Annotated in this window: 51 protein-coding genes and 1 pseudogene (1 of these 52 running past the window's edge); 21 read left to right on the top strand and 31 right to left on the bottom strand. The window is 71.5% G+C overall.

The window, feature by feature from the left end:
• Positions 1–884, bottom strand: the 5' portion of a protein-coding gene (gene dhaK, locus ACFPIJ_RS02185; protein WP_380112846.1) for a dihydroxyacetone kinase subunit DhaK. It extends 106 nt beyond the left edge of the window; only the first 884 of its 990 coding nucleotides appear in the window; the start codon lies at positions 882–884; the stop codon falls past the left edge of the window.
• Positions 885–936: 52 nt separating this feature from the next.
• Between dhaK and dhaM the strand changes: the two genes are divergently transcribed.
• The 7 genes and pseudogenes from dhaM to rny all read left to right on the top strand — a co-directional run bounded on the left by dhaM (position 937) and on the right by rny (position 8,416).
• Positions 937–1,320 (top strand): dihydroxyacetone kinase phosphoryl donor subunit DhaM, encoded by a 384-nt coding sequence (gene dhaM / locus ACFPIJ_RS02180; protein WP_203846145.1) that lies wholly within the window; start codon positions 937–939, stop codon positions 1,318–1,320.
• Complete coding sequence (locus ACFPIJ_RS02175) at positions 1,304–1,564, top strand: HPr family phosphocarrier protein (protein ID WP_380112845.1); 261 nt, start codon at positions 1,304–1,306, stop codon at positions 1,562–1,564. Before dhaM ends, ACFPIJ_RS02175 begins: the two co-directional genes overlap by 17 nt.
• Before the next feature lie 40 nt (positions 1,565–1,604).
• A complete protein-coding gene (locus ACFPIJ_RS02170; protein ID WP_380112844.1) occupies positions 1,605–2,837 on the top strand; it encodes an MFS transporter in 1,233 nt (410 codons plus the stop codon).
• A 10-nt stretch (positions 2,838–2,847) separates the two neighbouring features.
• Positions 2,848–3,048, top strand: a complete 201-nt coding sequence (locus tag ACFPIJ_RS02165; protein WP_380112843.1) for a DUF3046 domain-containing protein — start codon at positions 2,848–2,850, stop codon at positions 3,046–3,048.
• 148 nt (positions 3,049–3,196) lie between these two features.
• Complete coding sequence (recA, locus tag ACFPIJ_RS02160) at positions 3,197–4,246, top strand: recombinase RecA (protein WP_380112842.1); 1,050 nt, start codon at positions 3,197–3,199, stop codon at positions 4,244–4,246.
• Between the two features lie 692 nt (positions 4,247–4,938).
• Positions 4,939–5,649, top strand: a pseudogene (locus ACFPIJ_RS02155) (regulatory protein RecX); the annotation flags it as partial.
• Between the two features lie 1,069 nt (positions 5,650–6,718).
• On the top strand, positions 6,719–8,416 hold the full coding sequence (rny, locus tag ACFPIJ_RS02150) for a ribonuclease Y (RefSeq protein ID WP_380113062.1): 1,698 nt from the start codon (positions 6,719–6,721) through the stop codon (positions 8,414–8,416).
• Between the two features lie 229 nt (positions 8,417–8,645).
• On the opposite strand, the gene ACFPIJ_RS02145 is transcribed toward rny, so the two are convergent.
• The 5 genes from ACFPIJ_RS02145 to ACFPIJ_RS02125 all read right to left on the bottom strand — a co-directional run bounded on the left by ACFPIJ_RS02145 (position 8,646) and on the right by ACFPIJ_RS02125 (position 15,124).
• Positions 8,646–11,750: an ABC transporter substrate-binding protein gene (locus tag ACFPIJ_RS02145; protein ID WP_380112841.1), complete on the bottom strand. Its 3,105-nt coding sequence runs from the start codon at positions 11,748–11,750 to the stop codon at positions 8,646–8,648.
• 52 nt (positions 11,751–11,802) lie between these two features.
• A complete protein-coding gene (locus ACFPIJ_RS02140) occupies positions 11,803–12,666 on the bottom strand; it encodes an amino acid ABC transporter permease (RefSeq protein ID WP_380112840.1) in 864 nt (287 codons plus the stop codon).
• Entirely contained in the window at positions 12,663–13,319 is a 657-nt protein-coding gene (locus ACFPIJ_RS02135; protein WP_380112839.1) for an amino acid ABC transporter permease, read from the bottom strand. The genes ACFPIJ_RS02140 and ACFPIJ_RS02135 overlap by 4 nt, the downstream gene beginning before the upstream one ends.
• An 80-nt stretch (positions 13,320–13,399) precedes the next feature.
• A complete protein-coding gene (locus tag ACFPIJ_RS02130) occupies positions 13,400–14,359 on the bottom strand; it encodes a glutamate ABC transporter substrate-binding protein (RefSeq protein WP_380112838.1) in 960 nt (319 codons plus the stop codon).
• A gap of 18 nt (positions 14,360–14,377) precedes the next feature.
• Positions 14,378–15,124 carry an amino acid ABC transporter ATP-binding protein gene (locus ACFPIJ_RS02125; protein ID WP_380112837.1) on the bottom strand — a complete coding sequence of 249 codons (747 nt, stop codon included), beginning with the start codon at positions 15,122–15,124 and terminating at the stop codon, positions 14,378–14,380.
• Between the two features lie 139 nt (positions 15,125–15,263).
• Between ACFPIJ_RS02125 and surE the strand changes: the two genes are divergently transcribed.
• Positions 15,264–16,049 carry a 5'/3'-nucleotidase SurE gene (surE, locus tag ACFPIJ_RS02120; RefSeq protein WP_380112836.1) on the top strand — a complete coding sequence of 262 codons (786 nt, stop codon included), beginning with the start codon at positions 15,264–15,266 and terminating at the stop codon, positions 16,047–16,049.
• 13 nt (positions 16,050–16,062) lie between these two features.
• A complete protein-coding gene (miaB, locus tag ACFPIJ_RS02115) occupies positions 16,063–17,556 on the top strand; it encodes a tRNA (N6-isopentenyl adenosine(37)-C2)-methylthiotransferase MiaB (protein ID WP_380112835.1) in 1,494 nt (497 codons plus the stop codon).
• An 82-nt stretch (positions 17,557–17,638) separates the two neighbouring features.
• Here miaB and ACFPIJ_RS02110 read toward each other — a convergent pair whose 3' ends face one another.
• Together ACFPIJ_RS02110 and hflX are read right to left on the bottom strand one after the other, a co-directional pair.
• Positions 17,639–19,084: an SdiA-regulated/phytase-like domain-containing protein gene (locus tag ACFPIJ_RS02110; protein WP_380112834.1), complete on the bottom strand. Its 1,446-nt coding sequence runs from the start codon at positions 19,082–19,084 to the stop codon at positions 17,639–17,641.
• A 111-nt stretch (positions 19,085–19,195) separates the two neighbouring features.
• Positions 19,196–20,602 carry a GTPase HflX gene (hflX, locus tag ACFPIJ_RS02105; RefSeq protein ID WP_380112833.1) on the bottom strand — a complete coding sequence of 469 codons (1,407 nt, stop codon included), beginning with the start codon at positions 20,600–20,602 and terminating at the stop codon, positions 19,196–19,198.
• 118 nt (positions 20,603–20,720) lie between these two features.
• Here hflX and ACFPIJ_RS02100 point away from each other — a divergent pair, with 118 nt between their 5' ends.
• On the top strand, positions 20,721–22,175 hold the full coding sequence (locus ACFPIJ_RS02100) for an NAD-dependent malic enzyme (protein ID WP_380112832.1): 1,455 nt from the start codon (positions 20,721–20,723) through the stop codon (positions 22,173–22,175).
• A gap of 252 nt (positions 22,176–22,427) precedes the next feature.
• On the opposite strand, the gene dapF is transcribed toward ACFPIJ_RS02100, so the two are convergent.
• The 3 genes from dapF to ACFPIJ_RS02085 are packed head-to-tail and all read right to left on the bottom strand — an operon-like array spanning position 22,428 to position 24,827.
• Complete coding sequence (dapF, locus tag ACFPIJ_RS02095; protein ID WP_380112831.1) at positions 22,428–23,279, bottom strand: diaminopimelate epimerase; 852 nt, start codon at positions 23,277–23,279, stop codon at positions 22,428–22,430.
• A 4-nt stretch (positions 23,280–23,283) separates the two neighbouring features.
• Positions 23,284–24,291, bottom strand: coding sequence for a tRNA (adenosine(37)-N6)-dimethylallyltransferase MiaA (miaA, locus tag ACFPIJ_RS02090; protein ID WP_380112829.1), 1,008 nt, complete (start codon positions 24,289–24,291; stop codon positions 23,284–23,286).
• Positions 24,186–24,827 (bottom strand): class III extradiol dioxygenase subunit B-like domain-containing protein, encoded by a 642-nt coding sequence (locus ACFPIJ_RS02085; RefSeq protein WP_380113061.1) that lies wholly within the window; start codon positions 24,825–24,827, stop codon positions 24,186–24,188. Before ACFPIJ_RS02085 ends, miaA begins: the two co-directional genes overlap by 106 nt.
• A gap of 233 nt (positions 24,828–25,060) precedes the next feature.
• On the opposite strand from ACFPIJ_RS02085, the gene ACFPIJ_RS02080 reads away from it, so the two are divergent.
• Positions 25,061–26,269: a DUF349 domain-containing protein gene (locus ACFPIJ_RS02080; protein WP_380112828.1), complete on the top strand. Its 1,209-nt coding sequence runs from the start codon at positions 25,061–25,063 to the stop codon at positions 26,267–26,269.
• A gap of 1,575 nt (positions 26,270–27,844) precedes the next feature.
• Here the strand turns inward: ACFPIJ_RS02080 and lexA are convergent.
• The gene (lexA, locus tag ACFPIJ_RS02075) at positions 27,845–28,525 is read right to left on the bottom strand and encodes a transcriptional repressor LexA (RefSeq protein WP_380113060.1); all 681 of its coding nucleotides are present in this window, start codon (positions 28,523–28,525) and stop codon (positions 27,845–27,847) included.
• Positions 28,526–28,982: 457 nt separating this feature from the next.
• Here lexA and ACFPIJ_RS02070 point away from each other — a divergent pair, with 457 nt between their 5' ends.
• The 3 genes from ACFPIJ_RS02070 to ACFPIJ_RS02060 all read left to right on the top strand — a co-directional run bounded on the left by ACFPIJ_RS02070 (position 28,983) and on the right by ACFPIJ_RS02060 (position 32,957).
• Entirely contained in the window at positions 28,983–29,237 is a 255-nt protein-coding gene (locus ACFPIJ_RS02070) for a LysM peptidoglycan-binding domain-containing protein (protein WP_380112827.1), read from the top strand.
• A gap of 275 nt (positions 29,238–29,512) precedes the next feature.
• Positions 29,513–30,049 carry a transcriptional regulator NrdR gene (gene nrdR, locus ACFPIJ_RS02065; RefSeq protein WP_380112826.1) on the top strand — a complete coding sequence of 179 codons (537 nt, stop codon included), beginning with the start codon at positions 29,513–29,515 and terminating at the stop codon, positions 30,047–30,049.
• A gap of 61 nt (positions 30,050–30,110) precedes the next feature.
• Positions 30,111–32,957 (top strand): vitamin B12-dependent ribonucleotide reductase, encoded by a 2,847-nt coding sequence (locus ACFPIJ_RS02060; RefSeq protein ID WP_380112825.1) that lies wholly within the window; start codon positions 30,111–30,113, stop codon positions 32,955–32,957.
• Here the strand turns inward: ACFPIJ_RS02060 and ACFPIJ_RS02055 are convergent.
• A complete protein-coding gene (locus ACFPIJ_RS02055) occupies positions 32,915–34,105 on the bottom strand; it encodes an acyltransferase family protein (protein ID WP_380112824.1) in 1,191 nt (396 codons plus the stop codon). The genes ACFPIJ_RS02060 and ACFPIJ_RS02055 overlap by 43 nt on opposite strands.
• 103 nt (positions 34,106–34,208) lie before the next feature.
• Between ACFPIJ_RS02055 and ACFPIJ_RS02050 the strand changes: the two genes are divergently transcribed.
• The gene (locus ACFPIJ_RS02050; RefSeq protein ID WP_380112823.1) at positions 34,209–35,078 is read left to right on the top strand and encodes a hypothetical protein; all 870 of its coding nucleotides are present in this window, start codon (positions 34,209–34,211) and stop codon (positions 35,076–35,078) included.
• Positions 35,024–35,989 carry a hypothetical protein gene (locus ACFPIJ_RS02045; protein WP_380112822.1) on the top strand — a complete coding sequence of 322 codons (966 nt, stop codon included), beginning with the start codon at positions 35,024–35,026 and terminating at the stop codon, positions 35,987–35,989. Before ACFPIJ_RS02050 ends, ACFPIJ_RS02045 begins: the two co-directional genes overlap by 55 nt.
• Positions 35,990–36,053: 64 nt before the next feature.
• On the opposite strand, the gene ACFPIJ_RS02040 is transcribed toward ACFPIJ_RS02045, so the two are convergent.
• The 4 genes from ACFPIJ_RS02040 to ACFPIJ_RS02025 form a co-directional block, all read right to left on the bottom strand.
• Complete coding sequence (locus ACFPIJ_RS02040; protein WP_380112821.1) at positions 36,054–36,662, bottom strand: hypothetical protein; 609 nt, start codon at positions 36,660–36,662, stop codon at positions 36,054–36,056.
• A gap of 11 nt (positions 36,663–36,673) precedes the next feature.
• Entirely contained in the window at positions 36,674–36,907 is a 234-nt protein-coding gene (locus ACFPIJ_RS02035) for a hypothetical protein (protein WP_380112820.1), read from the bottom strand.
• Between the two features lie 63 nt (positions 36,908–36,970).
• Positions 36,971–37,369, bottom strand: coding sequence for a RidA family protein (locus tag ACFPIJ_RS02030; protein ID WP_380112819.1), 399 nt, complete (start codon positions 37,367–37,369; stop codon positions 36,971–36,973).
• Entirely contained in the window at positions 37,357–38,148 is a 792-nt protein-coding gene (locus tag ACFPIJ_RS02025; protein ID WP_380112818.1) for an NAD(P)-dependent oxidoreductase, read from the bottom strand. The genes ACFPIJ_RS02030 and ACFPIJ_RS02025 overlap by 13 nt, the downstream gene beginning before the upstream one ends.
• A gap of 81 nt (positions 38,149–38,229) precedes the next feature.
• Between ACFPIJ_RS02025 and ACFPIJ_RS02020 the strand changes: the two genes are divergently transcribed.
• On the top strand, positions 38,230–39,147 hold the full coding sequence (locus ACFPIJ_RS02020) for a LysR family transcriptional regulator (RefSeq protein ID WP_380112817.1): 918 nt from the start codon (positions 38,230–38,232) through the stop codon (positions 39,145–39,147).
• Between the two features lie 179 nt (positions 39,148–39,326).
• On the opposite strand, the gene ACFPIJ_RS02015 is transcribed toward ACFPIJ_RS02020, so the two are convergent.
• Both ACFPIJ_RS02015 and lhgO read right to left on the bottom strand, forming a co-directional pair.
• The gene (locus ACFPIJ_RS02015) at positions 39,327–39,857 is read right to left on the bottom strand and encodes a hypothetical protein (protein WP_380112816.1); all 531 of its coding nucleotides are present in this window, start codon (positions 39,855–39,857) and stop codon (positions 39,327–39,329) included.
• A gap of 10 nt (positions 39,858–39,867) precedes the next feature.
• A complete protein-coding gene (gene lhgO / locus ACFPIJ_RS02010) occupies positions 39,868–41,055 on the bottom strand; it encodes an L-2-hydroxyglutarate oxidase (protein WP_380112815.1) in 1,188 nt (395 codons plus the stop codon).
• A gap of 67 nt (positions 41,056–41,122) precedes the next feature.
• Here lhgO and ACFPIJ_RS02005 point away from each other — a divergent pair, with 67 nt between their 5' ends.
• A complete protein-coding gene (locus tag ACFPIJ_RS02005; protein ID WP_380112814.1) occupies positions 41,123–42,169 on the top strand; it encodes a lysylphosphatidylglycerol synthase transmembrane domain-containing protein in 1,047 nt (348 codons plus the stop codon).
• Here ACFPIJ_RS02005 and ACFPIJ_RS02000 read toward each other — a convergent pair.
• Genes ACFPIJ_RS02000 through ACFPIJ_RS01985 form a run of 4 tightly spaced genes read right to left on the bottom strand, consistent with a single transcriptional unit; the run spans position 42,095 to position 44,503 of the window.
• Positions 42,095–42,820, bottom strand: coding sequence for an SDR family oxidoreductase (locus ACFPIJ_RS02000; RefSeq protein WP_380112813.1), 726 nt, complete (start codon positions 42,818–42,820; stop codon positions 42,095–42,097). The genes ACFPIJ_RS02005 and ACFPIJ_RS02000 overlap by 75 nt on opposite strands.
• Before the next feature lie 51 nt (positions 42,821–42,871).
• A complete protein-coding gene (locus ACFPIJ_RS01995; protein WP_380112812.1) occupies positions 42,872–43,441 on the bottom strand; it encodes a Uma2 family endonuclease in 570 nt (189 codons plus the stop codon).
• A gap of 34 nt (positions 43,442–43,475) precedes the next feature.
• Complete coding sequence (locus ACFPIJ_RS01990; RefSeq protein WP_380112811.1) at positions 43,476–43,823, bottom strand: winged helix-turn-helix transcriptional regulator; 348 nt, start codon at positions 43,821–43,823, stop codon at positions 43,476–43,478.
• On the bottom strand, positions 43,823–44,503 hold the full coding sequence (locus ACFPIJ_RS01985) for a metal-dependent transcriptional regulator (protein ID WP_380113059.1): 681 nt from the start codon (positions 44,501–44,503) through the stop codon (positions 43,823–43,825). Before ACFPIJ_RS01985 ends, ACFPIJ_RS01990 begins: the two co-directional genes overlap by 1 nt.
• 203 nt (positions 44,504–44,706) lie before the next feature.
• Here ACFPIJ_RS01985 and ACFPIJ_RS01980 point away from each other — a divergent pair, with 203 nt between their 5' ends.
• Positions 44,707–45,867: an acetoin utilization protein AcuC gene (locus ACFPIJ_RS01980; RefSeq protein WP_380113058.1), complete on the top strand. Its 1,161-nt coding sequence runs from the start codon at positions 44,707–44,709 to the stop codon at positions 45,865–45,867.
• A gap of 78 nt (positions 45,868–45,945) precedes the next feature.
• Here ACFPIJ_RS01980 and ACFPIJ_RS01975 read toward each other — a convergent pair whose 3' ends face one another.
• On the bottom strand, positions 45,946–46,221 hold the full coding sequence (locus tag ACFPIJ_RS01975; RefSeq protein WP_380112810.1) for a DivIVA domain-containing protein: 276 nt from the start codon (positions 46,219–46,221) through the stop codon (positions 45,946–45,948).
• A gap of 40 nt (positions 46,222–46,261) precedes the next feature.
• Between ACFPIJ_RS01975 and ACFPIJ_RS01970 the strand changes: the two genes are divergently transcribed.
• Positions 46,262–48,826, top strand: a complete 2,565-nt coding sequence (locus ACFPIJ_RS01970; protein ID WP_380112809.1) for a bifunctional acetate--CoA ligase family protein/GNAT family N-acetyltransferase — start codon at positions 46,262–46,264, stop codon at positions 48,824–48,826.
• Positions 48,827–49,349: 523 nt separating this feature from the next.
• Here the strand turns inward: ACFPIJ_RS01970 and sigB are convergent.
• The 6 genes from sigB to ACFPIJ_RS01940 form a co-directional block, all read right to left on the bottom strand.
• On the bottom strand, positions 49,350–50,354 hold the full coding sequence (gene sigB, locus ACFPIJ_RS01965; RefSeq protein ID WP_275423351.1) for an RNA polymerase sigma factor SigB: 1,005 nt from the start codon (positions 50,352–50,354) through the stop codon (positions 49,350–49,352).
• 118 nt (positions 50,355–50,472) lie between these two features.
• Positions 50,473–50,895, bottom strand: a complete 423-nt coding sequence (gene dtd, locus ACFPIJ_RS01960; protein WP_380112808.1) for a D-aminoacyl-tRNA deacylase — start codon at positions 50,893–50,895, stop codon at positions 50,473–50,475.
• A complete protein-coding gene (locus tag ACFPIJ_RS01955; RefSeq protein ID WP_380112807.1) occupies positions 50,892–52,355 on the bottom strand; it encodes a DUF7782 domain-containing protein in 1,464 nt (487 codons plus the stop codon). Before ACFPIJ_RS01955 ends, dtd begins: the two co-directional genes overlap by 4 nt.
• Positions 52,356–52,372: 17 nt before the next feature.
• Positions 52,373–52,714, bottom strand: a complete 342-nt coding sequence (locus ACFPIJ_RS01950; RefSeq protein WP_380112806.1) for a hypothetical protein — start codon at positions 52,712–52,714, stop codon at positions 52,373–52,375.
• A gap of 51 nt (positions 52,715–52,765) precedes the next feature.
• The gene (locus ACFPIJ_RS01945; RefSeq protein WP_380112805.1) at positions 52,766–53,221 is read right to left on the bottom strand and encodes a hypothetical protein; all 456 of its coding nucleotides are present in this window, start codon (positions 53,219–53,221) and stop codon (positions 52,766–52,768) included.
• A 40-nt stretch (positions 53,222–53,261) separates the two neighbouring features.
• Positions 53,262–53,723, bottom strand: coding sequence for a heme-degrading domain-containing protein (locus tag ACFPIJ_RS01940; RefSeq protein ID WP_380112804.1), 462 nt, complete (start codon positions 53,721–53,723; stop codon positions 53,262–53,264).
• Positions 53,724–53,819: 96 nt separating this feature from the next.
• Here ACFPIJ_RS01940 and ACFPIJ_RS01935 point away from each other — a divergent pair, with 96 nt between their 5' ends.
• Positions 53,820–54,251, top strand: a complete 432-nt coding sequence (locus ACFPIJ_RS01935) for an SRPBCC domain-containing protein (RefSeq protein ID WP_380112803.1) — start codon at positions 53,820–53,822, stop codon at positions 54,249–54,251.
• On the opposite strand, the gene ACFPIJ_RS01930 is transcribed toward ACFPIJ_RS01935, so the two are convergent.
• Positions 54,235–55,821 carry a glycosyltransferase 87 family protein gene (locus ACFPIJ_RS01930; RefSeq protein ID WP_380112802.1) on the bottom strand — a complete coding sequence of 529 codons (1,587 nt, stop codon included), beginning with the start codon at positions 55,819–55,821 and terminating at the stop codon, positions 54,235–54,237. The two genes, ACFPIJ_RS01935 and ACFPIJ_RS01930, sit on opposite strands and share 17 nt — an antisense overlap.
• Between the last annotated feature and the right edge of the window lie 104 nt (positions 55,822–55,925).

The following is a 55,925-nucleotide window of genomic DNA, read 5'->3' as shown; positions in this document are numbered from 1 at the left end:
CTGGTGACGTAGTTGCCGACGAGGCTCCGGACCACCCGCACCCCGGCGTCGGCAAGCAGGCGGCTGATGTCGTTGAACATCACGTACAACTCCAGCAGCGGGGTGCCGCCCAGACCGTTGACCAGCACGATCACCTGACTTCCAGGCTCGAGAGGCTTGGCCGCCAGGATGGGCTCCACGATGCGGGCGGCGAGGTCGCGGGCCGGTCGCAGCTTCTCGCGGGCGCGGCCGGGCTCGCCGTGGATGCCGACGCCGACCTCGATCTCGTCCTCGGGCAGGTCGAAGCCGGGCTTGCCGGCGGCCGGGGTCGTGCCGGAGGTCAGGGCGATCGCGAAGGACGCCGAGCGCTCGTTGACGTCCCGGGCGACGGCGGCGACCGCGGCGAGCGGGGCACCCTCCTCGGCGAGCGCGCCGGCGATCTTCTCGACCAGCAGGGTCGCGCCGGTGCCGCGGCGGCCGGCGGTCCAGGTGGAGCCGTCGACCGCGACGTCGTCGTCGACGAGAACGCTCTCCACCGTGGTCTCGGCGTCCTCGGCGGCGAGCTCGAAGTTCATGACGTCGCCGGTGTAGTTCTTCACGATGTGCACAACGCCCGCGCCGCCGTCGACGGCCCTGGTGGCGGCCAGGATCTGGTCCGGGACGGGGGAGGTGAAGATCTCGCCGGGGCAGGCCGCGTCGAGCATGCCGAGCCCGACGAACCCGCCGTGCAGCGGCTCGTGCCCGGAGCCGCCGCCGGAGACGAGGCCCACCTTGCCGCGGCGCGGCGCGTCCGCCCGCACGATGATCTGCTCGTCGAGGTCGACCCGCAGCTCGGGATGCGCGGCGGCCATCCCTGCCAGGGCTTCCCGGACCACGTCGTCCGGATCGTTGATGAACTTCTTCATGCCTGCCATTTTGGGGGTACCGACGGTGCATAGCATTGCCCGCGTGGCACACATGGTGGGAATCGTCCTCGTTTCACACAGCGAACGGCTGGCGCACGGCCTGCGGGACATGCTCGTGCAGGTGGCGGGGGAGGAGGTGCCGATCGAGGCGGCCGGCGGCACCGACGACGGGGGACTCGGCACCAGCTACGACCGGATCCTGGTCGCGATCGACCGGGCCGACCGGGGCGGCGGGGTCCTGGTCCTGACCGACCTGGGCAGCGCCGTCCTCACCGCGCAGACCGTGCTCGAGGACCGGGTCGCCAACACGGCCGTCCTGGTCGACGCGCCGTTCGTCGAGGGGGCGGTCGCCGCGGCGGTTCTGGCCGGCGCCGGTGCCGACCTGGCCGAGTGCACGCGGGCGGCGACGGAGGCTCGCGATGTCCGCAAGCTCTGAGGCGACGGTCGTCCTGCCGGCGGACCTGCACGCCCGCCCGGCCGGTGCGCTGGTGCGGGCGGCGGCAGGCTTCACCAGCACCGTGGACATCCTTTTCGACGGCAGGCGGGTCAGCGCCCGCAGCGTGCTCGGGGTGATGGGGCTCAATGCCCGCGCAGGCGCGTCGGTGCGGGTGTCGGCCATGGGCGACGACGCCGACGCCGCGGTCCGTGCCGTAGTGGCGCTGCTCTCGACCTACGAGTAAGGAGTGGTGCGCATCTTGGTGCGTACGCGAGGATGGCCGGGTGATCGACACCCCTCCAGCTGCCGCGCTCCAGCGGCGCACCCTCGGCCTGCTCGTCTCCACGCAGGTCATCGGCGGTTTGGGGGTGGCGAGCGGGGTGTCGATCGGCGCGCTGCTGGCCGCGGAGATGGCCGGGCCGACGGCCGCCGGCCTGTCCGGCAGTGCCGCGGTCATCGGGGCGGCCCTGATCGCGATCCCGGCCACGCGACTGATGCGGACCGGTGGGCGGCGGCCGGGGCTGGTATTCGCGTACGCCGCCGGGGTGACCGGCTCGTTGCTGGTCGTCACCGCGGTCTGGCTGCAATGGGTGCCGCTGCTGTTCCTGGGCACGTTCCTGTTCGGCGGGGCGAGCGCGGCCAACCTGCAGTCCCGGTACGCGGCGGTCGACCTCGCCGACCGTGACCGCCGGGCGCGGCACCTGTCGCTCGTGGTGTGGGCGACGACACTGGGCGCGGTGGTGGGCCCGAACCTGGCGCCGTTCACCGATCGGGTGACGATGCCGTGGGGTGCGCCGGAGTACGCGGGGCCGTACCTGTTCAGCGCGCTGGCGTTCGGGCTGGGGGCGGTGGCGTTGTTCGTGCTGCTCCGGCCGGATCCGCTGCTGACGGCACGGTCTTTGGCGGATGTTTCCGATCTACCGGAAAAATCATCGTCGTGGCGGTCGGCGTTCGCCGCCATCCGGGCCAGCGTCGGCGCGCGGCTGGGGGTCTCCGCCGTCGCGGTCGGGCACGTGGTGATGGTCGGTGTGATGTCGATGACGCCCGTGCACATCGGCGGCTACGTGCACGAGCACGGCGACCTGCTGCGCATCGTCGGACTGGTGATCAGCGTCCACATCACCGGCATGTACGCGCTGTCCCCGGTCATCGGCTGGGCCACCGACCGGTTCGGCCGCCGGCCCGTCATCCTCTCGGGTGTCGTGCTGCTGGCCCTCGCATGCGCGCTGAGCGCCACCGCCGGCGACCGCACGGTCCAGCTCTCGGTCGCATTGGGCCTGCTCGGCGTGGGTTGGGGCGGCACGATGGTGGCCGGCTCCACACTGCTGTCGGAGTCCGTGCCCGTCGGGGAGCGCGCCGGCGTGCAGGGCCTGTCCGACGTCATCATGGGCGTCTCGGCGGCCACCGCGGGCGCGCTGGCGGGGGTGGTGGTCGACCTGTTCGGCTATGCCACGTTGTCGGTGCTGGCGGGCATCGCCGTGGTGCCGCTGGCTGCTCTGGCGTTGCGGAGGTCTTAGTCTTGGCCGCGTGCGACTGACGGATTTCTGGCAGCGGCTTGAGGAGTCGTTCGGTGTGGCGTACGCCGGGAGCCTCGCCAACGACCAGGTGCTGACCGAGTTGGGTGGACGGACCATCAAGGAAGCCCTCGCAGGTGGCGAGGACACCGCAGTGGTGTGGCGGGCTGTGGTCGCCGCATACCCGGAGCGTGTTCCTCGCAGGCTGCGGTGATGTTTTTTGGCGTGTCGCCTCGTTGATCGTACAGATGTACGGGTAGTCTCCTCAGGCGTCGGTGCCGGTTTTTGTCATACCCGGCGCTTACCTTGTCAGCGTGAATAAACGAACGCCGACGAAGACCGCGAACTCAGGGGTGACGGACATGGCAGTGCAACCTGACCGGGAGAAGGCGCTCGGGCTCGCCCTCTCGCAGATCGACAAACAGTTCGGCAAGGGCTCGGTCATGCGCCTCGGTGAGCGGGTCATCGCTCCGATGGCCGTGATCCCGACCGGCTCGATCGCCCTCGACGTGGCGCTCGGCATCGGCGGTCTGCCCCGCGGCCGGGTCATCGAGGTCTTCGGGCCTGAGTCCAGCGGTAAGACGACCGTGGCGCTCCATGCCATCGCCAACGCGCAGGCGCAGGGCGGCATCGCGGCGTTCATCGACGCGGAGCACGCCCTCGACCCCGACTACGCCAAGGCCCTCGGCGTCGACACCGACGCGCTGCTCGTCTCCCAGCCCGACACCGGTGAGCAGGCCCTCGAGATCGTCGACATGCTGGTCCGCTCCGGCGCCCTCGACATTATCGTCATCGACTCGGTCGCCGCCCTCGTGCCGCGCGCCGAGATCGAGGGCGAGATGGGCGACAGCCACGTCGGCCTCCAGGCCCGCCTCATGAGCCAGGCGCTGCGGAAGATCACCGGTGCCCTCAACAACTCCGGCACCACCGCGATCTTCATCAACCAGCTCCGCGAGAAGATCGGCGTCATGTTCGGCAGCCCGGAGACCACGACCGGTGGTCGCGCGCTGAAGTTCTACTCCTCGGTCCGCCTCGACGTGCGCCGTATCGAGAGCCTCAAGGACGGCACGGACGTGGTGGGCAACCGCACCCGCGTCAAGGTCGTGAAGAACAAGGTGGCCTCGCCGTTCAAGCAGGCCGAGTTCGACATCATGTACGGCAAGGGCATCTCCCGCGAGGGCTCTCTCATCGACGTCGGTGTCGAGCAGACGATCATCCGCAAGGCGGGCGCCTGGTATACGTATGACGGCGACCAGCTCGGCCAGGGCAAGGAGAACTCCCGCAAGTTCCTCCGGGAGAACCCAGACGTGGCCGCCGAGATCGAGAAGAAGATCAAGGAGAAGCTCGGCGTGGGCGTCGGCCAGGCCACGGACGCCGCCGGCGGCCCCGAGGCGGTCCCGGTCGACTTCTGACCGGCTCGGCCAGGTCCAAGCTCTTCCTTGCACGCGCGACTCGCGGCGTTCGGCGCCGGTCCGCGAGAGGACCCCTCGTTCGGGGTTCGGCTCGCGGCCCGGCCCGCCGGGTGCTCAGCTGCGATCGCCGGTGTTGATGCAGGTTTGCCGCTCGTCGTCGGTTCCGTGCCGGCGCGGGCGGTGCGGGTTTCGGAGGTGCGTTCGTGCCGGGCAGGCGGCGATCCAGCGATCCCAGCGAGCAGGAAGCCGGGGACGGCGGGCACGAGCCTGACGTTGTGCCGCCCACCGCCGTCGAGCCCGCTGCGGCTTCCTGGCTGCTCGCCGACCTGGGCGACGACAACCCCTGGCTGTCCGCCGAAGCCCAACCGGGCGGCGCCGCAGGTGTTGCGCCAGCGCGTCCTGGACGGGCATCTCCGGGCGAGGTGCCGCCGGGCTGGCCGTCCGATCCCGAGCACAGTGACGTTTCGACCACCCGGATTCCCGCCCCGGGACGCGCGGCCGGCAGCGTTCCGCCTGCCTGGCTGGCGACCCCTGAAGGCCCCCGGGCCGGCGGATCTCGGGCGTTCACCGGCGGTGATCGCGTTGGGGACCGCTTCGCGGTGGCCGACCCGACACCGGATCACGGGGACGACGGCGGCCGAGCCCGCCGCGGCGGCCGATCGGAGCGCGGGTCCAGTCGCCGCGCGGGTCGCAGTGATCGTGGCGCCTCCGGTCGTCCGGAAGACCGCAGTCCGCCCGGTGAACCTCGGGAGGACGGTGCCCAGGAGCCGCTGGAGGGCGCCGGGCCGCGGAGCGATGCTGAGCAGGGCGGTTCCCGGCGGCGGGGCGGGTCTGGACGGCGGGGTGGTCCGCCTCCCGCGCCGCTCGACCCGAGGGAGGCGGCCCGGGAGATCTGCCTGCGGCAGCTCGCCGTGCGGCCGAGGACCAGGCTCGAGCTCGCCACCGCGATGCGCAAGCGCGGCGTCGAGGACGAGATCGCCGACGAGATCCTCGACCGCTACGACGAGGTCGGCATCATCGACGACGCCGCCTTCGCCCGCGCCTGGGTGTCCAGCCGGCACCACGGGCGCGGCCTGTCCCGGCGCGCGCTGGCGGGGGAGCTGCGCCGCAAGGGCGTCTCGTCCGACGAGGTCGGCGAGGCACTCGACGAGCTCGACCCCGACGTCGAGGAGCAGACCGCGAGAGCGCTGGTCGCCAGGCGCCTCCGGGTCGAGTCCAACGCAGCCCCCGAGGCGGTGTTCCGGCGGCTCGTCGGGATGCTGGCCAGGAAGGGGTACCCACCGGGCATGGCCATCCGCCTCGTGAAGGAAGGACTGGCCGAACGCGCGGACGCCGCCGAGTTCGCCGACGGGATCGACCCGGACGCCCTCGCCGACGCCGCCCTCGACCCTGACCAGCGCTGACCCGACCCGCCCCTCGACGTCTGTCCGGGCGCTCCGACTGCGGTCGGACCACCGGCCCCGGTGGAGCAAAAGGGGCGTCTACGCGCCCGGGTTCACACTTCTCCTGCGAGCGGCGTGGCGTGGCGTGGATCCGGGTGTCGGTCCTCAGGGGCTCGGTCGTGCCGCAGAGCCGCAGCAGGCGGCGCGTCGCGCGGGGCAGGAAGTTCGCAAATAGAGCGAATCGGTCAACTGGCCGACACCTGGGGCGCGCTGCCAGTCCAGACCGCCATTGCCGCCACCTGGATGTCCGCCAGGTGGCAGAAATCGTCCCGTCAGGGCCGTCGCCGGGCCGTGGAATGCGACAAGCGTCGATGCGGCGGTTGGCGGCCACACGGTGTGTGGTGGAATGATTGCAGCTGCACGGCGGCTGGAGTTCAGCGCCGTGCATCCGGGCAGCTACTACCGGTCGACATTCTGAGCCGGACAGCGACCGACATGCCGGAAACTTCTGGTCAAATGTCACTGGTAGGGTGTTTCGCCTGGCGGAGGTCTTGACGGACTTACGTCCCGTATGGTGCCCGATCATGAGTCCTTGACCGAAGCGCCCTTCACGACCTAGCCTCGGCGTTACCAGATGGAGACCGCCCAACCACCGCGGGTTTACCGCACAACATAGATCGCGTCACAGATCAGCAACGTTTACGCACGACATATAAGCGCCGCGCCTTGCGGGAGGCGGCGGTGTCGACCCGTTGTCGGGGCACCCTGTGTCCCGATATTGATACATCTTGATGGCAGTGTGTGGTCGGGCGTCTCCTCCACAACATCCCGCGTTGCGCGACTCTGCGCAGCGCCGAGCGGAGCGAGGTGACGTCGTGACGGAGTGCGCCCCTGTCATCCTCTGCGAACGACCCGCAAGCGAGCAGTTACCCGCAAGCGACCAGTCATCCGCAAGCCGGCAGCCATCCGCAAGCCGGCAGCTGAGCGCCGCCGAGGTGACCGCGTGACCGGCCTGCAGGTCGTGCTCGTCGTCGTGGTCGTCGTCATCGGCTTCGGCGTCCTCGCCGCGCTGCTGCTCTCGCTGAAGGTCATGCGCCGGTTGCACACCGCAGCCATGGCGCCCGCTCAGCCCGTAGCCGAAGATCCCGCGTTCCTGGCCGAGAAGGACCGGCAGGAGCACTCCCTGGCGTCGCTGCGCACCGCGGCCGAGGACGCCACCGCGGCCGTCGACGAGGCGCGGGCCGTGGCGGCCGCTGCGCGCACCGAGGCGGCGGCGGCCAAAGCAGAAGCCAGTTCCGCCAGGTCGGAGGCCCGGCGGATTCTCGACGGCGCGCGGGCCGAGGCCGACTCGTTGCTGGAGCGGGCGCACCGGCAGGCAGAGGTCGACGCCGAGCAGGCCAGGGCCACCGCCCGCCGGGCCGGCGAGCGTGAGGTCAGCCAGTTGACGACCGTCGCGAAGGAGCAGTCGCAGGACGCCGAGCGGCGCCAGCGGCGGCTCGACGAGCGGGAGCGACTGCTCGCCGAGGAGGCCGAGCGCCTCGCCGAGCGGGACCGGCGCATCACCGGCACCGAGGCGGACCTGCTCGAACGGGAGGCGGCCCTCACCCGCCGCGAGGTCGAGATCGCCGCGGGCGAGGAGCGGCACCGTGAAGAGCTGGAGCGGGTCGCGGGGCTCACCACCGACGCCGCCCGGGTCGAGGTCATCGAGACGATCGAGATGCAGGCCAAGCGCGAGGCCGCGCTGCTCGTGCGCGACATCGAGAACGACGCCCGCAACACCGCCGACCAGCGGGCCCGGCACATCGTCGTGGACGCCATCCAGCGGGTCGCCAGCGAGCAGACCGCGGAGAGCGTGGTCAGCGTGCTGCACCTGCCCAGCGACGAGATGAAGGGGCGGATCATCGGCCGGGAGGGCCGCAACATCCGCGCGTTCGAGTCGACGACCGGGGTCAACCTGATCATCGACGACACGCCCGAGGCGGTCCTGCTGTCGTGCTTCGACCCGGTCCGGCGGGAGATCGGCCGGCTCACCCTGGAGAAACTGGTCCTCGACGGCCGGATCCACCCGCACCGCATCGAAGAGGTGTTCGAGCAGGCCAAGCACGAGGTCGAGCGCCTCTGCCTGCGCGCCGCCGAGGACGCCCTGGTCGAGGTCGGCATCACCGATCTGCACCCGGAGCTGATGACGCTGCTGGGGCGGCTGCGATACCGGACGTCGTACGGCCAGAACGTCCTCAAGCACCTCGTTGAGACCGCGCACATCGCCGGCATCATGGCCAGCGAGCTGCGGCTCGACCCGAAGCTGATCAAGCGCAGCGCGTTCCTGCACGACATCGGCAAGGCGCTGACGCACGAGGTCGAGGGCAGCCACGCGCTGATCGGCGCGGACGTGGCCCGCAAGTACGGCGAGTCCGAGGACGTCGTGCACGCCATCGAGGCGCACCACAACGAGGTCCTCCCGCAGACCATCGAGGCCGTGCTCACCCAGGCCTCGGACGCGTGCTCCGGCGGCCGTCCCGGCGCCCGCCGCGAGAGCCTCGAGGCCTACGTCAAGCGCCTCGAACGCATCGAGGAGATCGCCGCCGGCAAGTCGGGCGTCGAGAAGGTGTTCGCGATGCAGGCCGGCCGCGAGATCCGGGTCATGGTCCGCCCCGACGACGTCGACGACATCGGCGCGGCCGTCCTCGCCCGCGACGTGGCGAAGCAGATCGAGGAGGAGCTGACCTACCCCGGCCAGATCCGCGTCACCGTCGTCCGCGAGTCGCGCGTCACCGAGATCGCCCGCTAGGACGCGGAAGAGCGAAAAGCTTCAGAGCACGGCTCCGGTCCGTCGTGGGCGCGGCCGTTGCTGCCGTCAGCGCCTGGTCTGGGCCGACACGGCGAAGCTCAATCGGCCCAGACTGGGCGAACCCCCAGGCCTTGACGGCCTTCCCTGCCACCTCCGCGGACAGTTGCGCAGCCGCGACCTGACGGCCGCGACCAAAGCCCGCGACCTGACGGCCGCGACCAAAGGCCGCCTACGGCGCGATCACGGCCTCCGCCGACGTGTACGGGCTGGTGATCTTGTACGACCAGATCAACGGGTCCGGCACTGACAGCTCGCCGGTCGCCGTGAACTTGTACGACCGTGCGATGCCCTTGCCGTCGTACGCGTTGACGAAGGCGAGCATGTCCGGCCGGCTGGCCTTGCCGGCGGTGAAGCCCGCCAGGATGATGTTCGCCCCGTCGTACGCCTCGGGACCGTAGTAGCCGGCTCTCGACTTGAACGCCGCCTGGTAGCGCGACGCGTAGTCCCCGCCCGCGTGGTCGGAGGGGATGCAGGGGCAGGTGACCACGATGCCGTCGGCGGCCGTGGTGAGGGTGTCGACGAACAGCTGGGTGAAGAGCCGGTCGCTGACGACGATGACGATGCCCGGTTTCGCGGCCCGCAGCGCCTTGATGAACAGCGTGCCGTCGTCGGACTCGCCGGCGTAGTACACGGCGTCCGGGTTCGCGTTCGTCACCTGCCCGACGGGCGCGGCGAAGTCCTTGTCGGCCCGGCGGATCGCGACGCTGGTGGTGACGGCGCTGCCGAGGGTGCTCGAGACCGCCTGCCGGGCCACGCCGCCGAAGTCTGTGTCGTCGTACACCACGGCGACCTTCGAGGCGTGCAGCTTGTTCTTGATGTACCGGCCGGCCGCGTTCGCCTGGTCCTTGTCGTTGGCGATCAGGCGGTGGAACGTGGACCAGCCCTTGGCGGCGAGGTCGACGTCCGGCGCGAACGGCGTGAAGAACGGGATGCCCGCCTTCTCCAGGATCGGGCCGGCGGCGAGGACCTCGACGCGGTACGCCGGACCGACGGCGCCGATCACCTCGCTGTCGGCGACCAGATCCTGGGCCGCGAGCTTGCTGCCCTCCTCGGTGCCCTTCGTGTCGAACTCGGCGAACCCGACGTTGCAGCCGGGATGCTTCGCGTTGTAGTCGTCGACGGCCAGCTTGGTGGCATTGCGCATGCCGTTGCTGTCCTTGGAGCCGGTGCCGGCGAGGATGCCGAGGAACCCGACCTTGTGCCCGCAGGCCGCCGACACCGCCGGCCCCGCCTGGTTGGACCCGCTGCTGCCGTCGGTGCCGGGCTCGCCGTCGCCGCCGCGGTTGACGGCCCAGACGATGCCGGCGATGAGGAGCACCACCGCGAGGACGCCGCCACCGGCCGCGGCGATCAGCGACCCGGTCCGGCGCTGGTTCGGCGCCGGCGGCCGGGCCTGGCCGCCCGACTGCCAGCCCAGGTTGACCGGCGGCCCGGACGCGGGCGGACCCGACGCGGGCGTCGTCCAGCCCTGCGCGGGGCTGACGGGAGGTCCTGACGCTGGCGGCCCGCTCACCTGCGGCCGCTGCACGGGCGGCGGCTGGAACTGCTGCGGGAAGCCCTGTTGGACCGGTGGCTGGACCTGCGGCTGGGCGGGCTGCGGAAAGCTCTGCGGCACGGGCTGCGCGGGAACCGGCGGCACGACCGGCGGCCGCTGCTGCACCTGGGGCTGCACCGGCGGCTGCAGCACGGGCGGCCGCTGCCCCTGCGCCGGCACCCCGGGCCGCTGCACCGGCGCCTGATGCTGCTGCGGGATCTGCTGCGTGGGCGGGACCTGCTGCGTGGGCGGGGCCTGGTGCGGGGGCGGGGCCTGGTGCGGGGGCGGGGCCTGGTGCGGGACATGGTGGGGAGCCGGGTGCGGAGCCTGCTGACCGGCGCCCGGCACCACCGGCATCGACCCGGTCTGCAGCAACGGCGGCAGTCCAGGGTTCATCGACGGCATGCTGAACCCGGGCGACACCGGCTGTGCCGACACCGGCTGCGCCGACACGTCCCCGCTCGGCTCGTGCGTCCCCGACGAAGGCCCACCGGACGACGGTCCACCCGACGACGGTCCACCCGACGACGGTCCACCCGACGACGGTCCACCCGATGACGGCCCACCGGATGTCGGTACCGGACCGAATGGACCTGAGGCACCGGACGTCGGCATCCCGGCGGCGCCCGCGGACGGCACTCCGCCGACATGCGCGCGGCCCGTCGGCGGCGCGAGGTGCAGCGCCCCCTCGGCGACCACCAGCTCGGGCTGCTCGATCGCGGTCGGTGCCAGCCCGAACGCCCGGTGCAGCAGCGTCGCGGCGAGCGGGATGCGCGAGGACCCGCCGACCAGGAACACCGCCGCGAGCGGCTGCCCCGACACACCGGCGGAGGCCACCGCGATCTGGGTGGCGGTGACGGTCCGGTCCAGGATCGGCTTGGCCAGCTGCTCCAGCTGCTCACGCCCGATCGGCACGCTCTCGTCGAACAGCGGCACGTGCACGTAGGTGGTGGCGGCCCGGCTGAGCATCTCCTTGGCGAGCCGCGCGTCCTCCCACAGCTGCCACGCGGCGCGCCGGTCGGCCTCGCTCTCCGGGTTGGTCAGCCGGCGCCACTGGTCGCCTTCCCGGCCGGCGAAGGCGCGGCCCAGGTAGGCCACGACGGCCGCGTCGACGTCGAGCCCGCCCGCGTCGGGCAGGCCCTCGCTGGCCAGGACGTCGAAGCCGCCACCGGCGTTGCGGCGGACCACGCTCGCGTCGAAGGTGCCGGCGCCGAAGTCGTAGACGACGGCGATGCCACCGACGGGGACGTGGGTGCCGACGGTACCGACGAAATACGACGCCGCGGCGACCGGCTCGGACGTCAGGAACGGCTGCGGGAACCCGGCGGAGACGGCGGCCTGCGACAGGGTCTGGCGGCGCTGCGGCGGCCACGTCGCAGGGTGCGTGATGTTGACCTCGTGCGGGTGGGTGCCCGCGACCCGGTACGACTCGGCGGCGACCCGGCGCAGGACGGTCGCGACCAGGTCGATGACCGGGATGTCCTGCTCGCCGAGCCAGACGGTGCCTTCCTCGACGCGGCGCTTCGGGTACGGCTCGAACCGGTGCGGCTGCAGTCGCGCCGAGTGCACGGCGTCACGGCCGGTGAGGATGCTGTAGTCGGCGTTGACGTAGACGGCGGAGGGCAGCAACGGCGAACCGTCGAAGAGCAGCGGCTTCGTGCGGCCGTCCGGCCAGCGGAGCACGGCGACGGTGTTCGAGGTGCCGAAGTCGATGCCCAAACGAAAGCCGGTGTCCGCCACCCGCGCAGCGTACGTACTCTGCGCAACGTTGCCAATCAACCTTCGGCCAAGCTCACACGGACTGCCCGACGTCGGCCAGCTTGACGGCCTTCGCTGTCGTCTTCACCTGCTTCGGGCCGCCCATGAGGCGGCGCTGCAGCCAGAACGCGAACCACGACAGCAGGCCGCAGGTGCCGATGTAGATGACCGCGACGACGAGGTAGCTGGGCACGTACGGGAAGCCGAACGGCAGCCGGCCGCCGATCTGCTTGCCGTAGTACAGCAGCTCCGGCAGCTGGATGATGAACCCGAGCGCGGTGTCCTTGAGCAGCACGACGAGCTGGCTGACGATCGCCGGGAGCATCGCCCGGACCGCCTGCGGCAGCAGGATCGAGATCATGACCTGCGACTTGCGCATGCCCAGTGCGTACGCGGCCTCGGACTGGCCACGGGCCACGGCGATGATGCCGGCGCGGAAGATCTCCGACAGCACCGCGCCGTTGTAGAGGGTCAGGCCGATGACGAGGGGCCAGAACGGGCCGACCTTGTAGCCGAGCTGGATCGGGCCGTAGTACGCGAAGAAGATCAGGATGAGCAGCGGGATCGCGCGGAACAGCTCGACGAAGCTCGTGGCCGGCGCGCGGAACACCAGGTGGTCGCTGAGCCGGCCGGTGGCCAGCAGCGCGCCGAGGAGGAGCGCGAGCACGGCGGCGGTGCCGGCGGCGCGCAGCGTGGTCAGGTAGCCGTCGAGGAGGTCCTGCTGGATCTGCTTGTACTGGAACTGCTCCCAGCGCAGCGGCTCGAACTGGCCGGTGTCGTAGAAGCGCCAGCCGATGTAGGCGAGCAGCGCCACGATGCCGACCGCGCTCAGGATGCCGATGATGCGGTACCGCAGCCGCGCCTTCGGGCCGGGCAGATCGTAGAGGACGTTGGTCATCGCGCGACCTTCCAGCGTCGTTCGAGCATCCGTTGCAGGGTCACGAGCGGGACGACCAGGATCAGGAACCCGATGGTGATCCAGAGCAGCCCGTAGATCTGGTTCTCGCCACGCTCCGACAGGTAGAACGTGATCGCGCCCGCCTCGGCGACCGAGAAGCCGGCCGCGACGGTGGTGTTCTTCAGCATCGCGTTGAGCACGCTCACCAGGGGCGGCACCACGGTCCGGAAGGCCTGCGGCAGCACCACGTTGGTCAGCACCTGCATGAAGGTCATCCCCAGGGCGCGGGCGGCCTCGGCCTGCCCGACGGGCACCGTGTTGATGCCGGAGCGCAGCGCCTCGCAGACGAAGGCGGAGGTGTACGCGGTCAGCGCGATACAGGCGCCGGTGGTGAAGTCGAACGTGACGCCGAGCTTCGGCAGCGCGAAGACCTGCAGCGCGAAGACCAGCGTCAGCGGGGTGTTGCGCAGCAGCAACACGTAGGAGCTGCCGAACCCGCGCAGCGCCGGCACGGGGGAGACCCGCATCGCGGCCAGCAGGGTGCCGAGCACCACCGACCCGACGGCGGCGATCAGGAAGAGCTTGATCGTCTCCCAGAAGTGGGGACCGATGATGTCCCAGTTGTCCGTCAGGACATGGACGAAGTCGTCCACCTCGTCACCTCCGCTTCGGTCCGGGCCGTGGTGGTCATGGTTCGGGGCGCCGCCGACGGCGGCGCCCCGACATCACAGGATCAGTACTTCTCGAGCGCCGGCGGGCTGCCCGCCGAGCCGGACTTGCCGAGCGTGCCGTCGTAGACCTTCTGCCAGGTGCCGTCCTTGAACGCCGCCTCGAGGGACGCGTTGACGAAGTCCCGCAGGGCCTTGTCGTCGTGGCCCAGGCCGATGCCGTACTTCTCCGGGTAGGCCTTGCCGGTGGTCGGGTCGAGGAACGGCTTGCCGACGACCTTCAGCTGCGACGGTGCCTGCGCCGCGAAGCCCTTGAGGATCGCGTCGTCGGTGGTGACCGCGTCGACCTTCTTGTCCAGCAGCTGCGACACGCACTCGGAGTAGGTCTTGAACTCCACGATCTTGTCGGTCAGCTTCTGGTCCCGGACCCGCTGGATCGGCGTGGAGCCGGTCGCGGAGCAGACCGTCTTGCCCTTGAGGCTGTCCGAGCCGGTGATCGACGTGTCGTCCTTGCGGACGAGCAGGTCCTGCGCGGCGATGAAGTACGGGCCGGCGAAGGACACGTCGGCCTTGCGCTTGTCGGTGATCGAGTAGGTGCCGACGTAGTAGTCGACCTCACCACCCTTGATCGCCGTCTCGCGGTTGGCGGAGGCGATCTCCTTGTACTCGATCTTCGCCGGGTCGATGCCGAGCTTCGAGGCGATCAGCTGGGCGATCTCGATGTCGAAGCCGCAGCGCTTGCCGGCGGCGTCCTTGTAGCCCAGGTTGGGCTGGTCGAACTTGACCCCGATGACGACCTTGCCGGCCGCCTTGATGCGGTCGAACGTTGGGCTACCGGTGATCGCCACGCCGGTGGCGGGCGTGAACGTGGTGCCGGACGAGCTGCAGGTGTCGCTCGCCGGTGCGGCCGCGCCGGAGCTGCCGCCCGTGGACGGCGGCGCGGGCGTGCCCTCCTTGCCACAGGCGGCCAGGCCCAGCGCAAGCGTGATGGCGGCGGCTGCCGCGGCGATACGCGTGATTCGCATGATGGTCGCTATCCCCTTTCAGTGGGTGAGAATCTTCGACAGGAAGTCCTTGGCCCGGTCGGTGCGCGGATTGGCGAAGAAGGTCGTCGGCTCCGCCTCCTCGACCAGCTGGCCGTCGGCCATGAACACGACCCGGTTCGCGGCGTGCCTCGCGAAGCCCATCTCGTGCGTGACGACGACCATCGTCATGCCCTCGCTCGCCAGGCCCGTCATCACCTCGAGCACCTCGCCGACCATCTCCGGGTCCAGGGCGCTCGTCGGCTCGTCGAACAGCATCGCCTTCGGCTGCATGGCCAGGGCCCGGGCGATCGCGGCCCGCTGCTGCTGCCCGCCGGACAGCTGCGCCGGATATTTCTGTGCCTGCGCGGCGATCCCGACGCGGTCGAGCAGGCCCATGGCGCGTTCCCGCACCACCGGCGCCTTCTCCTTGCGGACCTTGACCGGGCCGAGCATCACGTTTTCGAGGATCGTCTTGTGCGCGAACAGGTTGAACGACTGGAACACCATGCCGACCTCGCTGCGCAGCCGCGCGAGGGGGCGCCCCTCCTCGGGCAGCCGGACCCCGTCGAACACGATCTCGCCGTTGTTGATCGGCTCCAACCGGTTGATCGCCCGGCACAACGTCGACTTGCCGGAGCCCGACGGGCCGATCACGACCACGACCTCGCCGCGGGCAATCGAAAGATTGACGTCCTTGAGCACGTGGAGCTCGCCGAACCATTTGTTGACGCCGCTGAGCACGATCAAAGGCTCGTCCGTCATCATCCGCCCCATCGCGTCTCGTCGCTGTGCACCTGCGCACCCCGGCTCCGTAGTGGGCTCGACGTTAGCGGTGGCAATGCCCACGATCAGCCGCATAGCGGTCACGGACCGATAACGGCCGACGGTTGTCACAATGATGACCATGCGCATCCTGGTGACCAACGACGACGGTATCGACAGCCCCGGCCTGCACGCTCTCGCCGCGATGGCAGTCCGCCAGGGCCACGACGTGGTGGTGGCGGCCCCGGCCCGCGAGGCGAGCGGCTCCGGCAGTTCGCTCACCGGCGTCGAGGCGGACGGACGCATCGCGACGCAGACCCGTGCGGAGATGTTTGCGGGGGTACCGACCTTCGCCGTCTCCGCCTCGCCCGCCTTCATCGCGCTGATGGCGACCCGCGGCGCCTACGGGCCGGAGCCCGACGTGATCCTGTCCGGCATCAACCGCGGCCCGAACACCGGCGCGGCGGTCCTGCACTCCGGCACCGTCGGCGCCGCGTTCACGGCCGCCGCCAACGGCTGCCGCGCCATGGCGGTCTCCCTCGACATCCCGTTCTCTTCGCGTTCTGAGGAGGGCGCCTTCGAGCACTGGGACACCGCCGCCGAGGTCGCCGGCGACCTGCTGCCGCTGCTCAACGCCGACTTCGTGCTCAACGTCAACGTGCCGAACCTGCACGCCGGCGACCTGCGCGGCATCCGCCGGGCGTCCCTCGCCAAGTTCGGCACCGTGCAGATGGTCCTGCTGGAGCAGGGCCACGGGTACGTGCGCATGTCCCTCGAGCAGAGTGACCACGGCGCGGAGCCCGGCAGTGACGACGCGTGGCTGCTGGACGGCTACGTGGCCGTCACACCGGTCCGCCCACCCCACGAGGCCCGCGACGTCGTGCTGCCCGGCCTGGTGGATACCGCCGGCGAACACGTCGGGGGCTAAACTTTGCGCTGCTATGACTGAGACCCCTCGCAGCTTCAAGGTCATCACCTACGGCTGCCAGATGAACGCGCACGATTCCGAGCGCATCTCCGGCCTGCTCGAGGACGCCGGCTACGTCCCGGTGCCCGTCGACGCCGAGCCGGACGTCGTCGTGTTCAACACCTGCGCCGTGCGCGAGAACGCCGACAACCGCCTCTACGGCAACCTCGGCCACCTGCGCCCGACGAAGCTCGCCCAGCCCGGCATGCAGATCGCGGTCGGCGGCTGCCTCGCCCAGAAGGACCGCGGCGACATCGTCAAGAAGGCCCCCTGGGTCGACGTCGTGTTCGGCACCCACAACATCGGCTCCCTGCCGGTGCTGCTGGAGCGGGCCCGCCACAACGCCGCGGCCGAGGTGGAGATCCTCGAGTCGCTGGAGGTCTTCCCCTCCACGCTGCCTACCCGGCGCGAGTCGACGTACGCCGGCTGGGTCTCGATTTCCGTGGGCTGCAACAACACCTGCACCTTCTGCATCGTCCCGGCCCTGCGCGGCAAGGAGAAGGACCGCCGCCCCGGCGACATCCTCGCCGAGGTCCGCGCCCTCGCCGCCGAGGGCGTCCTGGAGGTCACTCTCCTCGGGCAGAACGTCAACTCCTACGGCGTCGAGTTCGGCGACCGGCTCGCCTTCGGCAAGCTCCTGCGCGCCTGCGGCGACGTCGAGGGCCTGGAGCGGGTCCGCTTCACCAGCCCGCACCCGAAGGACTTCACCGACGACGTCATCGCCGCGATGGCCGAGACGCCCAACGTCTGCCACTCCCTGCACATGCCTCTGCAGTCCGGCTCCGACTCCGTCCTGAAGGCGATGCGCCGCTCGTACCGTGCGGAGCGCTACCTCGGCATCATCGAGAACGTCCGGGCCGCCATGCCCGACGCCGCGATCACCACCGACATCATCGTCGGCTTCCCCGGCGAGACGGACGCCGATTTCGAGCAGACCCTGGACGTGGTCCGCGCGGCCCGCTACTCCAGCGCCTTCACGTTCCAGTACTCCAAGCGCCCCGGTACCCCCGCCGCCACCATGGACCTGCAGGTCCCGAAGGCGGTCGTGCAGGAGCGCTACGACCGGCTGATCGCCACCCTGGAGCAGATCAGCTGGGACGAGAACAAGAAGCTCGTCGGCACCCCGGTCGAGGTCCTGGTCGCCGTCGGTGAGGGCCGCAAGGACGGCGCCACCGGCCGCATGTCGGGCCGCGCCCGCGACGGCCGCCTGGTGCACTTCGCCGCCGACTCCTCGCTCACCGGGGCCAACGGCGACATCGCCCTGCGCCCCGGCGACATCGTGCACACCACGGTCACCTACGCCGCCCCCCACCACCTCAACGCCGACGGCCCGCTGCTGTCCCACCGCCGCACCCGCGCCGGCGACGCCTGGGAGGCCGGCCGCGTCACCCGCACCCCGGGCGTCTCCCTGGGCATGCCCACCATCGGCACCCCACCTCCCACCGAAACCCCCGCCCGCTCCTGCTGACCCCTCCTCATGATCCCGAAGACCCTGTGCACCCTGGGGTACACAAGGTCCACCGGATCATGAGGAACGGGCCGGCACGGCGTCACCGGTGGGGCGCGTAGCCCCGCTCGTACCCGTCGTGATCCCCGGGATGCCCACCGCCATACACCCCACGCTGGTCATATCCACCCTGGCCACCACCGCCGTACACCCCACCCTGCGGCGGACCGGACTGCGGCGGATAGCCCCCCTGCTGGAAACCGCGGGGCTGGTCATACGACGAGGGCCCGAAATCGTCGGACTGCTGCCCACCCCCGCCGCCGTAGACGGTGCCGCCGGGTGCGGAGCCGCGGGTGGCTGAGGTGGCGGGGCGGGCGCCGTACACGTTGCCGGTGCCGCCCTCCTCGCCCGGACCGGGCAGGTTGTCGTCCGAGGGGCGGGGGGCCGAGCCGCGGACCGGCCCGCTCGCGGCAGCCGCCCGCCGCCCGGCGCGGGAACGCCGGATGCCGACGATGCCGGCGACCACGAGGATCAGGCCGAGCACGCCGACGGCGGCCACCATGTAGGTGATGTCCTGCAGCGTCAGGTCTTCCAGGAACGACCGGTCGTCGGGCTTCGGGGTCGGCACGACCGCGCCGCCGCCCTTGCCCGGGGTGACGTTCTGCGGCGTGTACTTGAGGATCGGCGCCCTCACGTCGGACGGCACGTCGGAGGCGGTGATGTACTGCTTGCCGTCAGTCGAGTAGGTGATCGCCTCGCCACGGGCCTCGTTGGGCAGCGGGGTGATGCGGGGCTTGCCGCTGGTGATCGCCTTGACGACCTCGCCGCCCTGGACGTCGAACTCGTAGGCGTCGGAGTAGGTGCGGATGACCACGCGGGTGCCGTCGGGGGAGGAGGCGGCGCCGGTGATCGCCTTCCAGCCGAGGAAGGCGAGCGGGTTGGCCGTCTTCGTCTCCTGCGGGGCGAACGTGCCGACCTGCTTGAGCTTGACGCCCTTGGTGGTGTTGGGCTGCAACGGGCCCTCGGGGACCCAGATCTCGCCGACCGGGTCCTTGGTGATGATGATCGGGGTGCCGTCGCCGCTGAGCAGCAGGGCCTCGGCGTCGCGCTTCTTGCCGTCGGGGTACGCGAGCCGGTTGATGACCGGTGCCTTCGCGCCCTGGGGCAGGTTCCACACCGCGACCGTGGGCCGGGCGGAGGCGCTGCCGCCGGCCGCCTCGGTGTTGTCGCCGATGTCGGCGATCCACAGCGTGCCGTTCTTGTCGACCGCGAGGTCCTCGGGGTCCAGCGGCGTCGACGGATAGCTGACCGGCGTACCGACGATCTTGCAGGCCGCGTCGAGCGTGAAGATGCGGGACTTGCTGTTGCCCGACGCGCTGTCGTTGATCGCCACGTAGCCGGTGGCGGTCGCGACGAGGCCGGAGATCTCGTTGATCTTCTGCGAGTCGGGGATGCAGATGGCCTGACCTGCCCCCGCCGCTGGCGACTGGGCTGCTGGGGACGTAGGGGCCGCCGCGGCGGGTGCCGCGAGCCCCACCAGCAGACTCATCACCGCACCAGAAACAAAGGCCACCCGCTGTCGCATCGGACAAGTTTGGCAGAGCCGGACCGGCAGTGGGTGCGCCCGGTCCGGCTCTTACTCGCTGTGATCAGGTGAACCCTACGACTTCACGGCAAATGGGGCGAGCTCCGCGGCCAGGGCGTCGTTGATCCGGGCCCGGATGCGGGTTCCCTCGGCCAGGTGAGCGGTTTCGAGCACCTCACCGACGGTGTGGACCCTGGCGACGAGGTCGCCCCGCTCGTAGGGCACCACCGCGGTCAGCTCGATCGCCGGCCAGGGCAGCCGCTGCTCGACCGCGGCCCGCACGGCGTCGATGCCGGCGCCGGTGCGGGCGGAGGCGAACACCGCGTCGGGCCACAGGGACTTCAGCCGGAGCTGGGTCTCCTCGTCAGCGGCGTCGATCTTGTTGACGACGAGCAGCTCGGGCACCGCGTCGGCGCCGACCTCGGCGAGCACCTCCCGGACCGCGCGGACCTGCTCCTCGGGGTCGGCGTGGGCGCCGTCCACGACGTGCAGGACCAGGTCGGCCTCGGCGACCTCTTCGAGGGTGGAGCGGAACGCCTCGATCAGCTGGTGCGGCAGGTGCCGGACGAACCCGACGGTGTCGGACAGCGTGTAGATCCGGCCGTCCTCGGCCCGGGCCCGCCTGGTCGTGGTGTCCAGGGTGGCGAACAGCGCGTCCTCCACCAGCACGCCCGCGCCGGTGAGCCGGTTGAGCAGGCTCGACTTGCCGGCGTTGGTGTAACCGGCGATCGCGACGCTGGGCACCCGGTTGCGCCGCCGGGTGGAGCGCTTGGTGTCGCGGATCGTCGCCATCGCGGCGATCTCGCGCTTCAGCCGGCTGATCTTGGTCCGGATCCGACGCCGGTCGGTCTCGATCTTGGTCTCACCGGGACCACGGAGGCCGACGCCGCCGTTGCCGCTGGCGGAGCCACCGGCCTGCCGGCTCAGCGCCTCACCCCAACCGCGCAGGCGCGGCAGGAAGTACTGCAGCTGGGCGAGCTCGACCTGGGCCTTGCCCTCCTTGCTCTTCGCGTGCTGGGCGAAGATGTCCAGGATCAGCGCGGTCCGGTCGATGACCTTGACGTTGACCTTCGCCTCCAGGGTCCGCAGCTGCGACGGGGACAGCTCCCCGTCGCAGATGACCGTGTCGGCGCCGGTGCTCTGCACCACGGCCCGCAGCTCGTCGACCTTGCCCGAGCCGATGTAGGTGCTGGAGTCGGGCCGGCTACGGCGCTGGATCAGCCCGTCGAGGACCTGCGAGCCGGCGGTCTCGGCGAGCGCGGCGAGCTCCGCGAGGGAGTTCTCCGCGTCGGTGGCGGTGCCTTCGGTCCACACCCCGACGAGCACGACCCGCTCGAGGCGCAGCTGGCGGTATTCGACCTCGGTGACATCGGCGAGCTCGGTCGACAGACCGGCGACACGGCGCAGCGCATGCCGCTCCTCGAGCTCCAGGCCGTCGCCGTCGTCGGCGAGATCCCAGGTTTCTGCGGCAGTCGCGCGCAACATGTACTCCTTGCTTCGATCAGTACGACGTACCAATCGTGACACCTCGCACTACGTTCCCGCACCGGATATGTCCCCGTGCGCGGTCCGGTTGGGCGGGGGGATAAGAATGGGTGACGTGACGACTGCCACGCACCGTTTGCCCAGCGCCGGGTTCTCCATCACGATCCGTGTCTCCGTCCGTGCCGACGCCTCGGCGATCGGCCGCCTCACGACTGCGGTCGGGGAGGCCGGTGGCGTCGTCACCGCGGTTGACGTCGTCGACTCCGACAGCACCGCGGTCGTGGTCGACCTGACCTGCGACACCGCCGACTCCGCGCACGCCGAGCAGGTCGTCGCCTGCATCGAGAAGCTCGACGGGGTCGACGTGCGCAAGGTCTCCGACCGCACGTTCCTGCTGCACCTCGGCGGCAAGATCGAGGTGACGCCGAAGGTCGCCCTGCGCAACCGCGACGAGCTGTCCCGGGCGTACACGCCGGGGGTGGCCCGGGTGTGCCTGCAGATCGCGGAGAACCCCGACGACGCCCGCCGCCTCACGATCAAGCGCAACACCGTCGCCGTGGTCACCGACGGATCCGCGGTGCTCGGCCTGGGCAACATCGGCCCGGCCGCCGCGATGCCCGTCATGGAGGGCAAGGCCGCGCTGTTCAAGCGGTTCGGCGGCGTCGACGCCTGGCCGGTCGCGCTGGACACCCAGGACACCGAGGAGATCATCTCGATCGTGCGGGCGATCGCCCCCGCGTATGGGGGTATCAACCTGGAGGACATCGCCGCTCCGCGCTGCTTCGAGATCGAGGAGCGGCTGCGGGCGATGCTGGACATCCCCGTGTTCCACGACGACCAGCACGGCACCGCGATCTGCGTCCTCGCCGCGCTCACCAACGCGCTGCGCGTCGTCGGCAAGTCGATCGGCGACATCCGGGTCGTGGTCAGCGGCGCCGGCGCGGCCGGCACGGCGATCATCAAGCTGCTGCTGCGCCAGGGCGTCGGCGACGTGATCGCCACGGACCGGCCCGGCGCCCTGCACCGCGGCCTGCCCGGCCTCACCGGCGCCTGGCCGTGGCTGGTCGAGAACACCAACAAGACCGGCTACAGCGGCGACCTCAAGGGCGCGCTGCGCGGCGCCGACGTGTTCATCGGGGTCAGCGCCCCGAACCTGCTCACCGGCGACGACATCGCCACGATGGCACCCAACTCGATCGTGTTCGCGCTGGCCAACCCGGACCCGGAGGTCGACCCGCGGGAGGCCCGCGAGCACGCGGCGATCGTCGCGACCGGCCGCTCCGACCAGCCGAACCAGATCAACAACGTCCTCGCGTTCCCCGGTGTGTTCCGCGGGATGCTCGACGCCCAGGCGCGCGAGTTCACCGAGGCGATGGCACTCGCCGCGGCCCGCGCGATCGCGGACTCCGTCGGCGAGGACAAGCTCAACCCGAGCGTCATCGTGCCCAGCGTCTTCGACGCCAGGGTCGCCCCGGCCGTGGCCGCCGCGGTCCGGGCCGCCGCGAAGGGCCCCCACCTGGACAGCACCGTCGACGGCGAGCCGCCCGCCGAGGTGGCACCGATCTCCTAGGCGCTGTATCGAAGTGGATGGCCGGGCTGCGGCGGACTCAACGCCTCGCCCAGGCTGGCCCGGCGCGCTGCGCCGGACCGGCCCAGCCCAGGCGCTGGACCCACGCCGGTCACGCTTGGATACAACACCGGTATCCAGGCGCGCCCGGCGCGGCCCGACCACTCGCCCAGGCTGGCCCGGCGCGCTGCGCCGGACCGGCCCAGCCCAGGCGCTGAGCCTCGCCTCGCTCCGACCCCCACTTCGATACAGCCCCTAGAAGGACGGCGCCAGCTGCCGGATCGCCTGGGCGTCGACGTCACCGTGCGCGACGATCACGGCCGGTCCGGCCAGCAGGAACTCCGACGCGGTCTGGGTGATCGTCAACCGGCCGCCCGCGACGTCCACGATGACCACGCCGGTTTCCAGCCCGGCGTGGTCGAGCGCCACCGCCGCCACCGCGCACGCGCCGGATCCGCAGGACTGGGTCTCGCCGGAGCCGCGTTCGTAGACGCGCATCCGCCGGTACAGGTCGGCGCCGGCCGGCGGGGCCCCAGCGGCGGCGAACTCGACGTTGACGCCCGCCGGGAAGATCAGCGGGTCGATCCCGGGCGCGCGGGTCAGGTCGAGCCGCTCCAGCGTCGGCTCGTCGACCGGGCAGACCAGGTGCGGGTTGCCGACGTCCACGGCCGTCCCGCCGAACACCCGGCCGTCGCTGGTGGCCTCGCTCTGCACGTAGACCCGGGGCATCGGCATGCCGGCGGCGATCTCCTCGCCGATGGTCACCGGCACCACCCCCGCGCGGGTGACCAGGTTGAACGACCCCTCGGGGGCGACCAGGCCGGCCTCCGCGAGGTAGCGGGCGTAGACGCGCACCCCGTTGCCGCACATCTCGGACTGGGAACCGTCGGCGTTCCAGTAGTCCATGAACCACTCGGCCGTCTCCGCGGACGCCTCGGCGTCGGGGTGGGCGGCGCTGCGGACCACCCGCAGCACGCCGTCGGCGCCGATGCCCCGCCGGCGGTCGCAGAGCGCGGCGACGAATGTCGGCGTCAACGGCAGCACGCCGTCGGGGTCGGGCAGGATGACGAAGTCGTTGCCCGTTCCGTGTCCCTTGGCGAAGCGCATGGCGTCAATCTTGCCGCACGACCTCCAGCGCCGTTGCGGTGATGTCGGCAGCGCCACCATCGAGCCACACGATCCGGTCGTCCCGGCGGAACCAGGACCGCTGCCGGCGCACGAACCGCCTGGTGGCACGCACCGTCTCGGCCCGGGCGGCGGGCTCATCCGACAAACCGGAAAAGTAGTCCAATACTTGTTTATATCCGAGCGCTGCCCCGGCGGTCCGCCCGGACCGCAGGCCGGCGGCGTCCAGCGCCCGCACCTCCTCGACGAGGCCCGCGGACCACATCGCGTCGACCCGTGCCTCGATCCGCTCGTCGAGGACCGCCGTGGCGACGTCCACGCCCAGTTGCAGCGCGTCGTACACCGGCCGCGGTTGTGACGGCAGGCGCGCCGTGAACGTCGTGCCGGTCAGCGCGTTGACCTCGAGTGCACGGACGATCCGGCGGCCGTTGCCGGGCAGGATCCGCGCCGCGGCCTCCGGGTCCGTGCTGCTGAGGCGGGCGTGCAGCGCCTCCGGGCCGACCTCCGCGAGCTCCTTCTCCAACGCGTCGCGCAGCCCGGGGTCGGTGCCGGGGAAGTCGAAGTCCTCCAGGACGGCCCGCACGTAGAGCCCCGAGCCGCCGACCAGCAGCGGCACCCGCCCGCGGGCGGCGATGTCGTCGATCGCGGCGCGGGCCAGGCGCTGGTACACCGCGACGCTCGCCGGCTCCGTCACGTCCCAGATGTCCAGCACGTGGTGCGGCACACCCTCACGCTCGGCGACGGTGAGCTTGGCCGTGCCGATGTCCATGCCCCGGTACAGCTGCATCGAGTCGGCGTTGACGACCTCGCCGCCGAGCTCGTGCGCCAGCCTGAGGCTCAGCGCCGACTTGCCGGCTGCGGTCGGTCCGACCACGGCCAGGACGCGGGTCACCGCCAGCTCGCCACGAAGTATCCGACCCCGTACGGCGCCGAGTGGTGCAGCAGTTCGGTCGTGCCGAACGGGGTGTCGACCGCGCCGGCCAGGACCTGCCACGGTGCCCGTCCGACGGCGAGCAGGTCCGCGGCCAGCGCCGGGTCGAGGTCGCGCAGCGCCGTGGTGTCACCCTTGGCCAGGGCGTCCGCGACGGCCGCGTCGAAGCCCTCGGCCCGCGGGTCGTCGTATCCGGGCGCCTTCTCCCCATGGCACGCGGATCCGTCGCCAAGGACGAGCAGTGCGGCGTTGGTACCGATGTGCCGCAGACTTCTGCCGAGCGCTTCGCAGTCCGCCGGTGCTGCGTCGGCCGCGATGCTGTGGTACCGGATATTTCGGTTATATCCGTCTTCCAGGAGCCAGGCGCCGATGAGCAGGCTCAGCGGCAGCGGGTCCTCGGCCGGCTCACCCACCCTCCGGTCGATGCCCCACGGGGCCAGGGTCCCCCCGAAAGGCGGCTCGCGGCGTATCGTCGTGGCATCGGCACCGACCACGATGAGCACGTCGGCGGTGTCGAGGTGCGCCACGGCGGCACGACAGGCGGCACGCAGGTCGTCGAGCTCACCCGCCGCTCCGGCGGCCACCTCCGGCACGAGCATCGGCGGATGTGGGCAGACGGCGGCGGCGGCGAGTGGCACGGTCTTAACGTTATCGGGGATGGTCGCTGGGGCATCCTGCGACCCGTTCGGCACCGGAATGGTCACGGTTCGGCCGCAGGCCCTCGACCGGCCCCGGGGCACACCTGTGAGAATGCCATGGGGAACTTTGCTGTGCGATGGCGGCGTGACAGTGGGATACCCGATCCCACGGGCGCCGGGAGCGAGGATGGCAGATGAGCGAGCCTACGACGTTTGGACGGATCGACGCTGACGGCAACGTCTTCGTGAAGACGGCAGCCGGAGAGCGGGCCATCGGATCGTGGCAGGCCGGCACACCGGAGGAGGGCCTTGCCCACTTCGCCCGCCGGTTCGCCGACCTGGTGACCGAGGTCGACCTGATCGAGGCGCGGCTCGGTAGCGGCGCGGCCGACGCCGGTCAGTCGCTGTCCACCATCAAGCGGCTGCGCAGCGGCCTCGACGAGGCGCACGTCGTCGGCGACATCGACGGGCTCGCCGCCCGCCTCGACAAGCTGACCTCGATCGCCGAGGAGAAGGCCGGCGCCGCGCGCGCGGCCCGCGACGCCGCCCGCGCCGAGGCCCTCACCCGCAAGACCACCCTGGTCGAAGAGGCCGAGGCGATCGCGGCCGACGCCACCGGCTGGAAGACCGCGGGCGACCGCCTCAAGGAGATCCTCGACGAGTGGAAGTCCATCCACGGCGTCGAGAAGAAGGCCGAGAGCGAGCTCTGGAAGCGCTACGCGGCCGCCCGCGACGCCTTCACCCGCCGCCGCGGCGCCCACTTCGCGACCCTCGACGCCAGCCGCAAGCAGGCGCAGGGCCGCAAGGAGGAGCTGGTCATCGAGGCCGAGCAGATCGCCGAGTCCACCGAGTGGAACGCGACGGCCGCCCGCCTCAAGGACCTCATGACCGAGTGGAAGGCCGCTCCGCGCGCCGCGAAGGAAACCGAGCAGAAGCTCTGGGAGCGGTTCCGCGCCGCGCAGGACTCCTTCTTCAAGCGCCGCAGCGAGGTCTTCAGCGCCCGCGACGCCGAGTTCAAGGGCAACCTGGACGCCAAGCAGGCGCTCCTCGTGCAGGCCGAGGCCCTCGACGTCGACGGCGACCCGAAGGGCGCCCAGGCAAAGCTCCGCGACATCCAGGCCGCGTGGCACGACGTCGGCCGCGTCCCCCGCGAGGCGCAGACGGGCCTCGACCGTCGCCTGCGCGTCATCGAGGACAAGGTCAAGACGGCCATGGACGCCGCTTGGCGCCGGACCCCGCCGGAGGCGAGCCCACTGCTCGCCCAGATGCGGGAGCAGGTGGCCCGCGCGGAGCAGCAGCTCGCCAGCGCCCAGGCCGCCGGCGACCAGCGCCGCATCAAGGAGGCCGAGAAGGCCCTGGAGAGCAAGCGCAAGTTCCTGGCGATGGCCGAGCACACCGGCTGATCGAGAGACTTCTCCAGTGACGGGCCGGTGAGCCCGTCCGACATAGAAAAGTTGACCACTACACGCCGCGGCGTGTAGTGGTCAACGTCGTTTTACGGTCGGCCGTGATCACGTGCCAGGTGTCCGAGGACCCGCCGACTTCGATCTGTGCAAGGTCGTGTCGAGCGGGTGGTGGCCGCGACAAGCCGAACGATCTCCGGGGTCAGGCGCCCGGGGATCGTTAGGTTTGTGGGGAATTCGGCAACCTCGCCGCACGCCCGCCGCCCGGTCCGGCACTGCCGAGGTCCGGATCAGCTTCGTTGCCTGCCTGTGCTGCGCCGGGAGTGGATCTCCCCGGGGCGTTCTGGCGGCGGGCCGGACAAATCGGGTGAAGCGCCGAACGGTCTGGCGCGCGGAGACCGGCTAGCTGGGTTCGGCGGCCCGGAGGCGTGAAGGTTGTGCGCTGGGCGGTTCAAGGTCGGGTCATCTGTGACACAGGTCTGGGCACGTGGTCCGAGGTGTGGCGGCCGGGCAGGGGCGCGACGGAGGTGGGGCGTGCGCAGAGGGGTGGGCATGCCGGGCGAGGTCTGTGCGGGAGGCCGCTCCGGCGCCTGGTCGGGAAAACCACTCCCTGCGCCGCACACGCGGACAACAAGGCTGACCCGGACATCGGCAACGCCGGACCGGGCAGCGGGCACGCCGCGTCGTTGCCGGACTCCCCACAAGCAGAAGGATCCCCGGGCACCTGACCCCCGCGATCCTTCTGCTTGTCACGCCATCACTCGGTTGACAGGACCTCTCACAGATCGAAGTCGTCGGTTGGTCGCCGTGGGGTGATTTGGAGCGGCTGGGCGGTGATCGAAGTCGCGGGGTGGTCGTCGGCGCGGCCGGGATGGTCCTTTGATCACGGTTGCAAGATCGTGCAGAGGGGTCGGGTGTCCGAGGTGAGCGGCATGCCGGTGGTCGGCGTGGACGTGGTGCCGGACGCCCTGGGGCGTGAAGGGCTCGGGCGCGGGCCCGGGTGTGAAGGGCCTGAGTGTGAAGGGCCTGAGTGTGAAGGGTCCGGGTGTGCAGGGTCCGGGTGTGCAGGGTCCGGGTGTGCAGGGTCCGGGTGTGCAGGGTCCGGGTGTGCAGGGTCCGGGTGTGCAGGGTCCGGGTGTGCAGGGTCCGGGTGTGCAGGGTCCGGGTTCGGCCCCGAATGCGTGAAGCGGCCGGGGCGTGAAGCGGCCAGAGTATGAAGGGCCTGCGGGCCGGTCCGGGACGACGGATGGGCCAGCGGGCCGGTCCGGACAGCGGATGGGCCTGCGGGCCGGTCCGGACAGCGGATGGGCCTGCGGGCCGGTCCGGACAGCGGATGGGCCTGCGGGCCGGTCCGGGACAGCAGATGGGCCCGCGGGGTGTGGTCCTGGACGGCAGATGGCTTGTAGGCCCGTCTGGGGCAGCAGACGGGCCTGCGGGCTGGTCGTTGGACAGCAAGACGGCCTGCGGCCGGCCGTGGGCAGCAGGACGGGCCTAGCGGGCTGGTCCTGGACAGCAAGACGGGCCCGCTCGGCTGACGGCTGGGCGGGCCCTTCTCGGTCCGGGTGGAGGGGTTGGTCAGATACGGCGGACGACGGTGACCACGCGGCCGAGGATGGTGGCGTGGTCGCCGGCGATCGGTTCGAAGGCCGGGTTCTGCGGCATGAGCCAGACGTGGCCGTCGCGGTTGCGGTACGTCTTCACCGTGGCCTCGCCGTCGATCATCGCGGCCACGATGTCGCCGTTGTTGGCGTTGGGCTGCTGGCGGACGACGACCCAGTCGCCGTCGCAGATGGCGGCCTCGATCATTGAGGAGCCCTTGACCTGGAGCATGAAGAGGGTGCCCTCGCCGACGAGCTCGCGGGGGAGGGGGAAGACGTCCTCGACGGCCTGCTCGGCGAGGATCGGGCCACCGGCGGCGATGCGGCCCAGGACCGGCACGTACGCCGGGGCGGGGCGGGCGGCGCGCTCGGCCTCCTCGTCGACCGAGACGAGCTCGCTCGGGGGGCGCACGTCGACGGCGCGGGGGCGGTTGGGGTCGCGGCGCAGGTAGCCCTTCCGCTCCAGCTCCTTGAGCTGGTAGGCGACGCTGGAGGGGGAGACCAGGCCGACGGCCTCGCCGATCTCGCGGACGCTCGGCGGATAGCCGTTGCGCTCCACCGCGCTGCGGATGAACTCGAGGATGCGCCGTTGGCGGACGGTCAGGTCGGCCGCGAACAGGTCGGGGAAGGCGCTGACCACCGCGGTGACCGCGCGCATCTCCGGCTCGCCTCCGCGGCGGCGGGTGCTGGCGCGGCGGGTGCTGCCGCTGCCGATCGCGGTGACCTCGGCGGGTTCGTCGGTGCGGTCGTCGGCTGACACGTCGTCCTCCCTCTTGTTGGCACCAGCGGTGGGAAGGCCGCTGGTGCGGACGGGCCGTGGGGTGGCCCGCCACCTTGACCGCCACCGGGTGTGACGGCGCCGGCTGTCGCAAATTTCGGGTATCCCGATCAATCGTCTCGATCGTGTGTGGATCACCGTATCGCCGAGGTGTGACAGTTTCAAACATCTGTACTACGTGGCGCGCTGTTTTTTCGGCGCGTCGCTGGACTCGGGTCTTCTCACTCTGGTAGACCATCGTACGTCCGTTCGATCGAACGGCTGTACGGAATCGAGGGCTGAGATGCGACGACACCCGCGAAACCCACCCATTCGGCTCACTCGCCGGGGGCGCGTCGTGCTCTTCTGTCTGCTGCTGGTGATCGCGGGCGGGTTGTTCACGTTCGTCGCGGTGCCGGGGCAGGCGGCCGACCCGCCGGGGCCGGCGCCGGTGTTGATCGTGCAGCCGGGTGACACGTTGTGGGACATCGCGACCCGCCACTCGGGGTCCCGGGGGCGCGACGCGACCATGGAGGAGATCCGCCGTCTCAACCACTTGGACGGCTACAGTGTCGACGCCGGACAGCGGCTGACCCTGCCTCGGCAGGGCTGATCAGGGCAAATGAACGCCGGGCCAACGCTGGAAAACGAGACGCACGACACGCGAGGGTCGGAAATCGCGGATCGACTTGCGTCCGCGTATGCGTCGGCATAGCGTCTACCCCTAGATGTAGTAGTTACAGGGCGGTAAGTCGTCCACAGGTAGTGGATTCGGCAATCACCCTTACTGACGGTAAAGACCAGCGGAGGCCAAACACCAAGGCCGACCGTTGGGCGTTCGTGTGCGTTTTGTCAGGACATATCCGACGTAGACTGGAAGGCTGCCGCATGCGCTGCCCGTACTGCCGCCACGCCGACTCGCGGGTGGTCGACTCGCGGGAAGCCGAGGACGGCCAGATCATCCGTCGGCGCCGGTCCTGCCCCGAGTGCGGCCGGAGGTTCACCACCGTCGAGGAGGCCGTCCTCGCGGTCGTCAAGCGCAGCGGCGTCACCGAGCCGTTCAGCCGTACCAAGATCATTGCCGGGGTCCGCAAGGCGTGTCAGGGTCGCCCGGTCGACGAGGACGCGATCGCCGTGCTCGCACAGAAGGTCGAGGAGGCCGTGCGGGCCCGCGGCGCTGCCGAGCTGCCCAGCCACGAGGTCGGCCTGGCCATCCTCGCGCCGCTGCGGGAGCTCGACGAGGTGGCGTACCTCCGCTTCGCCAGCGTCTACCGGTCGTTCGACTCGCTGCAGGACTTCGAGCGCGAGATCGCCTCGCTCCGGGCGGCGTCCAACCGCCCCGTGAGCGCAACGGCAAAAGCGGAAAAGGCACAGCACCAGACGGCACCGCAACAGGGGGAGCGCGCTGCTGAGCCGGTCGGGTAAAGCAAAGCGCGCAAAAGCGACGAAACACAGAAAACCAAAAGCAGACTTGAGGGGGCCGCGGATGGCGGGGGAGACGAAGACCAAGGCAGCGTCGCGCAAAGAGGCACAGGGCCTGCGCGTCGAGCGGGTGTGGACGACCGAGGGGGTCCACCCTTACGACGAGGTGACGTGGGAGCGTCGCGACATCGTCATGACCAACTGGCGCGACGGCTCGATCAACTTCGAGCAGCGCGGCGTCGAGTTCCCGGACTCGTGGTCCGTGAACGCGGCGAACATCGTCACCACCAAGTACTTCCGCGGCGCGGTCGGCACCGACGCCCGCGAGTGGTCGCTGCGGCAGCTGATCGACCGCGTCGTCACCGTGTACCGCAAGGCCGGTGAGGACAACGGTTACTTCGCCTCGCCCGCCGACGCCGAGGTGTTCGGCCACGAGCTGACCTGGATGCTGCTGCACCAGGTGTTCAGCTTCAACTCGCCGGTCTGGTTCAACGTGGGCACGCAGTCGCCGCAGCAGGTCAGCGCCTGTTTCATCCTCGCGGTGGACGACTCGATGGACAGCATCCTCGACTGGTACAAGGAAGAGGGCCTGATCTTCAAGGGAGGGTCCGGCTCCGGCGTCAACCTGTCCCGGATCCGCTCCTCGAAGGAGCTGCTGAGCAGCGGCGGCACCGCCAGCGGCCCGGTGAGCTTCATGCGCGGCGCCGACGCGTCCGCCGGGACGATCAAGAGCGGTGGCGCGACCCGCCGCGCGGCGAAGATGGTCATCCTGGACGTCGACCACCCCGACGTCGAGGAGTTCATCGAGACCAAGGCCAGCGAAGAGGACAAGATCCGCGCCCTGCGCGACGCCGGCTTCGACATGGACCTCGGCGGCAAGGACATCGTCAGCGTCCAGTACCAGAACGCCAACAACTCGATCCGGGTCTCCGCCGAGTTCATGCAGTCGATCGAGGATGACGCCGAGTTCGCGCTGCGCTCCCGGCTCGACGGCAGCGTCGTGTCGACCGTCAAGGGCCGCGAGCTGTTCCGCAAGCTCGCCCAGGCCGCGTGGGCGTGCGCCGACCCCGGCATCCAGTACGACGACACGATCAACCAGTGGCACACCTGCCCGGAGACCGGCCGGATCACCGCGTCCAACCCGTGCAGCGAGTACATGCACCTGGACAACTCCAGCTGCAACCTCGCGTCGCTGAACCTGATGAAGTACCTCAACGCCGACGGCACGTTCGCGGTGGAGAAGTTCGTCAAGTCGATCGAGTTCGTGATCACCGCGATGGACATCTCGATCTGCTTCGCCGACTTCCCGACCGAGAAGATCGGCGCGACCACCCGCGCGTACCGGCAGCTCGGCATCGGCTACGCCAACCTCGGCGCGCTGCTGATGGCCAGTGGCCTCGCGTACGACTCCGACGGTGGCCGTGCGGTCGCCGCGACGATCAGCAGCCTCATGTCGGGCACCGCGTACCGCCGCTCGGCCGAGCTGGCCGGGATCGTCGGCGCATACGACGGGTACGCCCGCAACGCCACCCCGCACCAGCGGGTCATGCAGCAGCACGCCACCGCCAACGACGCGATCAGCACCGTCGGCGGCGTCGACGTCGCGATCAAGACCGCGGCCACCGCGGAGTGGGCCCTGGGCAACGAGATCGGCGCCAAGAACGGCTGGCGCAACTCGCAGGCCAGCGTCCTGGCCCCGACCGGCACCATCGGCCTGATGATGGACTGCGACACTACGGGCGTCGAGCCGGACCTGGCCCTGGTCAAGTTCAAGAAGCTCGTCGGCGGCGGCTCGATGCAGATCGTCAACCAGACCGTCCCCCGCGCCCTGCGCAACCTGGGCTACCAGGAGGAGCAGGTCGAGGCGATCGTCGAGCACATCTCCGAGCACGGCCACGTCGTGGACGCGCCCGGCCTGCGCGCCGAGCACTACTCCGTCTTCGACTGCGCCATGGGCGAGCGCACCATCGCCCCGATGGGCCACGTGCGGATGATGTCGGCGATCCAGCCGTTCATCTCCGGCGCCATCTCCAAGACGGTCAACATGCCGGAGGCGGCCACCGTCGAGGACGTCGAGGAGATCTACTTCCAGGGCTGGAAGCTGGGCCTCAAGGCGCTCGCGATCTACCGCGACAACTGCAAGGTCGGCCAGCCGCTCTCGGCGGTCAACAAGTCGAAGAAGGAAGAGCCGGCTCCCGTCGTCCAGGAAGTCGTCAAGACCGAGAAGGTCATCGAGTACCGCCCGGTCCGCAAGCGGCTGCCGAAGAAGCGGCCCAGCTCGACCGTGTCGTTCTCCGTCGCCGGCGCCGAGGGGTACCTGACCGCGTCGTCGTACCCGGACGACGGCCTCGGCGAGGTCTTCCTGAAGATGTCGAAGCAGGGCTCGACCCTGGCCGGCGTGATGGACGCGTTCTCCGTGGCGATCTCCATCGGCCTGCAGTACGGCGTGCCGCTGGAGACCTACGTCAGCAAGTTCGTCAACATGCGCTTCGAGCCGGCCGGCATGACCGACGACCCGGACATCCGCCTGTCGTCCTCGGTGATGGACTACATCTTCCGCCGCCTGGCGCTGGACTTCCTGGACTTCGACACCCGCTCGGAGCTGGGCATCCTCACCTCGTCGGAGCGCGCCGCCCAGCTGCGCGCCGAGGCGGGCGAGCCGGACGTCGACCTGACCGAGATGCGCAACTCGGCTCCGGTGGAGGCGGCCGCGAAGCCGGCGGCCGTGGCGAAGCCGGTCGAGGTCGAGATCGCCACCCCGCGCAAGGTCGGCTCGTCGACCGAACTGCTCGAACTGGTCCAGGGCAAGGCCGCCGACGCGCCGCTGTGCTTCACCTGCGGCACGAAGATGCGCCCCGCCGGCAGCTGCTACGTCTGCGAGGGCTGCGGCTCCACCAGCGGCTGCAGCTGATCGTGCACCATCGACGACCGCCCGGACCGCTCACGGTCCGGGCGGTCGCCCGTTTGGCGCCCGGAGCGCAGCGGGCTCCAGTCCTTGAGCCGCAGGGCCGGGCGTTCGACGAGGTGCCAGGAGGCCGCCGCGAGCAGCGTCGTGGCCACGGCGGACGCCGCGATGTAGGCCGGCAGCCCCCAGTGGTGCACGCCGAGCGCGGCGAGGACCTGCTGGGTCGGGAACGCGTAGATGTAGATGCCGAACGAGTAGTCGTGCCCCCGCCCGATCCGGTGCGACCAGCGCGGCAGCGTACAGGCGGCGCACAGCAGCAGATACCCGAACGCGGGGTAACCGAGCACGTGGAAGGCGCCGAGGCGCAGGGTCGCCAGCAGCACCGCCGCCGCGGCGGCGATCAGCAGCGGGTGGACCGGGACGCGGTGCTGGAACAGCTGCGCCGAGGCACCGAGCAGGAACAGGAAGCCCAGGTAGACGATCAGCTGCGTGTCCAGCGCGCCGAACAGCGGGATCGGGCCGAAGACGCCGCGGGGGCGCGGGACCGTGTACGGGTCGGGCAGCTGGTGCAGGAAGTCGCTCAGCAGGACGGCGTAGGCACCGGCGGTGAGCAGCAGGATCAGGCGCGGGGAGCGGCGGACCACGCCGCAGGCGGTGAGGGCGGTGAAGACGCCGTACCAGAAGAGTTCGAACGGCAGGCTCCACAGCGAGCCGTTGACGACCGACACGCCGGCGGTGAGGCGGCCGTAGGGGTTGCCGCCGAACAGGGTGCCGATGCCCCACTGGTTCGGCCGCCCGAGCGCGTTGTTCAGGGCGAATGAGACAGCAGCGGAGAATGAGGCGAAGCATCCGGCGACGACCGCGATGACCAGCAGGCACACCCACAGCCCGGGGAAGATCCGCAGGAAACGGTGCCAGGCGAACCGCACGAACCCGAGCCGCGCCGCGCTGGCACTGACCAGGAACCCGGACAGCACGAAGAATCCGGACACCGCGAGTGACCCGAGTTCCGTCTGACCGTGCGAGAACCCGAGTCCGGGCGTCGGCCGGCCGGCGCCGAGCGGCCAGGCGTGCCCGACCAGCACCGCGAACGCGAGACACAGCCGCAGGAGCCCGAGAGCGTTCGCGCGGGGCGAGTACCGGTTAGCCAACACATCCTGACAAACGACCAGATGCCTGACTTCGTCGTTAAGCGAGGTGTGTCAGTATCCGCACACCCCCAAAACGGACGTCACACCCAAGCAACTTCCCATCGCCGTGCCGGCGGCGGCCGCCTGGCTGGTCATTTCGCTGCTGTACCTCGCCGGGGGCGCCGTCCTCGTCCCGCCGCTGCTGCTGATCGCCACCGCCGCGCTGCTCCGGGGCGGCCGGACCGTCCTCGACCGGCTGATGCTCGCGACCGGGCTGCTGCTCGGCCTCACCAGCCTCGGCGCGCTCGTCTTCGCCGTCTGGCCGTGGGGCCTGCACCCGGTGGCCGCCGGCGGGACCGCCGCCACCGCCCTGATCGTCGCCGCCGCGAAGACCGGCCGCCGGCCGCAGCTGCCGAGACCCGGCGCCACCGACGCGATCACCGGGCTCGCCGTCGCCGCCGTCGGCGCGGTCGTCGCCTGGCCGCTGCTGCGCGACGGGCGCACCGGCCGGCTCGCGCTGGTCCTGGACGGCGAGGACCTCGCCCGGCACGCGTCCCTGTTCGACGCCGTCCGCCGCGTCGGTGGGTACCTCTTCCAACACCCGGAACAGGGCAGGTCCCTCGTCTACGAGGGGATGGTCAGCTACCCGCAGGGCGAGCACCTGACCGCCGCGCTGCTCGACGGGTTCGTCCGGTCCTCCGCCACCGCGCAGGGCACCGGCGCCGGCATGTTCGACCACTACCTGGCGTTCGTCGCGGGCGGCTACCTGCTGCTCGCCGCGACGATCATCTGGGCCGCGCAGTGGATCGGCGCCGGCGGCCTCACCCCGGCGCGCACCATCCCCCTGGCCGGCGGCATCGCCGCGCTGTGCGCGTTCGGGGAGCTCCTGGACCTCGTCCGGTTCGGCTATCCGAGCCAGGTGCTCGGCTCGCCGAGGCGGTCATGCTCCTCGCCGTCCTCGTCCGCCCGGTGCCCCGCCCCCGGCAGCAGCTGCTGATCGTCGCGGCCCTGCTCGCCGCCGTGGGGTTCACCTACTACCTGTACCTGCCGCCGGTCGGCCTGGCCGCGATCCTGTGGCTGATGCGGGAACGCCGACGAGCTCGCGCCCGGCGGATCCCCGCCGTCGCCCTCGCGATCGCCGTCACCAGCGCGGTCCCGCTCGCCATCGGCGTCCTCGTCGCCGGGCAGGCCGGCGCGCTGCTCAGCGTCGGGTCCCTGCGGGTCGGCCGGGAAGGGCTCGTCGTCCTGTGCTGCCTCGTCGCGTCGGGCCTGCTGACCGGCCGTGGCCGCCGGAGCGGGATCTGGCGCTCGTACGCGCTGATCTTCGTGCCCGTGGCCGGCTTCGCGGTGGGGATGCTGGCCGTGCAGCGGCTCTTCGGCGCCGGCAGCGGCTACTACGCCAACAAGGCCCTGTTCCTGGTCCTGGCCCTGCTGCTGGCCGGCACCGGAACCCTCGCGCTGCACCTGCCACGCCGGCCGCGGACCGTGCTCAACCTCAGGGCGGCGTCGGTGCTGATGGCGATCGTCGCCCTCGTCGGCGGCGACCGGCCGGACCGGTTGGAGTCCAGGACGACCTGGCTGGCCGGGGCCGGCGTGGACCAGGTCGCCTACGCGAGGGCGGCCCTGGGTCTCACCCCGGGCCGCCCGACCGTGGTCGTCGGCGACGACCCGGGCTACGAGTCATACCGGCTGACGCTGTTCATCTCGATGCTGCAGCGCACCTCCGGCGAGATGGCCGGCGCGACCTACCACGTCGGGCCGATCAACTCGCCGGACCGCCTCGACGCCGTCGTCGTCCGGATGCCCGGCCCGATGCGGCTGCTTGTGCTGTCCGACGACGCCCGGACCCGTGCCGAGGCGCTGCGCCGCCGCCACCCGTCGGCCTCGATCGAGATCGTCTCCGCGTAGCGCCCCGCCGCAGTGATCGTGGTGTTCAATGCGGCGGGGGTACGGGACGAGCCTGCCGGTGGCGTCACTTCTTGGTCTTGCGCAGCGCCTTCAGGTCGGCGTGCGCGGACTTCGCGGCGGCGCGGACCTGCTGGACCTGCGCCCGCAGCGCGTCGCCGTCCGGGCCGGGCTTGAGCGCCAGCAGGGTGTCGACCTTGCCCTTCAGGGTGGCCTCGATCGCGTCGAGCTTCGCGGTGTCGGCACCGGGCTGGGTGCGCAGCTTGGCCACCACGGCGAGCTCGGTGTCGATCGCGGCGGTGAGGCGGACCTTCGGGCCGGTGAGCACGAAGACGCGGTAGTCGAACACCATCGACTGGGCGTCGTCCTTCACCGCCGCTCCGGTCGTCTCGCCCTTGACCTTGGTCTTCAGCGCGGTCAGGCCGGCCCGCTGGTCGGCGATGAGCTTGGCGAGGGTGTCCCGGTGCCCGGCCTGGATCTGCTTCGCCGCGGCGAGGCCCGTCTCGAACTTCTTCAGCGCGTCGAGCCGCTTGTCGATGCGGTCGGCGACGGCGTCCTTGGCCGCTTCGAGCGTGGCGGCCTTCACCGATGGCCGTGCGGACGGCTCGGCCGAGGCGGTGGCCGGGATGAGCACGGCGGTGAGGATCAGGGTCAGGGCGATCAGGGTGCGCTTCATATCGGTCCCTCTCAGTCTTCGTCGCCGGCGGGCTGGGCGTCGCCGGACAGCTGCTGGTCCACCTGGTCGAGCAGCTGGTCGACGTCGTCGCCCTGGGAGGTTGCCGCAGGGGCGTCCTGGGCCGGGGTCGTCTGGGTCGAGACCGCGGGTGGGCGCTGGTCGCGCCGCTCCTTGCGTTCCTGCCGCCCGCAGCCGCCCGCGAACAGCAGCGCGGCCGCGAGCGCGATGGCGATGGTTCGTCTCATGCCGGACATGGTGTGTCCCGCGGGTAAGCGCGGCCCGCGGGACAACGTAAGGATCAGGTCAAGTCAGCCGGCGACGGCGGCCACCACCTCGACCTCGAGCAGGGCGCCGTCGCGGAACAGCTTCGACACCTCGACGGTGGTGCTGGTCGGCGGCCGGCCGGTGAACACCGCCAGGCGGACCTGGCCGTACTGCGGCAGCAGCGCCATGTCGGTCAGGAACGTGCGGATGTTCACCACGTCGGCGAACGTCGCCCCGTGCGCCTCGAGGATCGCGCCGATCAGCTCGAACACCCGGGTCGCCTGCGCGACCATGTCGCCGGCGCCGACGAGCCGGCCGTCGTCGTCCAGCGCGATCTGGCCGGACAGGAACAGCAGCGTCCCGGTGCCGACGTCGACCCGGGCCACGTGCGAGTACGCCCCGACCGGCGCCGCCACCGTGGCGGGATTGTCTATGACGAGCATGGAACTCCTTCCAGAACGATGGTGGTCAGGTCCGCCTCCGGGTCGGCGGCGGCCAGGTGCCGCCCGGCGGCGACGGCGACCGGCAGGTCCCGGTCACCGACGCTGAGGGCGAGGTCCTTGGCCGCGAGCCGCACCGCGAAGTGTGCCGATCTGGCCGTCAGGACGCGTTCGACGGCGATGCCGAGCGGCCCGCTGCGCAGCGCCTCCAGGGCCTCCGCGCGGGGCACCCCGACCGCGTCGGCGACCTGCAGCACCTCGGCCAGCGACGCGAGCGCGGTGACGAGCGCGGTGTTGAGCACCACCTTCATCGCCGCGCCGCTGCCGGACGGGCCGCAGCGGCGGACCTCCCCGAGGGTGGCGAGGACCGGGGCGACCCGGTCGAGGGCGGCATCGGTGCCCCCGGCGAAAATGCGCAACGTGCCACCCTCGGCCGCTCCGGTGCTGCCCGCGACCGGCGCGTCGACCAGGTCCACGCCGCCGGGCAGGACCGCAGCGAGGTCGCGCACCGCGTCGGGACCGATCGTCGACATGTCGACCAGCGTCGCGGACCCGTCGAGCCGGGCGGCCCGGACGACCTCGAGCACCGTCGGGCCGTCGGTGAGCATCGTGATGACGATGCCCGCGTCGCGCACCGCCGCCGCGGGGTCCGGCCCGACGGTCACCCCGTCGATCAGCCTCGGGGTGCGGCTCCACCCCGTGACCGCAAACCCGTGCGCGGCCAGCCTTCGCGCGATCGGTGCCCCCATGTGCCCGAGCCCGAGCACAGCGATCTTCTCCATGCCGGTGACCGTAATCCGGGCTTCGACATGCGACCAACGAATGTCTGGCATCGCTGCCATGCCCTGTGAGAATGTATCGGCGTGCAGACCGAGATGCTGGAAGTCTTCCGGGAGGTCGCCCGGCAGCGGTCGATCACCGGCGCCGCGACGACGCTGCGCTACACGCAGTCGGCCGTGTCCCGCCAGATCGCGGCCCTGGAGCTGGAGCTCGGCGCGCGGCTGTTCGACCGGCTGCCCCGCGGCGTCGCCCTCACCGCCGAGGGCGCCTGCCTGCTCGACCACGCGACGGCGATCCTCGACCGGCTCGCCCTGGCCCGCCGCGAGGTCACCGCCGTGCACGCCGGCACCGCCGGGCACCTGCGGGTCGGCGCGTTCGCCACCGCCGACGCCGCACTCGTCCCGCGCGCCCTCGCCCGCTTCCGCGCCACCCGCCCCGAGGTCCGCCTGACCCTCATCGAGGGCGTCACCGGCGGCCTCCTCACCGCCCTGCTCGCCGGCGACGCCGACGTGGTGCTGGTGACGGCGGGTGCGGACCGCCCGTTCGAGGATGCCCGGTTCACCACGCACCACGTCCTGGACGAGCCCGTGCTCCTGGCCGTGCCGGCGGGACACCCGCTGCCGCCGGGTTCGCCGGTGCGGCTGGCGTCGCTGGTGTCCGAGGCGTGGATCGCGGGCTCGGCGGCCCCGGAGGAGACCCTGCTGGCGCCGAGCGTGCGGCTGGGGTTCCGGCCGCGGATCGCCTTCGTCGCCGGCGAGTGGACCGCGAAACTCGGCTTCGTGGCCGCCGGCCTCGGCGTGACCCTGGTCCCCGCCCTGGCCGCGCGCGCCGCCCCGCCCGACGTGACGCTGCTCGCCCTGCACCCCGACGAGGTCCCACCCCGCAGCGTCCTCGCGGCCACGATCGCCGGCCGCACCGTCCCACCCGCCGTCACCGACTTCCTGACCCTCCTCCGCACCGAGGCGACCACCTTCCTCGACCCCACCGCGGTGATCGAATGACGGCCCGGGAAGCGGCGGCCGGCCACGGGATGGGCGCGTATGCGCCATCCCAGCCAGCGCGGAACGCGCGGCTGTGCGAGCGCAGCGAGCATTGGGGGTCCGGGGTGAGAATCCCCCGGCGGGACCCGCCGCGAAGCGGTGGGGCAGCGAGCTATCGCGTAGCGACAGGCGGGAAACTGCTACAGGCTGCTGAGGTCGATCAGCTTGGCGAGGTCGATGAGCTTCGGCAGGAGGTCGGCGGACTTGTCGTCGGCGGTGCCCCGGGCGAGGTGCACCGACAGCTGGATGATCCGCTTGTTCCCGGCCAGCCAGCCGACCTCCGCCCCCGGGCCGGTGGTGTCCGTGGCGGGAACCGGCCGCTGATACGCCGCGGCGCCGAGGCCGGGGACCGCGGCGGCACCCTTGGGCTGGACGGCGGAGGTGTAGATGTCGGCGCCGATCGTCGTGGCGCTCACCGACAGGACCAGGTCGGGGAAGCCGGCGCCGCGGGGCTGCAGGACGCAGGTGAAGGTGTTCTCCTGCGTGGCGGCCGCGGCGACGGCGAGGTCCAGACCGAGCTTGGCGTTGACCACCGGGAAGTCGAGCAGCTGGCAGGCACCTCCGGCCGCGGCGGCGGGCGCGGTCGACGGGTTGGCCGGTGGCTGCGCACCGGCGTCGTCGCAACCGGCGAGCAGGACCAGCACCACCAGCGCCACGACAAGCCTCCGCACGACGCGCACCCTATCGCGGCGGAGGCAGACGGTCGACGATGTGCCTGGCGATCTCCAGGGAACTGGTCGCGGCCGGTGACGGTGCGTTGAGGACGTGGACCTGGCGGCCTTCGGCGACGATGAGGAAGTCGTCGACGAGGGTGCCGGCCGGCGTGATGGCCTGGGCGCGCACCCCCGCGGAGGCGGGCACCAGGTCGGCCGCGGTCACTGCGGGCACCAGCCGGGCCAGGCTCTCGGCGAAGCGCTTCTTCGACAGGGAGCGGCGGACCTCGGTGAGGCCGTACCGCAGGTGCTTGCGGGCCAACTGCCACATGCCGGGGTAGCTGACCGTGTCGGCGATGTCACCGGGGCGGATGCGGGACCACGAGTAGCCCTCGCGGGCGGTGGCGAGGACCGCGTTGGGGCCGGCGTGGACGCTGCCGTCGATCATGCGGGTCAGGTGCACGCCGAGGAACGGGAACTGCGGGTCGGGCACCGGGTAGATCAGGCCGTTGACGAGGTGTCGCCGGGATGGGTGCAGCTCGAAGTACTCGCCGCGGAACGGGATGATCCGGGCCGGTGGCTTGATGCCGGCCAGCTTCGCGACCCGGTCGGCGTGCAGGCCGGCGCAGTTGACGAGGACGTCGGCGAACACGTCGCCGACGGTGGTGTGCACGACCGTCTCACCGTGCAGGGTGGAGATGCCGGTCACCCGCGCGCCGAGGCGCAGCGTCGCGCCGGCCTTCTCCAGCAGCGTCGCGAGGGTCACGCAGACGGCGCCGAAGTCGGCGATGCCGGTCGACGCCACGTGGATGCCCTGGACGCAGGCGACCTCCGGCTCGAAGGAGCGGGCCTCGTCGGCGTCGACCAGTCGGGCGGGGAGCCCGTTGGCGAGAGCACGGTCGTACAGGCTGCGCAAACGAGGCAATTCGGACGCTTCGGTCGCCACGATCAGCTTGCCGGTCACCTGATGCGGAATGCCGTGCTCGCGGCAGAACTCCACCATCGAGGCGCTGCCGGCCTTGCATAGCGTCGCCTTGAGGCTGCCGGGCTTGTAGTAGACGCCCGCGTGGATGACGCCCGAGTTGTGGCCCGTCTGATGGGCGCCCCAGGTCTGTTCCTTCTCCAGCACGGTGACGTCTGCGTCGGGGTGCTCCAGGGTGAGCCGGTGCGCCGTGGCCAAGCCGACGATGCCGCCACCGATGACCACGTACCGCACGCTGCCTCCTCGTGTCCTACCGACGCCTGCCGTCCGCCGAATCGTATTCGTGCTAGCGTTCCCGTCCGTGGGTCAGCCTGTCGTCGAAGTAGCACCAGCCAAGCCCTGGCGGGCCCGCCTGATCACCGCCGTGCGGATCATCGCGGTCCTCGGCATCGTGTACTTCATCGTCGCCACCACGGTCGCCCAGTGGTCGGACGTCCAGGCGACGTTCCGTAGCCTCTCATGGACGTCGCTGACCTTGTCGCTGTTCGCCGCGGTCCTGTCGCTGTGGGCGACGATGATGGCGTGGCGGTCGATGGTCGGCAGCATCGACCATCCGCTGCGGGTCCGCGACGCCGCCCCGATCATGCTGGTCGGCTCGCTCGGCAAGTACCTGCCGGGTTCCGTGTGGGCGTATGTCGTGCAGATGGAGCTCGGCCGCCGCGCCGGCGTGTCCCGGGCGAAGGTCTTCATCGGCTCGGTCCTGGTGAGCGGCATCGGCGTCACGATCGGGCTGATCCTGACATCGCCCGGCTTCGGCACCGCGTTCGACGGGGTGCGCGCCTCCGGGCACGAGGTGTTCGGCTCCCTGGCGGTGTGGGTGTCGATCATCCTGCTGCCGTTCACCGTCGTCTGCTGCTACCCGCCGCTGCTGACCTGGATCGTCGGCCGGGCGATGCGGGTGCTGCGGCGCCCGCCGCTGGACCGGCCGATCACCTGGCGGCCGATCCTCTCCAGCATGGGGTGGTGCGTCGTCGGGTATCTGGCGGCGGGCCTGCACGTGTGGCTGCTGGTGCGCGCGCACCTGCCGGGCCTGCACGGCCTGGCCGGCAGCGTTTTCGCGATGGCCCTGGCCATGAGCATCAGCACGTTCGTCATCGTCGCCCCGTCGGGCCTCGGCGCCCGCGAGTTCCTGATGGCGCTCGGCCTGGCCGGCCTGGGGATGCCGTGGGCGACGGCGTGGGCCATGACGCTCATGTCGCGCCTGCTCTTCACCGTCGCCGACGTGGCCGCCGCGGGTGCGGCCGCCGCCGTGGGGCTGCGCCGGATCCGCCACTCACAGCTTCCGGGCGAGGAACTCCTCCCAACTCCCGATCCCGCCGCCGGGCCCGGTCCCCGCACCGTCGCGTAGCGCCCGGAAGATCTTCCCGGGCAACCTGATCGGGACGAGCAGCCGTCGTTTGCCGGTGTGGGTGAGGTACGCCTGCCACAGCTCTCGCGTGCTGCGCCGCTGCGGGCCGGAGAAGTCCCCCGGCTGCGCCGGCAGTTCGCCCTCGACGATCTCCGCGAGCCGCACCGCCACGTCGTGCACCTCGACCGGCCGCACGTCGAACGCCGGGTAGAACCCGACGAGCGGCAGCTTCGTCAGCGCCTTCGCCAGGCTGAGCACCAGCTCGTGGAACTGGCTGGCGCGCAGGGAGGTCCCGCCGTACGCGGCCACCATCCGCTCGATCGTGACCTTGTCCTTGTAGTAGCCGAGCGGGATCCGGTCGACGCCGACGATCGACACGAACACCAGCTGGGGCTTCCCGGCGGCGTCCAGGGCCTCGATGAGCTTCGTGGTCGCGGCCACATCCCTGCGGCCGTCGGTGGCCGCGTGCACGACCACGTCGACCCCGTCGAGTGCGTCGGCGAGCCCTTCGCCGGTGAGCAGGTCGGCGTGCGTGTAGCCGGGCTTCGACCGGCTCAAGCCACGCACCGCGTGACCACGTTCCTCCAGGACGGCGACGACGTCCCGCCCGAGCGTCCCGGTCGCGCCGGTGACGAGCACTGTTCGCTTCATGGCATACCAGACGGCTCAGCCGCCGGAATGTGACACCGTGTGGCCGGCGTCTCAGTCCAGATCGGGCACCTCACCGGCGAGCAGCGCGTCGAGCGGGTCCTTGCCGATCTCGGTGTACGCCCCGTCGACGAGCCGGAAACGCAGCACCATGTCGTCGGGCTCGACCCGCCAGAAGTGCTCGATCCCCGCGTCGGCGTATTCGAGCGGTTTGAACCAGCGGTCGATCCGCTCCGACCCCGCTGCCACGACCTCCACCGCGAGCAGGACGTCTGCCGCCGGTATCCAGACAGTTTCATCAGCCACGTGACCCTTCGTGACGGCCACGTCCGGGACCGGCCGTTGAGGTCGTCGTCCGTGGTGCTGAGACCGACGAAGAGGCCGGTCCGTCCGGGGAAGCCATGGGTCATCAACCACACGCCGAGGCGCGAAGCGGTGTGCTGGTGCCCGAGGGTCCTCGGCGGTATGACGACGAGGTTGCCCTCGGTCAGCTCGAAGCAGTGCAGCTCGTCGGCCTCCGCGAGCGCTGACACGTCGTGCACCGTCAGCGGTCGAGGCGGCACGTGCAGGGTGGCGGTCACGCCGTGCTCCTTCCCGTCCAGTCCTCACCGTACATATGGCCATGTGGCCATGTGGCCATGCAACGGTGTGGATCGGGTTACGGGGTGGTGCGGGCGTCGTAGTGTTCGCGGGCCTGGGCGACGTCGGTGCGGTGCCGCTCCGCCCACGTGGTGATCGCGAGCAGGGCGGCGTGCAGCTCCAGGGCCATCGGCGTGAGGCTGTATTCGACCCGTGGCGGGACCGTCGGGTAGACGGTCCGCACGAGCATCCCGTCGCGCTCCAGGTTGCGCAGCGTCAGGGTCAGCATGCGGCGACTGATGCCGCTGATGGCCCGCTCCAGCTCGGTGAACCGGATCGGGCCGTCGGCCGCGGCCACCAGGATGCACACGCTCCACTTGCCGGCGACGCGGTCGACCAGCTCCTGGACGGTGCACCCGCTCAGCATCAGTGGGCTGCTACGAACACCCGCGACGCGACCTCGCGCGGCAGCCGGATGCGCTCGCCGGCCCGGTCGATGCTGACGCCGTCGCGCTCCTGCGCCACGGTGACTGTCGCGCCGGGGTCGATGCCGGCGGTGTGCAGTTGGCGCAGGACGTCGGCGTCGGTCTGGACGCTCTCGCAGATCCGGCTCACCACAACCGCCCCGGCGAGACCGGGGAAGGCGAGGTTGCGCTCGGGGTCGGACGGGTCGTGGGTCGTGGTGCTGCCCTCGAGGCCCTCCAGTCCCGGGATCGGGTTGCCATACGGCGATCGGGTCGGGCGGCCCAGCAGCTCGTAGACCCGCTGCTCGACGGCGTCGCTCATGACGTGCTCCCAGCGGCACGCCTCTTCGTGCGCCTCCTCATACGGCAGGCCGATCACATTGACCAGCAGCAGCTCGGCGAGGCGGTGCTTGCGCATGACGGCGACCGCGTGGACGCGGCCCTCGTCGGTCAGCGCGAGGTGGCGGTCGCCCTCGACGATCAGCAGGCCGTCGCGCTCCATGCGGGCGACGGTCTGGCTGACGGTGGGTCCGCTCTGGTGGAGTCGCTCGGCGATCCGGGCACGCTTGGGAACGACGCCCTCTTCTTCGAGCTCCAGGATCGTCTTCAGGTACATCTCGGTGGTATCGACCAGGTCGTTCACTGCCTTGCCCTCCCGGTACGCGATGGTACTCGTCGCGTACGTCAAGATTGGAACGTGACAGCCAACCAAGCGATCTTGGACGGTGCCGTCGTCGCCGAGCTGGTTTGGGAAGCGGGGGTCTCCGCTTTTCACAATCCTACCGGCGCGCGCAGGGTCCCTGCGCACACTGCAAAGGAGGGGCCGGTCACGTGAACACGCTGGTCATGTGGGACGACGCGCTGCTGCGCTACGACATGGGCGAGCACCCCCTCGACCCGGTGCGCGTGGAGCTGACCATGGCACTCGCCCGTGACCTGGGCATCCTCGGTCGCGCCGGGGTCACGCTGCGAGCCCCCGAGCAGGCCGGCGACGACGTGCTGGGCACCGTGCACGACCCGGACTACATCGCCGTGGTCAAGGCCGCATCGACCGGCCGGCGGCTCAGCATCATGGGGCTCGGCACCTCCGACAACCCCACGTTCCCCGGCATGCACGACGTCAGCGCCCTCATCGCGGGCGCCACCCGGGCCGCCGCCGAGGCGGTCTGGCTCGGCGAGGCCGACCGCGCGGTCAGCATCGCCGGCGGGCTGCACCACGCGATGCCGGCCCGGGCCGCCGGTTTCTGCGTCTACAACGATCCCGCCGTCGCGATCGCCCGGGTGCTGGAGCTCGGCGCGGAACGGGTCGCGTACGTCGACATCGACGTCCACCACGGCGACGGCGTGCAGGAGATCTTCTACGACGACCCGCGGGTCCTCACCGTCAGCCTGCACGAGTCGCCGCACTCGCTCTTCCCCGGCACCGGGTTCCCGTCCGAGACGGGCGGTCCGGGCGCGGAGGGCTCCGCGGTCAACGTCGCGCTGCCGCCGGGCACCGACGACGCCGGCTGGCTGCGCGCGTTCCACGCCGTGGTGCCGGGGGTGCTCCGCGCGTTCCGGCCGCAGCTGCTGTTCACGCAGTGCGGCGCCGACACGTACCGGCACGACCCCCTCGCGAACCTGCGGCTGACCGTCGACGGCCAGCGCGCCGCGTACCTCGCCCTGCGCGACCTCGCGACGGAGGTGGCGGGCGGCAAGTGGGTCGCCAGCGGCGGCGGCGGATACGCGCTCGTCGAATGCGTCCCGCGGGCGTGGACGCACCTGCTGGCCGTGGTCACCGGCGACGCCATCGACCCGTCGACACCGACGCCGGCGTCGTGGCAGTCGCTCGCCGCTCGACGGAGGCCGGGACATCCCGTGCCGACGGCCATGACGGACGGCGGAAGCGCGGAATGGTCACCATGGGTGCCGGGACAGACCCCGGACGGCGTCGACCGGGCGATCATGGCAACCCGCACGGCGACCTTCCCGCACTTCGGCCTGGACCCGCACGACCCGCGCGACTAAGGCACGAGTGGGAGCGCAGCGAGCATGGGGGGTGTGGGGTGGGAACCCCCCACGGAACCGCTGGCGAAGCCGACGGAGCTAGGAACTGATCACGGCCGCTTCCTCCAGGCGGGTCAGGCGCTGCTTGATCCGGTCGAGCTCGGCCAGCATCGCCGTCTCCGCCGCGGTCGAGGTGCCGAAGGACGTGTCCGGCGACGGCGCGCCCCGCAGCATGGACAGCTCGTCGTGCAACGCGGTCAGCGCCTGCGCGACCACGTCCAGGAACGCGTCGACCTCGTCCTCGTCGTAGCCGCGCTTGCCGAACGCCGCTTTCGTGAACCGGACGGCTTGCACGTCGGCCGGGGTGAGCATCATCCAGACACGATAACCAACCCGCCAGTGCGACCATGAAGACGTGACCGAATCACCGGACCGGGCCGCGGACGTCCTGCTCTCCGACGGCACGACCGTCCACTTGCGACCGATCCGGCCCGACGACGCCGACCGGATCCTCGCCCTGCACTCACGGTTCTCCGAGCGGACCCGGTATCTGCGGTACTTCTCGGCGTACCCGCGGATCCCGCAGCGCGACCTGGACCGGTTCGTCACCGTCGACCACCACGACCGGGAGGCGTTCGTCATCGAGCACGCCGGCGAGCTCATCGCCGTGGGCCGCTACGAACGCCTCGGCGCCGGCTCGCACCAGGCGGAGGTCGCGTTCGTGGTCGAGGACGCGCACCAGGGCCGAGGCATCGGCTCCGTCCTCATCGAGCACCTGGTCGCGGCCGCGTCGCAGGAGGGCATCACCGAGTTCGAGGCCGACGTCCTGCCGGTCAACCAGGCGATGCTGCGCGTCTTCATGGCCGCCGGGTTCCAGATCGAGCGCAAGTTCTCCGACGGCGTGGTGCACCTGTGGTTCCCGATCGCGGCGACCCCCGACTCGATGCGCGTCCAGCGGTCCCGCGAGCAGCAGGCCGAGGCGCGCTCGATCGGCCGGCTGCTCAACCCGCGGGGCGTCGCGGTCTATGGCGCCCGCGCCGACGGCACCGGCATCGGCGCCGCCATCCTCGCGCACCTCAAGGCGGCCGGCCCGGCCGGACCACTCATCCCGGTGCACCCGTCGGCCGCAAGCATCGGCGGGCTGCCGGCGGTGGCCGCACTGGCCAGCACCACGCACCCTGTTGATCTGGCGGTGGTCGCGGTACCGGCCGACGCCGTCCTCTCCGTCGCCGAGGACTGTGCCGCCGCGGGCGTGCACGGCCTCGTGGTCGTGTCCGCCGGGTTCGCCGAGGCCGGACCGGAAGGCGCCGAGGCGCAGGCGACGCTGCTGCGCACGGTCCGCAGCCACGGCATGCGCCTGGTCGGTCCCAACTGCCTCGGCATCGCCAACACCGATCCCGGGGTCCACCTCAACGCGACCCTCGCGCCGCTGCTGCCGCGCCGGGGCCGGGTCGGCTTCTTCAGCCAGTCCGCCGCGCTCGGCACGGCCCTGCTCGCCGAGGCCGACCGGCGCGGGCTGGGCCTGTCGACGTTCGTCTCCGCCGGCAACCGCGCCGACGTGTCCGGCAACGACGCCCTCCAGTACTGGCGCGACGACCCGCACACCGACGCCGTCCTGCTCTACCTGGAGACGTTCGGCAACCCGCGCAAGTTCGCCCGCATCGCCCGCGAGCTGGCCCGGCGCAAGCCGGTCGCGGCGGTCGCGAGCCCGGTGCGCGCCACCGGTCTTGCCGCTCTTTCCACCGGCCCGGATGCCCGTGGCGTCGCTGCCCTCTTCGCCAGCTCCGGCGTGATCCGCGTCGACACCGTCGCCGAACTCTTCGACGTCGGCCTGCTCATCGCCGGGCAGCCCCTGCCGACCGGGGACCGCATCGCGGTCGTCACCAACGCCGCCGCCCTCGGCGTCCTCACCGTCGCGAAGGCACCGGCCGCCGGGCTCCGGGTCGCCTCCGTCCGCGACCTCGGCCCGGAGGTCAGCGACGCCGACTTCGTCCGTGCCGTCCAGGAGGCCCTCGCCGACGACACCGTCGACGCGGTCCTCGCCGCCTACGCCCCCGCACTCGCGGTCTCCGGCGAGTTCGGCGTCGCGGAGCTGCTGCGCACCTCGGCCGTCGAGTCCGCGCGCCCCCTCGCCGTCGTCCTGCCCGCGGACCCGTCGTTCACCGTCGCCCCGGCCTACACGGAGGGCGACCCGACCGCGCTGCCGACGTACCCGGCGATCGAGGAGGCGGTGCGGGCCCTGGGGCGGGTCGCCCGCTACGCCGCCTGGCGCCGCGAACCGGTCGGCACCGTCCCGACGTATCCGGCTGTCGCGGCCGACCTGACCGGCGACGTCGACGGACTGCTCGCCGCCTACGGCGTCCCCGTCGTCCCGTCGCGCCGCACCTCGGGCCCCGACGTCGTGACGGTCGCCGCCGCGCTCGGCCTGCCCGTCGCGTTGAAGGTCGCCACGAAACCGTGGCGGCACCGCATCGACCTCGGCGCGGTCCGGCTCAACCTCACGTCGCCGGCGCTGGTGAGCGAGGCGTACCAGGAGCTGGAACGGCTCTTCGGCCTCGGCGTGGAGGTCCTCGTCCAGCCGATGGTGGCCCCCGGGGTCGCCTGCGTGGTCGAGGTCGTCGACGACCCGGCGTTCGGCCCGGTCGTCGGTTTCGGCCTCGGCGGCGAGGCGGCCGACCTGCTCGGCGACCGCGCCTGGCGCCCGGTCCCGCTCACCGACCGCGACGCGGCCGCCCTGGTCCGCGCCCCACGCGCGGCGCCGCTGCTGACCGGGTACCGGGGTTCCGCCCCGGTCGACCTGGACGCCCTCGCCGATCTGCTGCTGCGCGTCGGCCGCCTGGTGGACGACCAGCCGACGCTGTCGTCGCTGTCACTGAACCCGATCCTGGCCCGCCCCGAGGGCCTGGCCGTCCTGCACGCCACGGCCGACTTCACCACCCCACTGCCCCGCCCCGACAGCGGCCCCCGCCGCCTGTTCTGACACCGCCCCATACCGCTCCGCCGGCCCCGCCCGCTGGACGACTCCGATCACGAGCGGGGGATCGAAGGCCCGACCTGGACAGGTCAGGGGCGGGAAACAGCGAACGCCTTGATCGACAGGGACGCCTGGCTGTCGCCGCAGCCAAAGGTTCCTGTCGATCAAGGCGTAGTAGGTAGAACGACGGTGGCCGGCCACGGGATGGGCGCGTACGCGCCATCCCAGTCACGCGGCACGCGGACTGTGCGAGCGCAGCGAGCATTGGGGGTCCGGGGTGAGAATCCCCCGGCGGGACCCGCCGCGAAGCGGTGGGGCGGTGAGCCCATGGCGAAGCCACAGGCGGGTAACAGCGGGTCCGGGGTGAGAATCCCCCGGCGGGACCCGCCGCGAAGCGGTGGGGCGGTGAGCCTATGGCGAAGCCACAGGCGGGTACCAGCGGGTCCGGGGTGAGAATCCCCCGGCGGAACCCGCCGCGAAGCGGTGGGGCAGCGAGCTTTCGCGCAGCGACAGGCGGGTGACAGCAATCTCAGCTGGCGTAGGCCTCGAGGCGCTTGGCGCGGGAGGGGTGGCGCAGCTTGAGCAGGGTCACCTTCTCGATCTGGCGGATGCGCTCCCGCGACAGCCCGAACTCGCGGCCGACCTCGTCGAGGGTGCGCTGCCGGCCGTCGTCGAGGCCGAAGCGGAGCCGGATCACGGCCTGCTCGCGCTGGGAGAGCGTGGAGAGCACGATCTCGACCTCGGACTTCAGCATGCCCTGCGACACGCTGTCGGCGGGCTCCTCGCGGGGGTCGATGCGGGCGACGAAGTCGCCGAGGGCGCTCTCGCCGTCCTCGCCGACGGCCTGGTCGAGGCTGACCGGCTCGCGGTCGTACGAGATCAGCTCGATGACCTGGTACTCCTCGATGCCGAGGGCGGCGGCGACCTCGGCCACGACCGGCTCGCGGCCGAGGGTGGCCGACAGGTCGCGGCGGACCCGGACCATGCGGTTGACCTGCTCGACCATGTGCACCGGGATGCGGATGGTGCGGGCCTGGTCGGCCATGGCGCGGGTGATGGCCTGCCGGATCCACCAGGTCGCGTAGGTGGAGAACTTGTAGCCCTTGGTGTAGTCGAACTTCTCGACGGCGCGGATGAGACCGAGGTTGCCCTCCTGGATGAGGTCCAGGAACGCCATGCCACGGCCGGTGTACCGCTTGGCGATGCTGACCACCAGGCGCAGGTTGGCCTCCAGCAGGTGGGCCTTCGCGGCGCGGCCCTCGCGGACCACGACCTCGTAGGTGTTCATCCACGCGGGGTGGACGTTGCCCGTGCTGAGCTTCTCCTCCGCGTAGAGCCCGGCCTCGATCCGCTTGGAGAGGTCGACCTCCTGCTCGGCGGTGAGCAGCTTGGTCCGTCCGATGGTGTTGAGGTAAGCGCGAACGAGGTCCGCTGAGACGCCCGTGTTGTCGATCTGCGGCTCGTGCTGCTCGTCAGCGTCGGCATCGACGTCGACTGCGTTGAACTCCGTGGTGTCACTCAGCGGCTGGGCCACTTCGCTCGCCTCCCGTGTGCCTTGACAAGTGGCGCGATCATTCCTACGGGAAGAAGCTTCGCCCAGCGGGCGTGAAGTGGCGGTGAGGCGGCCGAGCCGTGGCACGAATCCGTGAGTCTCAGATTTCGAGCATCACCGTGTGAGGTCCGACGTTCACGCTCTCGACCAGCATGTGGGTCCGGAACCGCCCGGTTTCAACCACTGCGCCCCGGTCTCGCAGGTGCTGACAAAACGCGGCGATGAGCGGTTCGGCGACCTCGGGGCGGGCGGCGGCGATCCAGGTGGGGCGGCGGCCCTTGCGCGCGTCGCCGTACAACGTGAACTGCGAGACGACGAGCAGCGGCGCACCAACCTCGAAGGCCGATTGCTCGCCGGGCAGGATGCGCAGTTCGTGCACCTTGCGGGCAAGTGTCTGCGCCGTCGCAACCGTGTCCGTGTGGGTGACGCCGACGAGGACCAGCAGGCCGGACCCGATCGACCCGACCACGGTGTCGGCAACGGTGACCGACGCGCGGCTCACCGTCTGCACGAGGGCTCTCACGAGGCGGGCAGGAGGATGCCGCGCTCCACGAGGTGGGCGACGAGCGGGACGGCGACGTCGGCGAGCACGGCGGCCGGCACCTCGTGCGCGGCGGCCAGGATGTCGACCTGATCGCGCAGGGTCACGGTGCCGTCGCTGGCGCCGACGAGGGTGAGGGCGACCGGGTCGACCTCCTCGTTCCACCGCAGGCCGTCGGGCAGGCTCAGGACCTGCTGGCCGACCTCCCAGCCGTCGGGACCCTGGGTCGCCTCCTGCCGCAGGCGCAGACCGGGAGCGGCGGTGAAGCGGGCATCCAGCAGCGAGGCGTGCCGCAGGAAGTCCTGCCGGGCGAACCAGTCGCCGATCAGCGGTCCGAACGACCCGTCGACCGTCTGCCGCAGGTCCTCGATGCGCACCGTCGGGTCGTCGTGGCCGCCGGCGCGCAGGGTGATCAGGCCGAAGCCGACCGCGTCGACCTTCTGCGCGTCGAACCAGTCCAGCCAGGCCGCGGCCATCGCCGACATGTTCAAAGGGTCCTCGGCCGCGTCGGAGAGCCACAGGTTGACGTACGCGACCGGGTCGGAGACCTCACGCTGGATCACCCACGCGTCGAGGCCGGTGCCGGCCAGCCAGTCCGCGACCCGGTCCTCCCACTGCTCGCCGGTCACGTGCAGCCAGTTGGCCAGGAACTGCATGTGCCCGCCGTCGGTGAGCAGCCCCGGCGCGGCGGCCACGAGCTCGGCGCAGACCGCGTCGCCGGGGCGGCCGGAGTCGCGGTACGTGTGCTCGGTCGTCCCCGGCCCGGCCACGAACGGCGGGTTGCTCACGACGAGGTCGAAGCGCCGCCCCGCGACGGGTGCGGTCAGGTCGCCGTGCAGCAGCTCCCAGTCGAGGCCGTTGAGTGCGGCGGTCGTCGCGGCGAACCGCAGCGCGCGGGGGAGCAGGTCGGTCGCGGTGACCTTGGCCGCGTGCGTCGACAGGTGCAGCGACTGCACGCCGCAGCCGGTGCCGAGGTCCAGCGCCGTGGCCACGGGGTGGCGCAGGGTGGCGGCGGCGAGGGTGGTGGAGGCGCCGCCGATGCCGAGCACGTGGTCGCCGGGCAGGGGTTGCCCGGGGCGCATGCCGGCGGACAGGTCTGCCACGACCCACCAGTCGCCGTACGGCTCCAGCTCGACCGCGGCGCGCACGCCGTCTCCATCAGCCGACAAAAGCGGCAAAGCAGCCTCTAGGCCAAGCGGAGACAGTGCCGCCGCAACGGCGGAGAGGGACTCCGTCTGGCCGCACACGAACAGCCGCACCAGCGTCGACAGCCGGCCCGGCTGCTCGGCGGTGCGCTTGAGCGCGGCGCGGAAATCGTTGCGGGCCAGGGCGGCCGTCGCAGGCTCACCCAGCAGATCCTTGATGCCCTGGGAGGTGTACCGGGCGGAGGTCAGCGCCTCGCGGAGCCGGGCGAGACCGTCGGCGTCGAGCAGTGCGTCCACCCTGACATCCTGCTACGTCAACGTTGGTCGATCCCTAAACAGGCCACGACGCGGGTCGCGTCGGCGGTCAGGAAGAGCTGGAAATGCGTCGGCGGGTCCTCGACCTTCGCCTCGCCGATGCGCAGCGGCCGGTCCCCGGAGGTCCGCAGCTCGGCGATCGCGTCGTCGCCGCCGAGCATCGGGGTGCCGATCTTCGCCATGTGCTGGGCCCGCCGCGAGTAGCTGCGGGCCAGTTGGTCGGCCGGCACGGTGTCGTCCCACACGACGTAGTCCGCGCCGGCCTGGATCGCGTCCTTGCAGGCCACGAACGCTTCCCCCGGCGCCTCGTCGAGGAGCCGGAGCAGTACTTCACGCTCCATGACCTATGTGACCATAAAACGGGACTTTTGGTTAGTCCCTCTGCGGCACGACTAGCAGTTCTTGAGTTTCTTGACCACGTCGGCCGGCACCTGCGAGCGGCAGACGCCGTCGGTGCCGCCGGCGAGGGCCAGCCACTGCTTCTTGGTGGTGTCGTACTGGAACAGCACGGTCGCCTTGTCCATCGCCTCCGGCTGGGTCACCGCCGTCGCCCAGTTGTCGGCGCAGCTGATGTCGGCGAGGCCCTTGCCGATGTCGACCGCGTTGGACACCTCGAGGTTCGCCACGAACGCCTTCTCCAGGGTCGCCGCGTCGACCGGGCACCCCGCCTGCGGGCTCGCGCCCGGCTTCGTCGGCGCCGGGCCGGTCTGCGGCGGCAGGGACTCCTGCGTGGTGGGTGCCGCGGCGGCGCCGGTGTTGCCCGGCGCGTCGTCTGAGCAGCCGGTCAGGCCGCCGGTCAGTGCGAGGGCCGCGGTGGCGGCGACGCACCCGAGAAGTCGCTTCATCACACGCGGAATCCTCAGCCCCCGCAAGGCCTGAGACAACCCTCTATCTCTGCAGGAACAGCCCTAGGGCTTCGACGACGAGCGCGTGGTCGTCGGCCTGCGGCAGCCCGGACACGGTGACGACCCCGACGACGCCGACGTCCACGACCCGGATCGGGAACGCGCCGCCGTGCGTGGCGAAGTCGGCCGGGTCCACCCCGTAGGCCGCGTCCATCGCCTGGCCCTTCGCCGCCATCCGCCGGCCGACCAGGAACGACGACGCGTTGAGCCGCTCCACGACCCGGATCTTGCGCTCGATCCACCGGTCGTTGTCGGGCGCGGTGCCCGGCAGCGCGGCGTGGAACAGCTGATGGCCGTGCCGGCGGATGTCGATCGTGATCGGCAGGTCGCGCTCCTTGCCCAGCCGCACCAGCAGCGACCCCAGCGTCCATGCGTCGTCGTTGTCGAACCGCGTGAACCGCAGCCGCTCCTCCTGCGCCACCAGCTCGGCGATCAGGTCTTCCACGCGGGGACTCCTTTGATTTTCGTTTTCGCCAGGGTACGACCAGAGCCGCAAGCCGGGCGCAAGCGCCTCCCAAGTCACCCGCCGCACGATCGGGGTATGAGAACTTCGACGTGCAGCCTGTACATCGCCGCCGACCCGGCCCGGGTGTGGCGGGCGATCACCGACCCCGGCTTCACCCGGCGCTTCTACCTCGGCCTCGCGGTCGAGTCGCAGTGGATCCCGGGCGCGCCGATCGTCTACCGGGCCGCGGCCGGACCGGTCCCCGACGTCCTGCACGGCGACATCGTGCACGTCGAGGAGGGGAGGCTGCTGGTGCACAACCTGTACACCGGCATCGGCGTCGAACAAGAAGTGCACTGCTGGCTGACCTGGCTGATCACGGTCGTCGAGCCGGGCGTGTGCCGGGTCGCGCTCACGTGCGACGACGTGGAACGCGACCCGGACGAGGAGCGCGACGAGGCATGGTCGCGGGTCCTGAGCGGCCTCAAGTCGGTGCTCGAGGCCGATCGGTTCACGCCAGGTTCGTGAACGTCGCGGTGACCTGGCCGGCCGCGTCGAGCGCCTCGAGGCGGCCGTGGGCCAGGCTGGCGCTGCGGAACGAGAACGTGCGCACCCCCGGCTCGGCCTCCAGCAGCGGGATGCCGCGCGCCGCCCCGCCGGGCGCCGAGGTGTAGCGCAGCCGCGCCACCTCGGCCCCCACCACGCCGTTGACCCTGACCTTCGTCTTCTCCCGCCGGATGGCGAACGTGACCGGCTGCCCCGCCACCGGTGTGCCGGTGAAGTAGAAGTAGCGCGGGTTGGTGAGGTCGTCGGCGGAGTACGCCTTGAACGTCGGGTCGGCGCCGGCCGGCAGCGGGGTGAGCGCGAGGACGGCGAGCCCGGCCGCCAAGCCGACCGCGACCCGGCGGGCGACGCGGAACCGGGCCGTGCGGAACTGCACCGCGGCGACCCCACCGAACCCGGCGACGCAGACCGCGACGAGCCCCAGCGACCGGGCGTTCTCCAGCATGAACTGCCACCCGGGGTACACCGCGACCCCGCGCAGCGCGACACCCAGCGACACCGTCATCACGACCAGCAGCGCCACCCCGGCCACCCGCCGCCACGCGCCCTCGGCCGCGACCAGCAGCATCGCCGCGAGCACCGTCCACACCTGGTGATGCGTCCACGACACCGGCGACGCCGCCACCGTGGCGCAGCCGACGAGCACCGCGGCCCGCACCGGCTCGCCGTGCAGGTGCAGCTGCCGGGCCCGCAGCAGCGCGGCGCCGCAGATCGCGGCGATCAGCGCGGCCCAGACGACCGGCAGCGTCCCGGGGTCGAGCCCGACCCGCAGCAGCATCCCGTGCACGGACTGGTTGCCCAGCGAGGCGAGATCGCCGATCCGGGAGGTCTGGAAGATGGTGCCGCCCCAGTACCGCACGCTGGCGCCGGGCATGAACACCGCCGCGATCCCGGCACAGGCGACGAACGCCGCCCCGGCCCGCGCGGCGTCCTTGTACCGGCGCGCGACCAGGAAGTACACGACGAACAGCAACGGGGTGAGCTTGATGGCGGCGGCGACCCCGACGAGGATGCCGCGGAACCGGGCCGGGATCACCTGCCCCGCGTCGACCAGCGCCAGCAGCACGATGAAGATGCTCACCTGCCCGAACCGCAGGTTGCTCTGCACCGGCGCCGACACCAGCAGCGCCGACGCGACCACGGCGACCAGCACCCTGGCCCCGACGGGCGTGCGGAACCACGGGGTCGGGGCGTCCGCGGGCTGATGGTCCAGCGGGCTGCCGGAGCGGCGGGTCACGGTGCGGGCGATCGCGATCACCGCGACGCACGTCATCGCCAGCCACAGCAGGCCGAGGGTCGCCTCGGGCAGCAGGCTCAGCGGCCGGAACAGCACCATCGCGAACGGCGGATACGTGAACGGCCCGCCGTTCTCGGCGACGTAGTCGTAGAGCGGCCCGTCGAACTTCGCCGCCCCGTAGTAGATGTGCAGGTCCGACAGCCGCTGCGCGTCAGGCCGCCGCAACACCAGCGCCGCCGACACCGCGGCGATCCCCCCGAACGCGGCCCACGCCGCCACCACTCTGCGCTCGAACATCGCACCAGGCTATGGCTCCCGATCAAGCCGGAAACCCCGTCGGCCGCACCTGCCGTCGAACCGTTGCCCGTGGACCCGGCACCGCCCCCGAACCCGGACGCCGC

Origin of the sequence: Dactylosporangium cerinum, from assembly GCF_042653625.1 — a bacterium.
GTDB lineage: Bacteria > Actinomycetota > Actinomycetes > Mycobacteriales > Micromonosporaceae > Dactylosporangium > Dactylosporangium cerinum.
This window is presented reverse-complemented; position numbering and strand designations above follow the sequence as displayed.

What these genes read in the sequence shown, in the direction of transcription:
- dhaM (WP_203846145.1), top strand. Translation starts at nt 937, where the DNA reads ATGGTGGGAATCGTCCTCGTTTCACACAGCGAACGGCTGGCGCACGGC.
- ACFPIJ_RS02175 (WP_380112845.1), top strand. Translation starts at nt 1,304, where the DNA reads ATGTCCGCAAGCTCTGAGGCGACGGTCGTCCTGCCGGCGGACCTGCAC.
- recA (WP_380112842.1), top strand. Translation starts at nt 3,197, where the DNA reads ATGGCAGTGCAACCTGACCGGGAGAAGGCGCTCGGGCTCGCCCTCTCG.
- rny (WP_380113062.1), top strand. Translation starts at nt 6,719, where the DNA reads ATGCGCCGGTTGCACACCGCAGCCATGGCGCCCGCTCAGCCCGTAGCC.
- ACFPIJ_RS02140 (WP_380112840.1), bottom strand. Translation starts at nt 12,666, where the DNA reads ATGACCAACGTCCTCTACGATCTGCCCGGCCCGAAGGCGCGGCTGCGG.
- ACFPIJ_RS02130 (WP_380112838.1), bottom strand. Translation starts at nt 14,359, where the DNA reads ATGCGAATCACGCGTATCGCCGCGGCAGCCGCCGCCATCACGCTTGCG.
- ACFPIJ_RS02125 (WP_380112837.1), bottom strand. Translation starts at nt 15,124, where the DNA reads ATGATGACGGACGAGCCTTTGATCGTGCTCAGCGGCGTCAACAAATGG.
- surE (WP_380112836.1), top strand. Translation starts at nt 15,264, where the DNA reads ATGCGCATCCTGGTGACCAACGACGACGGTATCGACAGCCCCGGCCTG.
- miaB (WP_380112835.1), top strand. Translation starts at nt 16,063, where the DNA reads ATGACTGAGACCCCTCGCAGCTTCAAGGTCATCACCTACGGCTGCCAG.
- ACFPIJ_RS02110 (WP_380112834.1), bottom strand. Translation starts at nt 19,084, where the DNA reads ATGAGTCTGCTGGTGGGGCTCGCGGCACCCGCCGCGGCGGCCCCTACG.
- dapF (WP_380112831.1), bottom strand. Translation starts at nt 23,279, where the DNA reads ATGCGCTTCGCCAAGGGACACGGAACGGGCAACGACTTCGTCATCCTG.
- ACFPIJ_RS02085 (WP_380113061.1), bottom strand. Translation starts at nt 24,827, where the DNA reads ATGCTCGTGCCGGAGGTGGCCGCCGGAGCGGCGGGTGAGCTCGACGAC.
- ACFPIJ_RS02080 (WP_380112828.1), top strand. Translation starts at nt 25,061, where the DNA reads ATGAGCGAGCCTACGACGTTTGGACGGATCGACGCTGACGGCAACGTC.
- lexA (WP_380113060.1), bottom strand. Translation starts at nt 28,525, where the DNA reads ATGCGCGCGGTCACCGCGGTGGTCAGCGCCTTCCCCGACCTGTTCGCG.
- nrdR (WP_380112826.1), top strand. Translation starts at nt 29,513, where the DNA reads ATGCGCTGCCCGTACTGCCGCCACGCCGACTCGCGGGTGGTCGACTCG.
- ACFPIJ_RS02060 (WP_380112825.1), top strand. Translation starts at nt 30,111, where the DNA reads ATGGCGGGGGAGACGAAGACCAAGGCAGCGTCGCGCAAAGAGGCACAG.
- ACFPIJ_RS02045 (WP_380112822.1), top strand. Translation starts at nt 35,024, where the DNA reads ATGCTCCTCGCCGTCCTCGTCCGCCCGGTGCCCCGCCCCCGGCAGCAG.
- ACFPIJ_RS02040 (WP_380112821.1), bottom strand. Translation starts at nt 36,662, where the DNA reads ATGAAGCGCACCCTGATCGCCCTGACCCTGATCCTCACCGCCGTGCTC.
- ACFPIJ_RS02035 (WP_380112820.1), bottom strand. Translation starts at nt 36,907, where the DNA reads ATGAGACGAACCATCGCCATCGCGCTCGCGGCCGCGCTGCTGTTCGCG.
- ACFPIJ_RS02030 (WP_380112819.1), bottom strand. Translation starts at nt 37,369, where the DNA reads ATGCTCGTCATAGACAATCCCGCCACGGTGGCGGCGCCGGTCGGGGCG.
- ACFPIJ_RS02025 (WP_380112818.1), bottom strand. Translation starts at nt 38,148, where the DNA reads ATGGAGAAGATCGCTGTGCTCGGGCTCGGGCACATGGGGGCACCGATC.
- ACFPIJ_RS02000 (WP_380112813.1), bottom strand. Translation starts at nt 42,820, where the DNA reads ATGAAGCGAACAGTGCTCGTCACCGGCGCGACCGGGACGCTCGGGCGG.
- ACFPIJ_RS01995 (WP_380112812.1), bottom strand. Translation starts at nt 43,441, where the DNA reads ATGGCCATATGTACGGTGAGGACTGGACGGGAAGGAGCACGGCGTGAC.
- ACFPIJ_RS01990 (WP_380112811.1), bottom strand. Translation starts at nt 43,823, where the DNA reads ATGCTGAGCGGGTGCACCGTCCAGGAGCTGGTCGACCGCGTCGCCGGC.
- ACFPIJ_RS01980 (WP_380113058.1), top strand. Translation starts at nt 44,707, where the DNA reads ATGTGGGACGACGCGCTGCTGCGCTACGACATGGGCGAGCACCCCCTC.
- ACFPIJ_RS01975 (WP_380112810.1), bottom strand. Translation starts at nt 46,221, where the DNA reads ATGATGCTCACCCCGGCCGACGTGCAAGCCGTCCGGTTCACGAAAGCG.
- ACFPIJ_RS01950 (WP_380112806.1), bottom strand. Translation starts at nt 52,714, where the DNA reads ATGGAGCGTGAAGTACTGCTCCGGCTCCTCGACGAGGCGCCGGGGGAA.
- ACFPIJ_RS01935 (WP_380112803.1), top strand. Translation starts at nt 53,820, where the DNA reads ATGAGAACTTCGACGTGCAGCCTGTACATCGCCGCCGACCCGGCCCGG.
- ACFPIJ_RS01930 (WP_380112802.1), bottom strand. Translation starts at nt 55,821, where the DNA reads ATGTTCGAGCGCAGAGTGGTGGCGGCGTGGGCCGCGTTCGGGGGGATC.